Here is a 57,378-nt window from a genome sequence, read left to right as displayed (position 1 = left end):
CCGGGATGTTCTTCACTGATTTTCTCACGTGGCAAAGATAGACCACGGATGAGCACGGATTTTAACGGACTGCCCGGATTTTGTGAACGGCCCCGTCAGCGGGTCGCGGTTGGGCGCGGTTTGCGGCTGGTACCGGTTCAGGCCCGAGAGGCTTCCGGCAGCTGCCAGCAGTGAAAAATAATGTCCTGCGAATCGGGTAGGGGCGGCAGGGCCAGGCGGACGCACCAGGCAAAGCCCTGCTGCTCGAAAGCCTGCAGGGTGGTTGTGAGTCGCGTGCTTTCGGGAGTGCCAACGGGGTAGTGATACTCAATAAGATACTGCCGGAAGTGCCCCAGGTGGCCGGTTTGGGCCAATTCGGCCAGAATATCCACTTCGGCGCCTTCCACATCGAGCTTGAGCAGGTCGAAAGCAGCGGTGTCAGCCAGCACTTCGCTAAGCCGGCGGGCGGGCACCTGCACGGTGCGTATGCCGCTGGCGTGGGGGTGGAGCGAGCCGGTGAGGCTGGCCCCATCAGAGCCGTAGTAAAAGGGTAGCTCGCCGGCCGTGGCGGCCAGCGCGGCGTGGTGCAGCACCACGTCGTGCAGCTGGTTGGCGGCTACGTTGCGCGCCAGTAGTCGGAAGGCTTCGGGGTTCGGCTCGAAAGCCACAATGTGGGCTGCCGGAAATTGCCGCTTGAAATACAGCACCGCCATCCCGATGTTGGCCCCCGCGTCGAGGATGCGCGGGGCGACTGGAGCGGTAGGGGCCGCAAAAGCGTAAGGTTCAGTCAGGAATAGCTCCTTGAACAGCCGTAGCAGCAGTTCGTAGCTGCTGCCCTGCACATCAAAGCCAAACAGCCACTGCCGGTATACCCCATCGCGGGGTTGCCGGCGGAGGCTGGTTTTCAGCCCCAGCGCTACCAGCACCCGAAATACCTCCCAGGCCTCGCGCCCCCGGTAGCGGCTCCGGTAGGCCACATGTGCCCAGCGCAGGACGTAAAAAGGAAACTTAAGCAGGTTCAGCAAAAACATGGCGAGCAGTTCGGTAGGCGGTGGTCAAAAGTAAGCGAATCGCGACTCGCGCCCCGGCCTTGGCGCGGTACTGTGCTCCCGGCCGGGGCTTCCGCTTGCGAGGCGTAATTTGCGGCCGGTTTACGCTAAGTTGATTTCTGCTGAGTATGAAAGATAAAGTAGTGCTGATTACGGGCGGCACGTCGGGCATCGGCCGGGCCACGGCCCTGGAATTTGGGCGGGCAGGCGCCAAGGTGGCTTTCACCGGCCGCAACGAAGCCCGCCTGGCCGAAACCGCCGCCGAGCTGGCTGCCTTGGGCATTGCCCACCTGGCCATCCGGGCCGATGTGGGCGTGGAGGCCGATTCGGAGCGCGCCGTGGCCGAAACGGTAGCCGCGTTTGGTAAGCTCGATGTGCTGATAAACAACGCGGGCATCAGCATGCGGGCCCTGTTTCGGGATGCTGATCTGGACGTTATCCGGCAGTTGATGCAGACCAATTTCTTCGGCACCCTATACGCCACTAAGTTCGCGCTGCCCTACGTTACGGCCGCCAAGGGCTCCATTGTGGGCGTCAGCAGCATAGCCGGTTACCGGGGCCTGCCGGGCCGCACGGGCTATTCGGCCTCCAAATTTGCCATGCATGGCTTCCTGGAGGCGCTGCGTACCGAGCTGCTGCCTCAGGGCGTGCACGTGCTGCTGGCCTGCCCGGGCTTCACGGCCTCCAACATCCGCAACGTGGCCCTGGCCGCCGACGGCAAAGCCCAGGGCGAGTCGCCGCGCGACGAAGGAGCCATGATGAGCAGCGAAGAAGTGGCCCGGCACCTGCTGGACGCCGTGCAACAGCGCCGCCGCGACCTCATCCTCACCCGCCAGGGCAAACTGACAGTATGGCTCAACCGCCTGCTCCCCGGCCTGGCCGATAAGCTCGTGCTCAAGCATTTCCGCAAGGAAGAGCCGGATTTCAAGCTGTAGCCAGCTGTACCGCGAGTATTCTTTAGAAGAGCGTGAGTTAGTATGATACCTATAGAAACAGTGGTTCCTACGGTTCCATCAAAACCACGGCGGCAGCTTTCAGCCCCCTATCCGACGCTGAAGGAAAGCTGGGGTTTTGTCGGCTGGTACCTACTTGTAATGGTAGTCGTGACGGGTGGGGGCCTGTTGTTTTTAGGGCTTATTCTGCCCCATGAGCAGCGGCAGCCCAACACTGACTTGTTTTTGACAGTAACAGGCAATTTGGCGCTGCTAGGCTTTCTGCTCTGGCGTTATGGAAGGCGTTTCATGCCATTGCAGTTGTTGGGACAGGTGCCGGGGTGGTTATATGGGGCACTGCCAACGATGACGGTTGCTATGGTGTTGGTGTTATCTCTGCTTGATTTTCTGGCATTACCCAACTGGTTTCAGGTAGCTTTCGAACGTATGGCCCGGCAGCCAGCGGCCGCCTTGCTGCTAGGTGGTATCGTGATTCCGGTGCTGGAGGAAGTGTTGTTTCGGGGTGTGTTGCTCCAGGGGCTGTTGCGGAACAAGAAGCCATGGGTGGCTATCGGGCAGCAAGCGTTGCTATTCGGCCTCATTCACTTCAACCCGGCGCAGAGCGTGGGTGCCTTTCTGATTGGGCTACTGTTAGGATGGCTGTGCTACCGCACTGGCTCGCTGCTTCCGGGCATCGGCATTCACGCGCTCAATAATCTGGGTGCTTTTGGACTGTTGATTTGGCTGCCAAAAGTCGCCGATGGCCGTACCTCTCTACCGGAATTACTCGGCTCAAATTGGGCGTACGCCGGATTAGTTACGCTGGCCGCTGCCGTGTTGGCGGGTCTACTTTGGCGCGTTAGTCTGCTCGCCCTGCCCGCCGCCTGGGCCAGCACGCCCAACTCGCCTGAACCCGACCCGAAGAACTAGCGCCGCCGCAGCTTTTGCAGCAGCGCCACGGCTTCGGGGGCCGCGCCGGTGGCCAGGGCGAGGCCGCCGTACACGGCCGTAGTGACCGTGGAGCGCAGCAGCATCGTGAGTAGGGGCGAGGCCAGCGTAGGCATCAGCCAGCCGGCCATGCCGGCGGCGGCCGTGATGAGCAGGATGAGCGGAATCTGCCAGGTGAAGGGCTGCATCCGGAAGCTGCGCCACACAAACCAGGTGCGCGCCAGGTTGATGCTGACCTGCGCCGCCACCGCTGCTACGGCTGCGCCCACCATGCCCAGCCGCGGAATCAGCAGTAAGTTCAGGCCCACAATCAGCACCGAAAGCGAGACGTTGAACACCAGATCGAAGCGGTAGCGTGGCGAGGTAACCAGGATGAGGCCGTTGAGGCCCGTGATACCGTCGAAGAGGCGGCTGCCCAGCAACAGCAACACTACCAGCGTGCCCTGGGCGTATTCGGCCCGCATGAGCGAGTAGATGAATGGTAGGTTGAGGCCGATGCCCAGCGCCAGCAGGCAGCCGATGAGGGCGTTGAGGCGGGTGGTGCGGCGGTAGAAATCGGCCATGCCCACTAGGTTCTGCTCCTTCCAGTAATTGGCCAGCAGTGGAAAGGCGATTTTGTTGAGGGAGCGGGCCGGAATAGCCAGCGCCGTGCTGATGTTGAAGGCAATGGCGTAGATACCGGCCGCCGCCAGGCTCACCTGCGAGCCCACCATCAGCGTGTCGATATACATGATAATAGAGCCCGACAGCGAGCTGAGCAGGGTAAAGGCACCCATGCTGAACAGCTCGCGCACCGGCCGCACTGCCAGTACCGCCCGCCGGGGCCGCCAGTGCAGCTCGCCAATGCGCAGCAGATAACCAGTGAGCAGCAGCACCAGCAGTCCATTTACGCCAATAAACCAGAGCACGTAGCCGTGAAACGACAGCAGCCCCTGCGCAAACAGCAGCGCCCCGCCCAGAATGAGCAGCCGCAGCAAAATGTCCTGCAGAAACGAGGAAAAGGCCGTGTGGTAAAGGGCCTTCAAATACGCATCGAGCAGCGAATACAGCAGCGTGAAGAGCGCAAAAACGATTCCCCAGGCGTAGTAAGGGCCCAGCGCCGCGACTTCTGTTTCATAAAAACCCAGCAGCACCGGCTTGCCCAGCCAAAACAGGGCCGCCATGACCACGAAGCTCAGCAGCGGTACGCCCAGCAGGAAAGGCAGGAAGCCGTAGTGGCCGTTTTCGCGGTTGCGGAAGTAGGGGAAAAACCGGATGCCCACGCTGGCAAACCCAAACGCGGCCACTTGGGCCAGTAGCGTTGCCACCGAGGCCAAGGTGGTGGTAACGCCCAACTGGCCGGGCTCGAAAAACCGCGGCAGCACCAGCGTGGTGCTCACGAAGCCCAACGCCAGCCCCAAGTAGGAAATTACGGTGTTGCGCAGCCCCTGCCGCTGAACGATACCCAAGCTGTAATGAGTGAATGCGTGAATAAGTAGGTTGGGGCGGAAACCACTTGGCATCCTGAGCAGCGCGAAGGACCTGGTAAGAGAGTACTCTTTTCGTTGATGCCCTTTACCAAATCCTTCGCGCTGCTCAGGATGACGGCGGATTATACGTCTGCTGCCAGATTTCCTGGCCGTTGACGAAGGCCAGGTTGCGGCCGCGAAGGTACTCCATGATGGTACGGAACTGCTCCGGACCGTTGCGCTGGTTGGCCGCATCGAAGTTTTCGTTGTGCCAAAGCACCGTGCAGATGCCCCCGAATCGCTCGATTTCCTGGAACATCGGCAGCAGGGCCGGCAGAATTTCATCAGGGGCCAACTGCAGGTACCGGGGGTGGTGGAGGGTGGCGTCCATCACGTTGAGCGGGATTTCGAGGAAGTCGTGGGCTTGGCCTGTGCGGAAATCGAACGGCTGAAACGGCAGGCAGTAACTGTGGCGGAAGCCGTAGTGCTCGGCAAAGCCCAGCGTCGAGTCGTAAGCAGAAGTCAATTCATCGACCAAAGTGGGAGTGATACGCGGTTCCCAGCTCAGGTAGTGAAAGCGTAGTCCTTGGCTGGCGTGCTTGAACTGATGAATCTGCGTTGCCTCATGTAACAACTGCCCTTCACTTGTCGAAGTCCCTAGGCTACCATGCAGTGCTACTTCAGCTCCGGCTTGCAATAGGCTATCTACCGACTTCGTAATCCGGTGATACCGATAATCGGCATTCGGTGTGCCATTCGCACCCTTCCGGTATTCGGGCAGAAAGAAGAACGTGCTTTTGGCACCGTATCCGGCTACGGTTTGCTGCACCAGTTCCAGGTTGTCCCAGGCATCTTTTTGGGTGAAGTGCCGCCCTAGCTGCCGCCCGAAGCTGAGCAGGTTGCCGCGCCGTAACGCTGCTTTGGCTGGCTGCTTCCAGGCGCTGTGCAGGTTGTCGATGTCGTGGGTGATGAAGGCGGCCCAGGTAGCCCCGCCGGCCCAGCGGCGCGGGCGTAACGCTTGGCCGGTTACGTGCTCGACGGCCGTTTTCAGAATCTCAAAATAGTAATTAACGATTGGCACCGCCACGAAGCCGTAGTGGGCCTGCACGCTGGCCGCGTACGGGAAACGCCCGTGCTGGTCGCGCTCCTCCGAGAAGAACTCCTGCCAGCCGCTGAGCAGGTAAAAAACGGCCGAAATGATGTCTGTGTTGATGCGGACTCGGCTTTCGGGGAGCAACTCCAGCAGCGGCAGATTCGGATTATCGTCAAAGAAAAACGGCAATCGTTGCCCGGCCCATTCGCGCCACTCCGGCGGATTAGGGTACGGCGCGGTACCCGCGAAAAAGTCGTGCTCAACAGCCACAATTTCGACCTGCAGCTGTGTACCGGCATACCCGATGCTAACCGCCGGTACCTGCGCGTAGGCTGCCCAAAAATGCCGGAGTACATACGCCAGCCGAACTTCGGCGGTAACTGGAGCAACAGCAGGCAACGGTGGAGGAACCATAGCGCAAAGTAAACCAGAACAACTACGCGAACCTCTGCGCATTCCTGTGCGCGTCTCTGCGGGAAACTACGCCCGCGCCGTTGGGGCCGTTTTTGCAAGCCACTGCTGCAACACCCGCGCCGCCCGCTGTTGGCTGTGGCCTTCGTCGGGGGTGCCCAAGGTGGCGTTGTAGTAGGCGGCCCGCTGGTACAAATCGGCTGGCTTGGCTAATTGCATCCGGCGTAGCCAGCCACCCAGTTCCGGCAGCATATCAGCCCGCTCTACCAGCCCGTGGGACACGTAGCCGTAGTAGTCGTCGGCAATACCGTGAGTTCCGAAGCGGAAATACACGCTGGCTAAGTTCAGCAGCGTGGCTTCGAGGTGGGTGCTGGTGTCGGCGGCCAGTAGCGCATCGTGCTCACCCAGAAACTCGAACACGTTTTGCTGGCGGGCATCAGAAAACTGCAGCGCCGGGTGCCGGACGACCAGAAACGAGAAGTCGCGGGTGTCGCCGGGGTGGGAGCGGAAGGTGAAAGTGAGGTCGGGAAATTCGGTCAGCAGGTAGTCGAGGGCGGCCGTGATGGCGGCGGTATCGTCGAGCGTGTTGCAGGCCAGCGCCACCCGGCGCACGGCGGGCGCAAGGTTGCGCCGGGCCAGGAAGGCATCAGCCTTAGGCATGCCCACCAACTCCACCTGGCCCGCTACGGGGCCGCACTGCCGGTACTTGTCCAGCGCGTCCTGCCCTTCGAGTAGGCTTAGCCCGAAGCCCAAAGGCGGAAAGCTGGTGCTCACGGTAGCGTGCTGTATATAGGCGGCGGGTACGCCTTCGGCCTGGCAGGCCAGCAGCAGGGCCCGGGCGTCGTCGTTATGGTCGTTGGCAAATACCACGGCCCGGGGCCGGTAGTGGCGCAACGCCCGCCTGTACACCTCGTAGTAACCGATGGCGTTGAAAATCAAATCGAAAAACCGACTAGCCCGCTCGCCCTCGGTACGCCGCAGCGCCCGATACACTCGCGGTAGCTGGCCGTAATATAGTAGCTTCCGCCGCAGCGAGAGGCGGTTGACGGCCCCGTTGTAGCGGCCAATCTGCTTGCTTTGGCCGGCCACCAGCACAGCGCCGGGCAGAGCCTCCCGCAGGAAATACAGCGAATCGTAGTTGTTCTGGCTCACCACGTAGAGCCATACCTTGCCGTGCAGGTTCTCGGGGTTGCGCACCTTCCGAAACACGTTGCCCACCAGCCGCAGCCCCGCGTAGCCCGCCACTTTCAGCAGCCGTCTCCAGGGGCTGGCCGGCGAAATAGGCTCCAGCGTGTGGGCTGGCAGCGAAGCAAACAGATCGGTAAAGCGCAGCTGCAGAATGTCGCGCAGGCGGGCTACCTCACCCCCCCGGCCCCCCTCTCCACCGGAGAGCGGGGAGCCTGACGATTCTGGCGGGAATTGGGGTTGGGGCATCAAATCGAATTGGAATTACAAGGCTTCCCAGGTAAGCGGGGTGCCGGCTCTCAGCGCTTGGCGGGCGGGCTTGCCCAATAGCTGGTCGAGGTAGCGCGGGGGCAGGCCGTCGCCGGGGCGCACCACACGCAGGTTTTCTTTGGTAAACAGCTCACCGGCCTGCACATCCTGGGCCACATATAGGGAGCGTTTGTAGAGGCGACTTTTTTCCTCAGCCCGCTGTACGCCGTACTGCACCTGACCCAGCGCCTGCCAGGCCCGCTCGGTTTCGGTTACGAGCTGGGCCACTTCTTCGGGTTCCAGCGAAAAGGCCGAATCCACGCCGCCATCGGCGCGGCGCAGGGTTACGTGCTTCTCGATAACGCAGGCGCCCAGCGCTACGGCAGCCACCGAGGCCCCGACGCCCATCGTGTGGTCGGAGAGGCCCACCAGCGTGTCGGGGAAGAGCTGCTGGAAGTGCGGCAGCGTGCGCAGATTGGTGTTGAGCGGCGTGGCGGGGTAGGTGCTGGTACACTTGAGCAGCACCAGCTCGCGGCAGCCAGCTTCGCGCAGCACCTGTACGGCCTCGGCTACTTCGGCCAGCGTGCTGGCCCCGGTGCTCATGATAACCGGCTTGCCAGTAGCGGCCACCCGGCGCAGCAGCGGCCAGTCGGTGTTTTCGAAGGAAGCAATTTTGTAGGCCGGTACGTCGAGGGTTTCCAGAAAATCGACGGCCGTCTCATCAAATGGCGAGCTGAATGCCAGCATGCCGTGCTGCCGGGCGCGCTCGAACAGCGGCTGGTGCCACTCCCAGGGCGTGTGGGCCTGCTGATATAGCTCGTGCAGTTCGCGGCCAAACCAGAGCGAGTTGGGGTCGTCGATGCGGTAGGCCCCGGGCAGGGTCATGGTGTCGGCGGTGTAGGTTTGCAGCTTGATGGCGTGCGCGCCGGCTGCGGCCATGGCATCCACAATGGCCAGACCGCGGCTGAGGTCCTGGTTGTGGTTGCCGCTGAGCTCGGCAATGATGAACGGCGGCTGGTCGGGGCCCACGAGGCGGGAGCCAAAGGAGATGGTCATAGGGCAAAAATACGCACATCTGCACGGTTGCGCGATGGCTCGTTTCACTCCACCCCCAGCCAGCCGAACGTCAGCGAATCGGTGGGGCTGGCCGTGGGTTGCTGCTGAAAACCCGCCCGCTCGAAGGCGTGGACCGAGGCGGCGTTGGCGGCCTGCACGTGGCCCAGCACCCGACGCACCCGCGGGAACTGCGCCAGTAGCCGCCGGGTGCCGGCCAGCAGCAGCAGCGGCGCCAGCCCCCGGCCCCGGAAATCAGCAGCGAGCAGGTAGCTGAGCGTGGCCGTTCCGTCGTCTACCGCGAACCGGATGAGCCCCGCCGCCCGGCCCGTGGCGGCATCCTGGGCCAGCAGCAGCAGGGCGTGGTCGTCGGCCAGCCGGGCGGCAAACCAGCGCTCATGGTCGGCTTCGGCTACGGATTCGGGGTTGAAGGAGAACCGCCGCACGGCCGGCTCGTTGGTCCAGGCCAGCAGCTGGGCCGAGTCGGGGGCGGTGGCGGGGCGCAGGGCAAACGGCGGCGGGGGCAGCAGCAGCGCCCGCAGCTCCTGGCGCAGGCGGGTAGGCGCCTGCCCATCAAATACCTGGCGCTGGGCAGCCCGCATTTCGGTGGCTATACGACCGGCTTCGGAGGAAGTGAGGATATTGGCCGCCGCGGTGTAGGGCCGGGCTAGCCCCGCGCCGCGCAGGTAGTGGTCGAGGTCGTACTGGTTGGCGGCGGTGGGCAGCAGCAGCAGCAGGCCGCCGCCGGCCGCGCAGTATTCGTAGCTCACGGTGCTGGCCGAGCATACCGCCGCGCCGCACTGGCGCATGAGGGTGGCCAGCGCTGGGGCGGCCAGGTGGCGGTGCAGCGTGAGGTTTGGCTGGTTGGCGGCCCAGGTGTGCAGCGCTTCCCAGCCCTGGTAGGCCCCGCCTACCACCGCGTGCACCCGGCGCATGCCCGGCAGGGCCAGCAGCTCGGTAGCCACGCGCTTGGTCTGGTGCGTGGGGTCGGCCCCGCCCAGGCACACGAACATGGTGGTCGGGTCGGGAGCCGGCGTATCATCTTCAACCAACTTCCCCTGAAAAGCAGCCCGTAGCGGCGCATAGGCGGGGCCGCTGAGCAGGCGGGCTCCCGGCTGACGCAGCTCGTAATCGGCCACCGTTGGCCCGCCGGCGGGGTTGAGCACTAAGTCGGCGGCCAGCGGGTAGGCGTGTAAATCATCGAGGTATACCAGCCGGTGCACGGCCCCGCGCACGGTGTTCTGATAGTCGTAGCGAAAATCGTAGCCATCGAGCACCAGCACATCATCAGAGCGCAGCACGTGAGCAGCAAGGTAAGCAGCCTCCTCGGGCAGCGAGCGGGCGGGCAGAGCCTGTACCGTGAGGCCGGCCGCTGCTAACTGGGCCGCCAGGGCCGTATCGGGCTCCCGAATCAGGAACAGTTGCTCCGGGAAATCGGGCCGCAGAATTTCGGCCAGCGCCAGTAGTCGCATCACGTGACCCAGGCCCAGGCGGGCATTTCCATCGGCGCGGAGGAGGAGGCGCATTTTATTCAAGGGTATTGCTAATTAACTTTCTAAGTGCTGGCTTCAACCATTCATATTCTTCAGGTAACATACTATCAAACCAACCAATGCAGTCAAGCATATTTACTGCAATTGATTCGTTAGTAGTGTGAAGAAATTCGTCTGGTATCCAGGCGAATAATAGCCTGCCGTATGTATAATGAGCTATATAAAACCAAGTGTCTATTGGTGGGATGTCGTATTAGTCAATAAATCCCAAGGATTCAGCTTCGGACACTCCATCAGGTATTATGGAATCTACTTGGCAAATCAATATTTTCCCTGGGTGTGCGCTGTCGGCGAAAGTCGGTAGTTGATTATTTTTAAATAAAAGCTGGCCTTTAAACAAAGTATCGATTATAGTTTTGTTTTCGGTTGGGTCAATAGCCCATTTTGTTGAGGTGAAATGATTGATATCAGGTGCTACATCAAACTCGAAGTTCTTGGTTTGAAACTCGAATTGCTCAAAGCCTTTGTCGAAATGGTTGTAATTCCTGAGAAGCTCTGTGTTGCTTTTTGGACTGCCTTGCATCTGCAAGCGACAATATGCCTGAGTTAAACGCAGATTTTTAATAAATACTTCTTCTTCGATATCTATCATGGCTAGCAAAACTGAAAGTAATACTATTTAGCTACAATTTCTTCTGCTCAATGTGTGCATTAAGCGCCACCAATTCCGGGTGTGCATCGAGTAGTGTAATCAGTTCTTCGGCCCCCAACGTGTCAGCCTGATATTCCTCGATTAGTCGCCGAATCAGCTCGAAATCCTCGGCCGTGTCCACCGTGAGGCGGTAGGCGTTGCGGTCGGTGGGGCGGGTTACGTGGGTGAAGTCCACCCGGCCCGAGCGGTTCTGGTGGATGTAGGGCGTCACGTGCTCTCGGTCAGAAGCGGTGGTGGCGTGCTGGTGGGCTTCTTCCAGCAGCTCCCATGAGAACACCTCGAAATCGAAACCCCGCGGATAGCTGCGCTCCAGAACATTGGAGAGGTACAGGCGCGGGTTGTCGGCCGCCAGATACGTTTGCACGGCTTGCGTAATCAGCCCGCCGTCCAGCAGCGGGCAGTCGGAGGTTACGCGCACGATGACGTCCAGCTCGTGGGCGGCGGCGCACTGCTGGTAGCGGGCCAGCACGTCGGCCTCAGGGCCGCGGGTAACAGGTAAGCTGCGGGCCTCCGCAAAATCGGCCAGCGGGTCGTCGGTGGCGTTGGTCGTGATGGCCAGATAAACAGGCAGTCCACTGGCTTGCAGCCGCTCGATATGGTAGGCCAGCAGCGGCCGGCCGCCAATCGGCCGCAGTACTTTGCCCGGCAGCCGGGTGCTGGTCATGCGGGCCTGCGAAATGATGCCGACCTTTTTCACGCCGGCTCCTGTTGCGACACGAATTCCCGGATGCAGGCTATCACGTACTGTTGCTCCTCATCGGTGAGGCTCGGGAACAGCGGAATGCTGAGGCAGTGGGCGTAGTAGGCTTCGGCCTTCGGGAAGTCCCCTTCCAGCCAGCCCAGGCCCTGATAATAAGGCATCCGGTGCACCGGAATGTAGTGTACCTGGGCGAAAACCTGTTTCTCACGGAGAAAATCATACAGTCCGCGCCGGTTTGCTACCTGAATCACATACAGATGGTAAGCGTGGCCCGCCGCACCGGCCAGCGGCTGTACGCCGGGCATTTGGGCAAAGGCTGCGTCGTAGCGGGCCGCCAACTCGCGCCGGCGGTCCAGGCCCGCGTCGGCGCGCTGCAGCTGGCTGATGCCCAGGGCGCAAAGCATGTCGGGTAGGCGGTAGTTGTAGCCCAGCTCCTGCATTTCCATGTACCAGCCGCCTTCATCGGGCCGGCTGAGCTGAGATGGGTCTTTGGTGATGCCGTGTGTGCGCAGCGTGAGCAGCCGCTCGTACAGGTCGCGGCGGTTGGTGGTAATCATGCCGCCCTCGCCGGTGGCAATGTGCTTCACGGGGTGGAAGCTGAAGATGGCCAGGTCGGCGAATTGCCCGTTGCCGCAGTGCTGGGCTTGGCCCTGGCTGTCCACGAACGAGCCGCCGGGCGCGTGGCAGCTGTCTTCGAGCAGCCATAGGCCGAACTCGTCGCAAAGCTGGCGGGCGTGCTCCAGGTTCACCGGCAAACCCGCAAAATCCACCGGAATCAGGCCGTGAAAGTAGCCTTTCGGGTGGCTTTCGAGCAGCCGGCGCACGGCGGCCAGGTCGATGAGCGCGGTTTCGGGGTCGATGTCGACGAAATGCACTTCGCCGCCGCAGTAACGCACGCAGTTGGCCGAGGCGGCAAACGTAATGGGCGTGGTGATGACGCGCTGGCCGGGCTGCACGCCCAGCGCCAGCGTGCACAGGTGCAGCGCCGCAGTGCCGTTGCTTACGGCCACAGCATATTCGGCCCCCACATAAGCCGCGAATTTGTCTTCAAACTCCGCCACCAAGGGCCCCTGCGTGAGGTAGTCGGAGCGCAGGGCGGATAATACGGCCTGTTCGTCGGCTTCGGTGATGTGTTGGCGGCCGTAGGCGATGGGGCGGGTGGGCTGGAAATCGGAGGCGTTCATAAACCCAAAAGTATGGCGGCGGGGTGGTTGTTTAGCTAACCCCGGTTGAGGCGCGCACTGCTGGCACGCTGTAGGGGCGGAGCCTGCACCCCGCCCGCCATTAAACGGACCCTTCGCCCGGCCGATAAAAGCCCACACAGCATCCGTTTTAGTGGCGGGCGGGGGCAAGCCCCGCTCCTACAGCGTTTCAGGCAACCTGGGCAAGCCCCTTATCTACACCGTAAACCCGGCGTCGACGTGCAGGCGGATTTCCTCGCGAATCTGCTCGGCTGAGAGCCAGTCGGTGTTGTTGCTGGAGTTGTAGTGGAAACCGGGCTCGGTGCGGCGGCCGTGGAAGTGGGCGATGAACGCATCCACATCCCAGCGCGGGGTGAAGGGCAGAATGACGTAGTACTTATCGAGCTCGACGGTGCTTAGTGCGTCGGTTTCGGTTATCATTTCCTCGTGAAGCTTCTCGCCGGGCCGTATGCCCACGACTTCCTGCCGGCAGTTGGGGCCGATGGCCTCGGCTACTTCCGTAATTTTGTAGCTCGGGATTTTGGGCACGAAAATCTCGCCGCCCCAGCTGTTTTCCAGCGCGTACAGCACCAGATCCACACCCTCATCAAGCGAGATGTGGAAGCGGGTCATGTCGGGGTGGGTGATGGGCAGCACGCCCGACTCGCGGCGCTGCAGGAAAAACGGCACCACCGAGCCCCGCGAGCCGATTACGTTGCCGTAGCGCACCACCGAAAAGCGCAGGTCGCGCGAGCCTTTCATGTTGTTGGCGGCCACGAACAGCTTGTCGGAACAGAGCTTGGTGGCACCGTAGAGGTTGATGGGGGCAGCAGCTTTGTCTGTGCTCAGGGCCACAACATCGGTTACGCCACAGTCGAGGGCCGCGTTAATCACGTTTTCGGCCCCAAAAATATTGGTTTTGATGCACTCCATCGGGTTGTACTCCGCGGCGGGCACCTGCTTGAGGGCGGCGGCGTGTATAATAATATCGATGCCCTCGCAGGCCCGCTTGAGCCGCTCGCCGTCGCGCACATCACCAATAAAGTAGCGGATGGCCGGATACTCGGAATGCGGAAACTGCTGCGACATCTCGTACTGCTTGAGCTCGTCGCGCGAGTACACCACCAGTCGCTTCACCTGTGGATAGAGCCGGAACACGGTTTCGACAAACTGCTTGCCGAACGAGCCGGTACCGCCGGTTACCAGAATGGATTTATGGTTGAGGTCGAGGGCCATGAGAAAGGTAATGAGCGAAGGAAATGCCAGTCCGAAAAGCGGCCGGGATGGGGGAGGGCAAAAGTAGGCAGTTATCAGTTGCCAGTGTCTAGTTGTTCGTTGCTAGCGGCTAGTTGTCGGGAACGTCATTCAGAGCGAAGCGAAGAATCTCGCTCATTACGGTTGCGCGACGATTGTTCAATGAGCTCACGCGAGATTCTTCGCTTCGCTCTGAATGACGTTCCTTTGCCTGTCAACTGCCAACCGGCAACAATTAACCGGCAACTGAATGATACTGGCAACTGATGCCCCCATCAAGCTCGTCATCTGGGACCTCGACGATACGTTCTGGCAGGGCACGCTCTCGGAGGGCAGCGTAGAGGCACTGGAAGCCAACCTGCAGCTGGTGCGCGATACAGCAGCCCGCGGCATGGTGCATACTATCGTCAGCAAGAACGACTTTGCCCCGGCTGAGGCCCGGCTGCGGGAGCTGGGCATCTGGGAGTTGTTCGTGTTTGCGCGCATCAGCTGGCAACCTAAAGGCCCTATTATAAAGGAGTTGCTGAGCCAGCTGCAGCTGCGGGCCGCCAACGCCCTGTTTCTCGACGACAACCCCGCCAACCGGGCCGAAGCGCAGTTCTACAACCCCGACCTGCGCGTAGCCGACCCCATCGAGCTGCCCCAACTGGCCCCGTTGCTACGCGCCAGCGGCCAGCCCGACCCCACGTTTGCCCGTCTCGAACAATACAAGCTGCTCGAACGCCAGCAGCAGGCCCGCACCCAGTACGACGACAACCTGGCCTTCCTGCGCGATGCCCGGGTGCAGGTGGAGTTTCGGGAGGGGCCGGCCGCGGTACTGCCCGATTTGGAACGACTCGAAGAGCTCATCAACCGCTCCAACCAACTCAATTTCACCAAGCGCCGCGTTACACTGTCCGAGTTGGAAGCCAGCCTGTCCGCCCCAGCCCGCCGCTGGGGCACTGTGCGCGTACACGACCGGTTCGGCGACTATGGCTTGGTGGGCATCTACTGCCTGAACGAAGCCGAAAATCAGCTGGAACAGTTCGTGTTTTCCTGCCGCATTTTGCACCTGGGCATCGAGCAGTTCACCTACGCTCACCTGGGCTTTCCGGCGCTGGATGTGCGGGGCGAAGTAGCCACCCAGCTGAATTCGACCGAAAAACATGACTGGATTACCGTAGCTGCCGCTGGCGTTGCGTCTGAAATCCCGGCCATACCGGCGGCGGGCGCGGCCGAAAAGCAGTTGCGGGTGCTGCTGAAGGGCGGCTGCGACCTGGGCCAGCTCACGCCCTTTCTGCAGGCCTTCGACCTCGACGTTGCCGAGGAGTTCAACTTCAACAACGAGCACCAGATTCCGGTGCACCTGGAGCACACGCTGCTGCTGCGCGCCACCCGCGAATGGCCCGCTGCCGCGCAGCAGCGCCTGGCCGCCGCGCTGCCCTTCCTGGGCCGCGAAGCTTTCGACACGCGTCTCTGGGAGCCTGGTTACGACGTGCTGGTGTACAGCCCGCTGATGGACTACACCCAGCCGCTGTACCGCGAGCGGGCTACCGGCCACCGCGTACCCTTTGGGGCCTACCAAGACATTACCGCCGAGCCGCCCGTCGCCTTAGCCGCCCGCTACGCTCAACGTCGTTTTCAGGGCCTGGATGAGGTTTTTCTGCACCGTTTCGCCCGTGAGTTCGAGCACGAAGGCCCGATTTCACCCGCCGAATTTCAGCAGAACCTGCGCTGGCTGCGGGCCCAGGTGCCGGCCGGCGTGCCCATCTTCTTCCTGAACGGTGCCGAAATTGATGTACCCGACTCGGGCGAAAACGGGGCCCGGGCGCGCCACGAAACCATGAACCAGGCCCTGGCTGAGTTCGTAGCTTCGGCCGAAAACTGCTTTCTGCTCGATGTGCGCGCGTTCGTGCAAACGCCTGCCGATGTCAGCAACAACCTGCGCCACTACCACCGCCGCCACTACCGCACCCTGGCCCAGCACTTGGCCCAGGCCATCGGCGCGTGGCAGGGGCAGGGCCTAACCCACTCCGCCTGGGCTGACTGGAAAGCCCGCGCCGTTGGTCTGCTACCAGCCAAGCTGCGCGGCGTGTTGGGGCGATGAGGGAGTAGAAAAAAACGGTCATGCTGAGCGAAGGCGCAGCCGTAGTCGAAGCATCTCTACCGCAGCGGTAATCCTGTCGACTGATTGGTTTGGCAACGAAGCGGTAGAGATGCTTCGACTGCGGCTGCGCCTTCGCTCAGCATGACACCGTTCTTCCTATTCACCGAGTCACTCGTTCACCGCACCAGCCTGGCCAACCGCTCCGTGAGGGCGCGGCGCGAGTAGCGAGTGGGGCGGGGGCCGGGCAGGTCGAGGTTGGGGTTGATGCGCCAGCGGGCTACCAGGCCTTCGAATGCTTCGACCAGGTCGGCGTAGGCATCGGGGGGCAGGGTGTGGCCGGCCCCGGTTTCGCGCAGTAATAGGTCGGCATCGGAACCGAGTGGTCCCACGCACAAAATGGGCTTGTTGGCGGCCAAGTACTCGAACACCTTGCCCGGCAGAATGCCCCGGTTGTTGGCCACATCCGGAATGACCAGTAGCAGCGCCGTGCTTCGCAGCAAATACCCCACCGACTCGTGGTGGGGCACGAAGGGCACAAACTCGGTGCGTTCGGCCAGCCCCGCCGTAGCCACCTGCTGCCGGATGCCGTCGGACACCTTGCCCACAAAGCGCAGCCGCAGTGGCACGTCGGGGTGGCGGCGGGCACATTCGGCCGTTGCGGCCAGTAGCTGGTCGAGGCGGTAGGTGTCGGCAATGGTGCCGGTATGCGTTATCAGCAGCGCATCAGTGGGCGGCTGGCTGGACTCCCGGAAATCGGCCTCGTCGTAGCCGTTGGGCAATATCTCCAGTTTATTCGGGTCAATTTTCGGCGACTTGGCCGTGAAAATCCGCTTGGTATGCGGGCTGGTTACCAGCACCACGTCGGCCTGCTCCAGCACCTGGCGCTCGTAGCGGGCATCGAGCCAGCGGGCGGGTGGCAGGTGGTTCAATTCCTTGTAGTAATAGATATCGGTCCAGGGGTCGCGCAGATCGGCCAGCCAACGCAGGCCGTAGCGACGCTTTAGTTCCAGCCCAATCAGCTGGGTAGAGTGGGGGGGAGACGACGTGAGCACGGCGTCGAACTGCTCGCCGGCGGCCACCAGTTGGGCCACGGCATCGAGCACGAAGCGGTTCCAGCCCCGGCGCGCATCCGGAATGAACAGGTTACCGCGCACGAACTTGAACAGCTGCTGGCTCCGGCTGGCCTTGTTTTCGCCCACAAAGCCCCCGTAGGGTACCTGCCGCCGGCCCGTCAGGCGTTTGTAGCTATCGAAGGGCTCAAACGTACTCGTCCGAATCACGCGCACGCTCGCTGGCACATCGGCGGCCAGGCTCTCATCGAGTACCGGGTAAGCCGCCTGCGCCGCATCGACGGTGATAACTGTGGGCTCGATGCCGAACTCGGGCAGATGCTTGACGAACTTGAGGCTGCGCTGCACGCCTGCCCCGCCCGAAGGCGGCCAGTAGTAGGTAATAACGAGCAGGCGAAGCGGACGGATAGAATCGGGCACAGTGCGGCGGGCGGGCGGTGAACTCGCGAAGGTAACGCGCTGGCGGCTTTTCGGGCTTTTCTGGTTACTTTTGGGGGTTGATTTCTGTAGATGTTGCAGGCGTAAAGCTTCGGGTAAAGAAGCTTTCCTGCTAATCCAACTCTGCGACATTCCAAAAATCAGCGTCTACCTGCGGTTCAGCCCGAATCTGCGACATCCAATCATCTGCGCCCATCTGCGATTCATGTTCGATAATCTCTCAACCAAGCTCGACAAAGCCTTTAAAACCCTTAAGGGCCAGGGCAGCATCACCGAAATCAACGTTGCGGCCACCGTTAAGGAAATCCGCCGGGCTTTGGTGGACGCCGACGTGAACTACAAGGTGGCCAAGGAAGTCACCGACAAAATAAAGGAAGAGGCCATGGGCCGCGACGTGCTGGTAGCCGTGTCGCCGGGCCAGCTGATGACCAAAATCGTCTACGATGAGCTCACCCAGCTCATGGGTGGCGAAAAGCAGGACATTCAGGTGAAGGGTGATCCGGCCGTGATTCTGCTCTCGGGTCTGCAGGGTTCGGGCAAAACCACCTTCGCCGGCAAGCTGGCCGCCCACCTCAAAAAGCAGGGCCGTCAGGTGCTGCTCGTGGCCTGCGACGTGTACCGCCCCGCCGCCATCGATCAGCTGAAAGTGCTGGCCGAGCAAGTGGGCGTTGATATATACTCGGAGCCGGAGAACAAGAACCCGGTGGACATTTCGCGCAATGCCGTTGAGTTTGCGCGCAAAAACAACAAGAAGGTCGTCATCATTGACACCGCCGGCCGCCTGGCCGTCGATGAGCAGATGATGGCCGAAATCGAGCAGGTGAAGCGGGCCGTGAACCCCTCCGAAACGCTGTTCGTGGTGGATTCGATGACGGGCCAGGACGCCGTGAACACGGCCAAAACCTTCAACGACCGCCTCAACTTCGACGGCGTAGTACTTACCAAGCTCGACGGCGACTCGCGCGGTGGCGCGGCCCTCAGCATCCGGGCAGTGGTCGAGAAGCCCATCAAGTTCATCTCTACGGGCGAGAAGATGGAGGCCCTCGACCTGTTCTACCCCGACCGCATGGCCCAGCGTATCCTGGGCATGGGCGACGTGATTTCGCTGGTTGAACGCGCGCAGCAGCAGTTCGATGAGGAGGAAGCCAAGCGTATCAACCAGAAGATCCGCAAAAACCAGTTCAACTTCGACGACTTCCTCTCCCAGCTGGAGCAGATCAAGAAGATGGGCAACATCAAGGATCTGGTGGGTATGATTCCGGGCGTGGGCAAGGCGATGAAGGACGTGGAAATCGACGACGATGCCTTCAAGCCCATCGAGGCCATCATCAAGAGCATGACGCCCAAGGAGCGGGCCCAGCCCGAGCTGCTCAACGGCTCGCGCCGCAAGCGCTTGGCCCAGGGTTCGGGCACTGATATTCAGCAGGTAAACGCCCTGATGAAGCAGTTTGAGGACATGCGCAAGGTGATGCGCACCATGAACAAGATGAGTAGCACCAAAGGCGGTATGGCCCAGATGGCCAAAATGATGGGTATGAAAGGCCCGCTCCGCTAAACCACAGATAAGCGCAGATTTTAACGGATTCCACTGATTTTGTAGACGGACTCAAATGGCCCCGGTAGCAGTTGCTGCCGGGGCCGTTTGGCGCTATTCCCGCTCGAAGGGGTTGGCGGGCACTACCAGTAGCACCTTTTCGCGCTCGATTGCTACTTGGCCCGGCTTGGCGCCGCGGGGTTTGCGCACGTATTTTTTGGGTGTGTAGGTAACCGGGCACAGCGAATCGTTTTGACGCTTGGAGTACCAGGCGGCCAGCTGGGCAGCCCGCTCCAGCACCGGCGCGGGTACCGACTGGCCGGCCCGCTGCCGGATAACGACGTGCGAACCGGTCACGTCCTTGGCGTGCAGCCAGAGGTCGTCTTTGTGGGCGTAGCGCTGGGTCAGCAGGTCGTTGTTGACGGCGTTGCGGCCTACCAGAATCGTGAAGCCGGAATCCTCGAATACCTTGAATGGCAACTCGGCGGCGGCGGCTTTGGTAGCGGCAGCGGCATCGAGGCCATGCTGTTTTCGCCACTGCCGCAGCGCCCGCAGCTCGCCGGCGGGCAAGGCGGCCAGCTCCTCCAGCCGCTCCAGCGCCCCGAAGGCTTCGGCCTCGCGGCGGTCGGCGCGCTCGGCCAGCTCGCGGGTTTCGCGCTGCTGGTTTTTTGCTTTCCGGTACAGGTTCTGGGCCGTGCGCTGAGGCGTTTCGGCGGGCTTCAGCTTGATAGTGCGCCGCTGGCCGGGCTGGTAGAAATCCTCGACCTCCACCTCAGAGGCTCCGGCCGGAATCTGGCTCAGGTGGGCCATAATCAGGTCGGCAGTCTGGCGGTAGCCGGTGGTGTTTTCGAGGGCGTGCAGGCGGTTACGGGCATGCTGGGCGGCCGTGGCAGCGGTATCGGCGCGTTTTTCCAGTAGCTGTTGTACCTGGCGCAGCTCGGTTTCGTAGGCTTGGCGGCCCAATAGCCGCGGCACGTAGCGGCGCAGTGCCCCAATGGGGTCGTCGGCGGGTAGCTCGGCTTCTACCGCGCCCACGGGCAGCAGGCTGAGGCGGGTGCGGTTGTCGAGCCGCACGATGTAAAAGGCAGCGGGCTGCTCCAACTGGCCCACTACCTGCGCTACCAGCCCGCGCTTGGTTTCCAGCGGAGCCGGGTCGTATCCCAGGGTGCGCAGGTAGGCCCGGCCCAGGTCGCCGAGGGCGGGGTAGGCTTTGGCTGGGTCGGTTGCTGCGACTGGGGCCGGCTCGGGGCCGGGGTGAGTGGGGGCGCGCAGGCCGGCATCGGCCAGGTAGCGCGGGTGGAATAATTCGGCCGGGCTGGCAGGGTCGGCGGGGTGGAACACGGCATTGGGCCGGGTGCCGTAGAGCTTGAGCACGAGTTGCGCTCCGTCCTCAAAGTCCAGCTGCAGCACCCGGTCGTGGGGCCAGGCGGCTACGGCCGCCACCTGCTGGCCCAGCAGGCCGGGCAGCAGGTCCACCGAGTTCTGGCGGGTACGCTGGAAGCTTTCGGGCAGGGCCAGCAGCGTGCCGGCAGCGGCCAGCGTGAGCTTCAGCCAGCACTCGGCTTCGCCGTTGGTGAGGCCGATAACCAGTTCGTCGCGCTCCTGCGAAAAGCAGGCAACCACCCGGTAGCCGGCCAGTTGGCGGGTAAGGGCCGGGGCAAGCTGGCGCAGAAAGTAATAGTTGGAGGGCATAAGCGCGATGAGTTGAACAGCGGCCCCGCACCCCGACAGCGCACCGGGCCGGCCGGGGCACAAATAACGCAGGAATCAGCCGGAAAGGGCAATGCAACCATTTTCGCTAACCCAGAATCATTCGGGAAGCAGTAGCTCCATGTACTACGCTGCCCTGCCGTCATTCAACTTATCTATCCGCATGAAAAACCTCCTCTACTTACCGATGGCGTTGCTGTTACCGCTGCTGGCTGCCTGCTCAAGCAAGGATTCTGACGCCGAACCACAAGGTGTAGTTGCCGCCTTCGATCAGGATTTTACCCTGCAGTACCGCCAGTCTTCTTCCCTGCCTCAGGTGGCCTCATCGGAGCTGACGCTGCGGTTGGACGACTTGCAATTCAGCATCTGCCCGAGCAAGGCCAATTGCCTCGTCCCCGACCATGTGCAGCCGACGTTTACTATCAGTGGGCGCGACGCACAGACGCAGACCCTAAAGCTGCCTTCCTCCGGCCGGCTTGTGGTGAACAGTCAGTACCCTGACACGACCAGCGTGCGGGCCAACGGCCGGCGGTACATACTCCACTTCACGGGCTGGAACCTAGCGGCCAACAAGCAGGACAACCCCATGAAGCAGGACTTTACAATTAGCCTGCGGGTCGAGAAGCCTGAGTAGCCGTACCGTACCCGCGCTAGATCTGCTCCAGATCGGTGCGGGTCCGTTCGCTGGCGGTTTGGTCGCCGGTGTTTACGGTCGATTTAGGCTCGATCATCAGAATCCAGGTTTCGGCGGCGGAATGGGGACGATGGTCGGTGCCGCGAGGCACTACCAGCAGCTCACCGGGGTTCAGCTCGGCCGTGATGCCGTCGCGGAAGTCAATCAGCAACTGGCCCTTCACCACCATAAACAGCTCGTCTTCGGCCGCGTGGTTGTGCCAGATGAACTCGCCCTGCACCCGCGCAATTTTCAGGTGCTGATCATTCAGTTCGCCAATTACCCGCGGGTTCCAGTGGTCGGTGAACTGCGCAAACTTGTCTTCGAGGCGGATAACCTTCATTATTGAGAGAATTGAGGCGCAGGGTGATAACAGTGCTACTGGCAGCCCACCACTAGGCCGTCGTAGGCTAAGCGGATGTTTTCGGGCAGGGTAGCCTCTACATCGTAGTGGCGGCCCAGCTGGTGGCTGATGTGGGTGAGGTAGCCGCGGGCCGGAGCCAGATCTTCGAGAATAGCAACGGCCTGCTGCAGCGTGAAGTGGGAAATGTGCTGCTCGTGGCGCAGGGCATTGAGCACGATGATTTCGGAGCCGCGCATCAGCTCTATCGACTCGGGACTGAGGTAGTTGGCATCGGTGATGTAGGTGAACCCGCCCACCCGGTAGCCCAGCACCGGCAGCTTGTAGTGCAGCGCCCGGATGGGCTGAAACGGCACTCCGGCCACCTCGAAAACATCCGTTTCGCTTTCAATTGGGTATTGTGCCACCTGCGGTACGCCCGGGTATTTGTGGTCGGCAAAAATATAGGCGTACTCCTGCTGCAGCTGCGCCAGCACCCGGGGCTCGGCATGCACGGGCATGTCCTGCTGCTGCCGGAAATTATAGGCCCGGATGTCGTCGAGGCCGCCCGTGTGGTCTTTGTGCTCGTGAGTGAACACCACGGCATCGAGGTGGTCGACCTGCGCGCGCAGCACCTGCTGCCGGAAATCGGGGCCCGAGTCGATGATGATGCTTTTGCCGGCTACCTGCAGGTGCACCGATACGCGCAGGCGCTTGTCGCGGTAGTCAACTGAGCGGCAGACGCTGCAGGTGCACCCGATTACGGGTACTCCCTGCGACGTACCCGTACCCAGAAACGTGATTTGCATAGGGGAGAGGTGAGACTATGAGAGGTGAGAAGTAAAACTACATTGCTGCGGTGCAAACGTCAGAACAAAGTCTCACCTCTCACCTCCCATAGTCCTGTTTCTCCTTTAGCCTACGTATTGCTTTACTACGCGCACCAAGGCGTCGAAATCGAGCGGCTTGGGCAGGTAATCGGTTACGCCGGCCTCGCGAAACTGCTCCATCGAGTAATTGTTGGCATTGCCGGTGATGGCAATTACCGGAATTTTGGCAATGCGCGGGTCGGGGTTGCGGCGGATTTCGCGGGTGCACTCCATCCCGTCTTTCACCGGAATGTTGATGTCCATCAGCACGCAGTCGATGGGCTGGCTTTCGATTTGCCGAATGACTTCGCCTCCGTTTTTAGCAGATACAATACGGTACTGCTGCAGCTCCAGAATCTTTTTTGTGAGATTGAGGATAACGGAGCTGTCTTCGGCGATGAGAATGGTTTTGGCGTTTAGGTTTTCCATAGGGAGTAGGCAGAGAGGGAGTTGGGAATGAAAAGGGCGAGAGAAGGCAAAGGGGCCCGGCCCGTCAAGGAGCCTGTGTCAGGGCAGGGTAAACGGCTCTGAATTCTGCAAATAAAACAAGTAAAAGTTGAAAATCAGCAGGGGCGTTTTCTATATCTTGGGCGCGCAGCTTGTGCTCCAGACTCTTAACGCTTTCGGCCAGCGCCAAAATGCCTAATGTAAAGCCTGTTCCCTTGAGTTGGTGCAGGTGAGGCAGAATAGCGGTGTACTGGCCATCGGCTACCAGCAACGCCGCCTCGCTCAGTACTTGGTCGGCTTCCTGCTCGAAATCGGTGTAGAGCTGGGCCGCGAACTCACCGCCTCCCAACTGGCGTAACTGCTCCACAATGGCCATATCAATCACCACAAGTCCTGCGGCGGCTTCGGCCGGCGGTGTAGGGGTAGCAGGCTCGGCGGGCTGGGCACTGGTGGTTGTAGCAGCCGGCGCGGCGGTGGCAGCCGTGGCCACCTGGCTGAGTACGGGCGGGGCGGCGGGGCTGCTCCAGCGGCGTAGCATGGCATACAAATCCTGGCTTTTTACGGGCTTGGCAATGTAGTCGTCCATGCCTTCCTCCACGAAGCGCTTGGCGTCTTCGCGCATCGAGTAGGCCGTCATGGCTACTATTGGTGGGCAGCTAGGACCGAGGCGGCGACGGATTTCGCGCATAGCCGTCACGCCATCCATTTCCGGCATCTGAATGTCCATGAAAATCAGGTCGTAGCGGGTATCGGGCGCAATGGCCCGGCTGATGGCTTCGAAACCATCGGCGGCTACTGTTACGGTACAGCCCAGCTTGTCGAGCAGGCGCGAGGCTACTTTCTGGTTGATGGGGTTGTCGTCGACGAGCAGTATGCGCGGGTTGGTTTCAAAACGCACCACTTCCTGCGGCCGCTCGCGCGCCAGCCGGCGCTCCAGCATAATCTCCTCCTCGTTGTGGGCCACCTGGCAGCGGATGGTAAACCAGAAGGTAGAGCCCTCGCCCACGTTGGAGTACACCCCAATTTCGCCGCCCAGCATATCGGCCAGCTGCTTGCTGATGGCCAGCCCCAGCCCGGTACCCCCGAAGGCCTTGGTGGGCGTGGTATCGAGCTGGGTGAAGTTGGTGAAGAGCAGCTTCTCGTCGTCGGGCGAAATACCGATGCCCGAGTCCTGCACCGCAAAGCGCAGCTCGTACTTATCCTCAAACGTCCCTTCGTCGGCAGTATCAGCCGTGGCCTCCGCTTCGGGGGCGGCCACCATCGATACAACGATGCTGACGGTGCCCTGCGAAGTAAACTTGATAGCGTTGGAGGTGAGGTTGCTCAGAATCTGGAGCAGGCGCGTTTCGTCGGTGATGACGAAGCGCGGCGTGTTGGGCGTAAGATGGTAAGTGAACTTGAGCCGTTTCTGGTTGGCGCGGTTCGAAAACAGCGAGTAAATCTTTTCGAGCGTGTAGTGCAGGTCGATACCCGACTCGTTGAGCTGGAGCTTGCCAGCCTGGATTTTCGACAGATCCAGAATGTCGTTCAGAATGGCCAGCAGCGCATCCGACGACTTACGCAGTGTGTCTACATACTCCTCCTGCTCCTCGCTGGCCACCGTCTGGTGTAGCAGGTCAATCATGCCGATAATGCCGTTCATGGGCGTGCGCAGCTCGTGGCTCATGTTGGCCAGAAACAGCGTTTTGGCCTCCAGCGCCTGCTCTGCGGCTTCTTTGGCCAGGCGCAGGTCGTCCTGCATCTGCTTGAGGCCGGTTATGTCGCGCCCGATGCCTTCCGTGCCGTTTAGCTGGCCGCCGGCCTCATCGCCCAGCAGCCGGCGCGCGTTTACCAGCACACTCACGGCGTGGCCGTCCTTGTGGCGCATGGCTACCTCAAAGTTGCGCGCCTCGCCTAGGTCGCGCACCTGCTGCAGCAGGTTGTCGCGCTCTTGCGGATTAATATAGAAGTTGCCAATAAACTGGCCAATAACCTCTTCGGGCCGGTAACCCAGCATGTCGTATATCGAGGGGCTAAGCAGCGTGATGAGGCCCTGCGTGTCGGTGCGATAGTACACATCCTGAAACGACTCGAAAATAGCGCGGAACTTCTCCTCCTGAGCTACCAGCTCCAGCTGCGAGCGTTTCTTGTCGGTAATGTCGTGGGCAATGCCCGAAATTTCCTCGAACGAGCCATCTTCGAGGTAGATGGGGTTGAGGTAGATTTCGCGCCACGAGTCCTGGCCCTTGGCGTCGCGCAGGCGCACCTCGAAGCGTTGCGGGTGCCCCTGGAAAGCGCGGCGGTAATTGCTGATGAAGGCTTCGCGGGCCTCGGGGTCCATCAGGGCCACATCGGCCTGCCACATGTTCATGCCCAGAGACGGGTACACGCCATTGCGGCGCAGGAAATAGGCGGCGTAGTTGCGGTTGAACGAGGCCAGCCGGGCGCGCGTATCCAACGACCACATCAGGTGGGAGCCGCTCTCGAAAATGGCGTTCAGGCGGGCATTCTGCTTCTGAATCTGGACCTCGTTGCGCTTGCGCTCAATGGCCAGTGCCACCTGGTTGGAGATGAAGTGCAGAATCTCGATGTCGGAGGGTGCGTAGGCATCGGCCTTCTGGTAGTCCTGCACCGCAATTACCCCGATAATCCGCTCGCCAATACTCAGCGGCGAGCATAGCATCACCTCCGGCATCAGGCCGTAGGCCGTTACAGCCCCGTCGGACACCAGTTGCTGCAGGTCTTCGCGCAGCAGATACAGCGGCCGGCCCGTGCGGATAATATGCTCCGAAACACCCGTCGAGAAGGGCCGTGTCATCATGGCCTGCTCGCCGGGGGCATTCTGATCGACGAAATAGGCGAACTGCAGCTGGGTGCGGGCCTCGTCGCAGAGGGCGATGTAGAAGTTGTTGGTTTCAATAATCTTGCTCAGCTCGCGGTGAATGGCTCCGTAGAGGGAGAGCAGATCTTTGGAGCTGATGGCCAGGTTGGCAATGCTGTAATACACCTTCTGCAGCCGCTCGGCCTTTATCCGGTCGGTTATGTCGTGCAGAATGGCGCGGGTGCTCACCGGCTCGTTGTCCTGCCAGGAGCAGGAAATGGAGCCAATGAGATGGATGGGCTTGCCCGATTTGGTCAGGAATACGGTTTCGAGCTTGTTGACCTTCTCGCCCTTGTACAGGTTGCGCAGCTGGTAGAGCAGCTTGGCCTTGTAGTACGGATGCACCACGCTGGCCAGGGTCAGTGAGGGTAGCTCCTCATCATCGTAGCCCAGCTTCTCCTTCCAGGCCTTGTTCACGAACAGAAAGCGGTTGTCGATGCTCAGGTTCTGAATCAGGTCGTGGGCATTGTCGAGAAAGTCCTGCAGGCGGTTGCGGTTGTCGGTAAGGGCCCGCACGGCCACCTGCTTGTCGGTGATGTCGCGGCCCACAAACAGCACGCCGGTAATGGCCCCATCAATGTCGCGCTCAAATTCGGAGTGCCAGAAGAAGGTGCGCCCCCGGCCATAAATTGTCAGCAGCGAATGCTCAAAGAAATCCTGTACTTCCTGCGTTTCCAGTGCCCGCTGGAAGGCGTAGCGACGGGGTTCCTGCTCGCTGGGAGGCGCAAACAGGCCGAAATACTCCCGCCCAATGAGTGTATCAACCAGATGCCCGGTTACTTCGCAGAAGTAGGTGTTTACATCCTGAATGAAGCCCTTGCGGTCGAGTAGCAGGTAACACATGCCAGCCCGGCTGAGCACATCGCGCAGCTGGCCGCGCGAAAAGCTTTCGGTAGGCGCTTCGGTAGGTGCATCAACGATTTCTGCCGCCGGTGCATCAGGGGCGACCTGCGTCAGGTTGCGCAGGGCCAGTAGCAGCAGTGGTTCGTCCTCGGCCGTTGGTCCGGCCAGGCGGCTAACAACAGCCTGGGCCGTGAGTTGGTCGCCGCCGTGAGCCTGCTGCCCGTGCCAGTTCCACAAACACACCTCACCCGAATGAGCGCAGGCCGCCAGCAGCTCGTGCATTTCAGTTTCGGTAGTGGGACCAACTTCCGTAGAGGGCATGTCAGCTGCTGTGAAGGCCATCAGGCCGCTGTCCAGCAGCACGGTGCGGGTGGTGTTCAGCTGCTCAACGGCGCGCTGGTTGCAGTCGAGCAGGGTGCCGTGGGGGTCGTAAAGAAGCAGCGCTTCGGCCGATTGCTCGAACAGCGCCCGGTAAATATCGGGCGAAAGTGCGGCGGAGTTATTGGCGGCCGAGTTGCTCGGAGAAGGAGGCATGTGGGAGGCAGAGAATGGCAAAATGGCTTCCCCAACAAGCGGGTCCCCGAACGAAGTTCTTAAATTGGGGACAAATCCCGAATAATCCATCTTTTTGCGCCGCAAACACTGCTACCTGCTCTGCCGCCCCGTCTGGTTTTCACCGTCACGACCGACCTAAATTACGACCAGCGGATGCAGCGCATCTGTGCCTCGCTGGCTCGCGCCGGCTACGCCGTGCTGCTGGTAGGCCGGCAGGGGCCCGCTTCGCAGCCATTGGGCCCGCAGCCATACGCTCAGCACCGACTACGCTGCTTTTTTCAGCGCGGAAAAATATTCTATGTAGAATACAACCTGCGCCTGCTGCTGTTTCTGGCGGGCCAGCGGGCGGCGGCCTGGTGTGCCATCGACCTCGATACGGCCCTGCCCGTGTGGCTGCGGGCCCGGCTGGGCGGGCAACCCTTCGTGTACGATGCCCATGAGCTGTTTACCGAGGTGCCCGAAGTGGTGGCCCGGCCCCGGGTGCAGCGGTTGTGGCGCCGGATTGAAAACTTTATTGTGCCCCGCGCGGCGCTGGCTTACACCGTGGGGCCGGCGCTAGCCCGGCTGTTCGGGCAGCGCCACGGCCGGCCCTTCGCGGTGGTGCGCAACATCAGCCGCCTCAGCACCGAAACTTTGCCGCCGGCTCCCACCGCCGCGCCGGCCGGCGGGTTTATTTTGTATCAAGGCGCGCTGAATGCGGGTCGGGGCCTGGAGGAGTTGCTGGCTGCCATGCCGCAGATACATGGCCGGCTGGTGCTCTGTGGCGAGGGCGACCTCTCGCATAGCCTGCGCCGGCAGGCCGGTGAGCTGGGGTTGCTGGAGTCGGGGCAGGTGGAGTTCCGGGGCTTTGTGCGGCCCGACGAGCTGCGCGAGCTGACGCGCCACGCCACGGTGGGCGTTAACCTGCTGCGCAACGTGGGCCTGAGTTACTATTACTCGCTGGCTAACAAGTTCTTCGACTACCTGCACGCCGGCGTGCCGCAGGTAGTCATCGATTTTCCGGAGTACCGCGCCCTCAACGAGCAGTACGACGTGGCCGATTTAGTGCCCGACCTGGAACCGGCCACGCTGGCCGCCGCCCTCAACCGCCTGCTGCCCGGCGGCGACGGGGCCCGGTACCACCAGCTGGCCGAAAATGCCCGCCGTGCCCGCCCGCTGCTTAGCTGGCAGCACGAGGAGCAGGAACTGCTGCGGCTGTACGCCACGCTGCTGCCCAACGCGCAGGTAGCTGGTGCGGCCGGCGCGTAAGAGCGTGTTGGGGAATTTATTAAAACAGCGTTTCCGGCAGGCTCAGCATGACAATGCCTAAACACGCGCTAAGCCCGAATCGGCCGTAGCTTTGCGACTTCTTATGTGCTCCTATGAACCCGCCCGCCAACCCGAGTGCTTCCGCTGAACCAACGCTGCTCGTACTTACGGGCCCAACGGCCGTGGGCAAAACGGCGCTGTGTGTAGCGCTGGCCCAACGCCTGAACACCGAAATTGTGTCGGCCGATTCGCGGCAGTTTTTCCGGGAGCTGAGCATCGGTACGGCCAAGCCCACCGCGGCCGAAATGGGCGGTGTGCGGCACCACTTCATCGACTCGCACAGCATTGCCGACGAGTATAACGCCGGCCGCTTCGAGCAGGAGGCGCTGGCGCGGCTGGCCGAGCTGTTTGAGCACCACAAAACGGTTATCCTGACCGGGGGCTCGGGTTTGTACCTGCAGGCCGTAACCGAGGGTCTCGACGATTTGCCGTCCGCGCCGCCCGAAATCCGGGCCGGGCTGCACGTTGAACTGGCTGCCCACGGGCTGGAGCCGCTGGTGGCCGAGCTGGCCCGCCTCGACCCGGTAGCCCACGGCCGTATCGACTTGCAAAACCACCAGCGGGTGTTGCGGGCGCTGGAAATCTGCCGGGCCACCGGGCAGCCGTTCAGCTCGTTCCACGGCCGCAAAACGACCGAGCGGCCCTTCCGCATCATCAAAATTGCCCTCACCCGCGAACGGGAAGAACTCTACCGGCGCATTGATAAACGGATGGACCTGATGCTGGCTGCCGGACTGGAGGCCGAAGCCCGTGCGCTGTATCCGTACCGCCACCACAACGCCCTGCAGACAGTGGGCTACCAGGAGCTATTCGGTTACTTCGAAGGCCAGTACGACTACGCTGAAGCCGTGCGCCTGCTCAAGCGCAACTCGCGCCGCTACGCCAAGCGCCAGCTGGCCTGGCTCCGCCGCGACCCGCAATATCAGTGGCTGCACCCAGATGAGGTGCCGGGCTGGCTGGCTGAGAACATGGGGCAATAGCAGGCTGTCCGGCTTCTTTGCTCCGCTTTACTTCCATTGCAGGCTATTGATGTGCTGGCCGATTTTGCGGCCCTCGCGTAAGCCCACTTCATTGTCCTGGCGGGAATGAATGCCGCCCAGAAAGCGCGAGAGGGCCGATTCTTCGGCCGTTTCCCAGAACGAGTGATAGGTGCGGGCCTTGAAGTCGGTTGCCCGGGCCACGTCGCGCCCACGGCCCACGTGCGAATCGTCGGTGAAGGTGAGGTTGCCGTAGAGGCCCTCCAGCACCACGGCCGTGGCCGCTGACTGCGTGGCGTGCCCCGAGGAGTAGCCCGGAAACGGCGGCGCGGGCCAGAACGGTACCCAGCCGGGGTCGATAAAGCGGCGCACAAACGTGTAGGGCCGCTCGTTGTTGAAGGTGTATTTGCACTTCCAGCAGATGATGAAAGCATCGGCCACGGCAATGCCCGTGCGGGCAAAGGTTTCGGCCGCCTTTCCCAGGTCGGCCTGCGTGGTGGTTACCACGATGCGGGCCAGATTGTAGGAGTGGCCGGGGGGGGTGAAGGTGTCGCTCGGGTCGTCGGCCCACCACACGGCTATTTCCTTTTCCTGCTGCGTCAGGCCAATGTTTTTGGCATACACCTCCAGGTACTGCGCGTAGTACTGCGAGGTAGGCGAGGGGGAGTAGGGGAGTGGCGAGGGCATGGGCATGGCCGCATCAAGGGCCAGAAAAGTGCGGTTGCTGCCCCAGTACGGCTGCATCGGCCGGAGTCCGTTTTCGGTGGGCTGCCAGTCGCCCGGGTTGGTGGTGGGCACGTAGCCGGCCGGGAAGTTGCGCAGGTAGCCCTCGTGGCCGCCATCGGTTTTCGACCACGCAAATATGGCCTCCGCCACAGCCCGGCCATAGGCAGCCGAACGGTCGTCCGTGGCCGCGTCGGGGCCGGCATACGCGCGGGCCAGGGCATCCTCCAGCGAGTCGATGCGGGCGCGGCTGGCAGCAGGGGCGTTGGCAAACAGGTTTTTCAGGATGAGGGCCTGGGCTGCATTTGCGCACAGCGGCCAGCGGTAAGCCTGTCCGGTTTCGGGTTGGGGAAGGCTGCCAAGCTGCTGGAGCTGGCCGGCCAATGAGCGGCGCCCCGGCATACCCGCCGCCACCGACTCGTAGAGCGTGAGACCGGCGTAACCCAGCGCCCGGGCTGCAACGGGCGGCGTAAAGCCGGGGCTCTGGCGCACGAGCTGCAGCGTGAGGGTGCTCCACTTGGTAGCTACCGCCGCATCATAGCTGCTGGTTGGTGCTACGACCGGCGCAACCTCCGGTTCCGGCTGGCAGCTACTTAGTAGCGCCAGTATCAGCAGCGCCGAGCCGGTAAGTAGCCACTGCCGCAGCATGGAGCAGATTTTTGGCATACAGAGGGGCAAATCGAACATTTGTCAGGAGAAATTACCTGGATAAATATACTTTTTAAGATTGATATATTTATAAAAATTATTCAATTATTTATTTATTATGCATGCTGCTTACTTGTACATTCGGCCGTCAGCTGGCTAAAGAAGGTGTCGAAAAGAAAGTCGGAGGTGCCCCGGCTTTTCTGACGGAATCAACTGCCGTTTTCCAATAGCAGGACGTGGAGCAGGAACTACGGTGGCGGCAGAAACGGCAAAAAAAACTGCCAACACCCGGAGGTGCTGGCAGAACGTGTTGCTGATGAAGAAATGACTGAGGCAGACGCTAAGCGTTCAGGATTTCCACCATGCGCATGAAGCTCTGGTTGATGAGCTTGCGCTTGTGAATGGTATCGGCGAAGGGCGTGTACACGAGCTTGCGGTCCACGATGCCGGCCATCACATTGTGCATGCCATTCATGAGGCCTTCCACGGCCGCAATGCCAATCTGCGAAGCCAGCATCCGGTCGGCGGCCGAAGGGGCACCGCCGCGCTGAATGTGGCCGATAATGGTAACGCGGGTATCGAGCTGCGGTATTGCGGCCTTCACCTGCCGCGCTACTTCGTGGGCATTGCCCTCCTCATCGCCTTCGGCAATAACCACCAGAAACGAGGTTTTGGAACGGTTGCGGCCGTTTCTAAGCGTTGCAATCACCGCCTCAGTCGAGAGCTGGGTTTCGGGAATCATGACGATTTCGGCCCCGCCTCCGATGGCGCAGGGAATGGCAATGTAGCCCGAGTCGCGGCCCATCACCTCCACAAAAAAGCACCGGTCGTGCGAGTCGGCCGTATCCCGGATTTTGTCGATGGCCTCCAGCGCCGTATTTACGGCCGTGTCGTAGCCAATGGTGTAATCGGTGCCATACAGGTCGTTGTCGATGGTACCGGGCGCACCCACTATCGGAATGCCGAACTCCTGCTCGAAAAGCGTGGCCCCGGTAAAGGTGCCGTTGCCGCCAATGGCCACCAGCCCGTCGATACCGTGGTTAACGAGCTGGTCGAAGGCCAGCTGCCGGCCTTCGCGGGTCTGGAACGTCTGGCTGCGGGCCGATTTGAGGATGGTACCGCCTTTTTGAATCGTATTGGAAACCGAGGCCGAATCGAGCTTCACGAACTCGCCCTTCACCATGCCGCTGTAGCCGCGCATGATGCCGTACACCTCAATGCCGTGGTAAACAGCCGTGCGAACCACGGCCCGGATGCAGGCGTTCATACCGGGCGCGTCGCCTCCGCTGGTGAAAACTGCAATACGCTTCATCATACTCATCTGGCTCTTATTGTGGGCAAACCGGCCCACCGGACCGCAACCGGTAAAGGTGCGGAATTTGCGCCGAAAGTACGTTGCCTGCCCGGTTAAATGCAAACCGGCCACTAGTGGGGTTAACCGTTTTTCCGGCGGCTGCGTATCGGCTTTATTGCGTATTGGTTGTTAAAGCCCTAACTTAACTTCCGTTGCGGCCGGGTGGCCCCACTCCGGGGGCACCCGGATACCCTCGCACATCTTCGTCCTCCCTCGCCAACTACCCGCCCCATGTTCGGTTTTTTTGAAAATGAGCAGACCAGAAAGGTTAAAAGCCACTTGGTAAATCTGGCCGCACTGGCCAAGGCCGACGGGCACATCGACGAGCGGGAAATGAACTTCATTGTGGCCGTAGGCCGCAAAAGCGGTATGCGCGCCGGCGAAGTGCGCGCCCTGGTAGGCAACGCCAGCGCCCACGATATGCTCCTGCCCGACAACGATTCGGAGCGCTTCGACCAGATTTTTGACCTCGTGGATATGATGCTGGCCGACGGCGTGGTTGACGACACCGAAATGCGCTTCTGCATCGATATGGCCCAGCGGCTGGGCTTCGCCCCCAATATTGTAGCTAGTCTGGTGCGCAGCATCTCGCAGGGCGTGCGCGACGGCCTGCCCCGCGAACGAGTCAAAGCCGACGCCATGGCGCTACTGAGCAACTAAACTGCCCGTCTATTATTCTGACGCAAGAAGGAACTTAACCCACTAAAACGAACCGTTGTTACGGTCGTCTGAGTGGGTTAAGGTCCTTGCTGCGTCAGGGAGGCAGATAGGTTCTGTTTTACTCGCCCATTGCCCTAAGCAAACCAGCGCAGGCTTCGTCAATCTGCTCCAGGGTGATGGTAAGGGGCGGGGCAATGCGCAGCGAGTTGTCGCAGAACAGGAACCAGTCGGTGAGTAAATGCTGCTCCCAGAGCGCGCGGTCGATGAGGGGTTTGAGCACCTCGAACGAGTCGAACTCGACGGCCATCAGCAGTCCGCAGTTGCGCACCTCCCGGATGGACGGGTGTACTAGCAGCTCGCGGAAGCGGGCGGCTTTGGCGGCTACACCGGCCAGCAGGTTTTCTTCCTGAATAACCTGAAGCGTAGCCAGCGAGGCCGCGCACGAAACCGGGTGGCCCCCAAACGTGGTGCAATGGCCCAGAATAGGGTCGGTTTTGAAGCCTGCCATGATGGCCTGGGGCGCAATAAAGGCTCCGATGGGCATACCGCCACCCATACCTTTGGCCGTAAGCAGAATGTCGGGCTCGATACCGAACTGCTCGAAGGCCCAGAACGTGCCCGTGCGGCCAAACCCGCACTGAATCTCGTCTAGGATCAGCAGCGCGCCCACTTCGGTGCAGCGCTGGCGCAGGGCCGGCAGGTAGCCGGGAGCCGGCACGCGCACGCCCGCTTCGCCCGGCACGGTTTCTATCACCACGGCCGCTGTGTGCTCAGTTATGAGCTGCAGGTCGTCGAATTTGTTGTGGTGGATGTGGCGCACGTCGGGCAGCAGGGGCCGATAGGCGTTCTTGAAGCCCTCGGAGCCGGTGATGCTGAGGGCGCCGTGGGTGGAGCCGTGGTAGGCGTTGTGGCAGCTTACCAGCCCGGTGCGGCCGGTGTGGCGCTTGGCCAGCTTCAGGGCCCCTTCCACGGCCTCGGTGCCCGAGTTGGTGAAGTACACGTTGTCGAGGCGGGCGGGCAGCGTGGCAGTGAGGGCCTGGGCTAATAGGGCCGGCGGGGCCTGCACCACTTCGCCATACACCATCAGGTGCAGGTACTTATCGAGCTGGCCCTGAATGGCGGCCAGCACCCGCGGGTGGCGGTGGCCCACGTTGCTTACGCCGATACCGGCAATCAGGTCGAGGTAGCGGGTGCCATCGGGGGCGTACATGTACACGCCCTCGGCCCGCTCAATTTCCAGCAGCAGCGGAAAGTCGGAGGTCTGGGCCTGGTGGCGCAGGAAAAGCTGGCGAGGAGTAAGCATAGCGCAAAGGTACGGCGGCCTTCTGAGTGGTAGGTAGTGAGAAAAGGAACGTCATGCTGAGCGAAGGCGCAGCCGTAGTCGAAGCATCTCTACCGTAACACTAACCCTGACGTTAGGATTACTATGGCAGTAGAGATGCTTCTACTACGGCTGCGCCTTCGCTCAGCATGACGTTCCTTTTCCAGCCAAACTGGCTACTCGTCGGCCGGGCCCCCGGCACCGGGCCGGTTGGCTACGCGCTTGAGTACTTCGCGGGTGAACTGGCGCTCGGCCAGGAACAGGGCTGCTACCTGCCGCACACTGATAACGCGCTGGAACCGCTCGAAGTAGTCTTTTTCGAGGTCGATGTCCTGCTGGCGGAGCTTAAACGAGAGGTTGAAGTTGTCGCGTAGCTGCTGGTCGCTCAGGCCATCGGTCTGGTTGGGGCGCAGCTGGCGCAGGCGCTGGTTCAGGTCGCGGCGCTTGCCCGTGAACTCGTTGTAAACAGGCCAGAACTTCTGGGCCTGCTCGGGGGTGAGGGAAACTCTCTGGGTGATATAGGCCACACGGGCGTTTTCGAGCTGGCTCAGCCGCTCCGGCCGCTGGCCCCCGCCGCGCTGGGCAACGGCCTCGGGCAGCAGGCCGGCCGTTAGCAGGCTCAGCAGCAGCAGGGTGCGAAACAGGTAGTTCATAGGAATAGGAGGAAAGCGGAAAAACAAAAAAGTGGAGTTTACAGATAGCTCTCGTCGGCAGACTGCTCGTCGAGCAGCTCGCGCAACTCGGTGGGCGAAGCCTGCCAGTAAGTGCTGGCGGGCGTGGCACTGGCGGTGCCGGGCACCTCGGCCAAATCGACCAGGGTAATACGCTGGTCGGTGGTGAGCAGGTAGCTGAGCAGCTGTTCCTGCGGTATATAGGCCAAAGCATCGGAGTTGGCGGCCAGCGGGGCGGCCGGGGTCAGCCAGAACGCGGCCGCAAAGCCGCCCAGTATCACCGTAGAGGCCAAAGCGTTGCGCACCGGGGCCGTGAGGGCCGCCAGCCAGCCCCAGCCGGGCGCAGTGGCGGCCGGAGCGCCTTGCACCCGCTGCATCACCCGCATCGGCAGCTGCTCGAAGTAGCGCTCGGGCGGCGGGGCCAGTGTGGGCCGGGGGCGGCTGCGGCGGTGTTCATCCAGGTTGAAGGGCGTGTTCATAGTGCTTAGAGGAAGTCGCGGGCAATAGGTTTAAATCACAGCTGTTGCAGATGGTGCAGGTAGCACAGATTCGTTCAGGTATAGATGGTGCAGGTGAGTTGATAATGCGGCTGATACTGATTGATTGACAGGTTTGATTCATAGAACCTGTTTAGGAAGTGTCTGCTATTTAAATGAACGTCATGCTGAGCTTGTCGAAGCATCTCTACTGCCTCGTTGAACGCCCCACTACAAAGCAGTAGAGATGCTTCGACAAGCTCAGCATGACGTTCTAGTTGACCTCCTAAACAGCTTCATAGTTACCGGAACGAATCTGCGTTATCATTTTCATCTGCATCATCTATGATTCAATCTGCGTCATCCAACCATCTGCAACATCAGTGATTCTACTTTTTTTACGGCGTGATGATAGGAGGCTTTCAGGGCCCCCACGCTGGTGCCGGTTACTTCGGCCATCTGCTCGTAGGGCATTTCGTCGTAGTAGCGCAGGTTGAACACCAGCCGCTGCTTGTCGGGCAGCGTGAGGATGGCTTTTTGCAGCTTCAGCTCGATTTCGTCGCCGGCCAGGCTTTCGTCGGCTTCGAGTTGGACGCTGAGTTCGGCCGTAACATCGGTGAGGGGCAGCAGAAACTTGTGGCGCTTGCTTTTGAGCCAGGTCAGGCACTCGTTGGTGGCAATCCGGTAAATCCAGGTGTAAAGCGAGGCATCCTGTCGGAAACCCTCCAGATGGTTCCAGACTTTGATGAACACATCCTGAGTCAGGTCGTCGGCGTCGTCGTGGTTGATGACCATTTTGCGCACGTGCCAGTACACCTGGCGCTGGTATTTGCGCACAAGCTGGTTGAAGGCCACATTGCGAGCGGCCGGATCGTGAAACTTGGCAAGTATCTCCTGGTCTTCCAAAGGGCGCAGGCGAGCGGGTGGGTAAGGGCGGATTCGGCGGGTTAGAGGCCGCGGCGGCCGCAGGGTTTAACGGGGTGGCGCAGAAAAATGAGAAAAGCAGCGCGCCACGCTCCTGCCTACCGTTTCGTCGAGTAGGAAAAACCCACCGTAATATTCGTGTTTTCGGGCACTTTGCCTTCGCTGAACTGCGAGTCGTAGGTGTAGTTATAGGCGAAGGTGACGGCCAGGTTGTTGACGAGCTTGAGGGCGGCCGACGACACGCTGCTGAAGCGGAAGTTGCTGAATTTCTCCAGGGAAGGCTGGTAGAGCGTGGTGGAGTTGAACGTGAGGTTTTTGAAGGAGTACACTATTTTCAGGCGGGCCGAGTTGCGGGCCGTTATCACGCTGCGGCCGTCGAGGAAGTTGGTTTGCTCGCGGATGAGGAGGTTGCTTACGGCCAGCTCGCGGCCCAGCGAATCGGAATAAAGGGCCCAGCCCGGGCCGGCACCCAGCTGCACCCGCCGCGTAATGCCGCGCAGGTTGCTTTGCTCGAACCCGCCCAGCGCATACGCCCGGAAACGGCCTCGCCAGTAATAAGGAGTGGTGTTAATCAATAACTCCCGCTCCTGTAGCAGCCCGTTCTGCTTGCCATAAGCAAAGCGGCCGTTGAGCGGCAAACCGAAATGCTTGCCCCGGCTGATGGTAATGTCCTGGGTGGTGGAGAGTAGCGTCCGGTTGACGCCGCCGCTGCTGTAGGCGCCCGTCAGTTGGCCCGCGTACACAATAAGCACCGTGTCGGCTGGTGGCTGGCTTTGGGCGCGGGCGGGCAAAAGCAGCCCCAGCAACAAGGCAACTACTAGAAAGTACAGTTTGAACATAGGCGCAGAACAGCAGGAGGGAGGGCCGCCGGAGCGTGCCCTGGGGCACAGCGTAATTCAAAAGGCCGCCCACGCTCCGGCATGCAAAGGTAGGGGCCACTGCACGGAACGATTGATTGATGAAAAGAATGGGCCGGTCTGAACCGGATTGCCGCCCGCGCCAAAGCCATGGGCTTTTGCCTATCATTACTTCCCAAACTCAACCTTTCGGCGGCTGGCAGCCGCAAGCTGTTCTTGTATGACTATTCGTTTTGCGCTTTGTGCGCTGGTTTTGTGGGCAGGCGTGCTGCTGCCGGCCGGAGCCCAGATGATTCCGCCACCCATGAAACAGGCCCCGTCGGGTCCCAAGGTCGAAACTAGCGCCCCCGCCCCGTCCAGGGCCCAGGACTCGGCCCGCTCCGAAGACCTGATAACCGACACCAACGTGCTGCGCCGCATCGATTCCATGCGGCGGGCCAGTACCAGCCGCCTGGAGGAAATCCAGACGGAGCTGCTGACGCTTAAAAGCACCACGGCCGACAAGCGCCGCGAGCGGGAGCTGGTAGCCGAGCTGGGCACCCTGCGCCAGGTCGATTCGTTGCGCAAGGCCCGCTCGCGCCGTTACATCGACTCGCTGAAGGTGAATGCCAAGGGCTTCCCGGTGGCCCCGCACAACGACACGCTGTTTTACGTGTACACCAAGCTCGGGCCGTTTTCGCCCCAGGAACGGGCCCAGCTCACGGAGGAAAAAATCAAGCGCCTCGAAAAGGCCGTTTTCTTCAGTCCCGACTCGCTGCGCATTTACCCTTCGGAGCAGAGTACCGACCTGATGTACGGCGAGCAGGTGCTGCAGAGCATCAGCGAAAACGACGCGCTCTGGCACAACGTAAGCCGCGATTCGCTGGCCCGCCTGCACCGGCAGCGCATCATCACGGCCGTGCAGGAGTACAAGCAGCAGAACAGCCTGCTCAACATCGCCAAGGAAGTGGGCCTGACGCTGCTCGTGCTCATCGTGCTGTACTTCACGGTGCGCTACATTATCAAGTTTTTTAGCTGGGTGCGCCTCAAGCTGTTAGCCAAGGAAGGTACCTGGTTTAAGGGCATCAAGTTTGGCAACTACGAGTTTTTCAACGAGCAGCGCCAGCTGAGCGCCGTGCTGCTGCTGGTTACGGTGCTGAAATGGGTGGTGGTGCTGCTGGCCATTTACCTGGTGCTGCCGGTGGTGTTCAGCATCTTCCCCGGCACCCAGGATATTGCCGATACGCTGCTGGGCTACGTTTTTAACCCGCTCCGGCGCATTGCGCTGGCCTTCTGGAACTACCTGCCCAACCTGTTCACCATCATCGTAATTGTGACGGTGTTCCGCTACGTGCTCAAGGCGGTTTATTCGATCAAGGAAGAAATCCGGGCCGGCAACCTGACCATCGACGGCTTCTACCCCGACTGGGCCAACCCCACCTACCAGATTGTGCGGATACTGGTGTGGGCTTTTGCGCTGATTGTGATTTTTCCCTACCTGCCGGGTTCCGACTCGCCGGTGTTTCAGGGCGTGTCGGTGTTTCTGGGCTTTCTGCTCACGTTCGGCTCGGCCGGTTCGCTCTCCAACATCGTGGCCGGGCTGGTGCTCACCTACATGCGGGCCTACAAAATTGGCGACCGGGTAAAAATCGGCGACGTCACGGGCGACATCGTGGAGAAAACCCTGCTCGTCACCCGTATCCGCACCATCAAAAACGAGGAAATCACGATTCCCAACTCCTCGGTGATGAGCTCCTACACCACCAACTATTCCACCGTAGCACCCACGCTGGGCCTCATTATGCACACCGGCGTCACCATCGGCTACGATGTGCCCTGGCCCCAGGTGCACCAGCTGCTGCTGGCCGCCGCCGTGGATGCCGACGTGCTCACCGAGCCCGCCCCGTTCGTGCTCCAGACCAGCCTCGACGACTGGTACGTGGCCTACGAACTCAACTTCTACACCCACGCTGCCAATAAGCAGGCCGGCATCTACTCACGCATCCACCAAAACATCCAGGACCGTTTCAACGAGGCCGGCGTCGAAATCATGTCGCCCCACTACCGCGCTATGCGCGACGGCAGCCAGACCACCATCCCCGCCGGCTACCTGCCCAAGGACTACGAGGCTCCCAAGTTCCGGGTGGATAACTCGGGACCAACGCCGTAGGGGCGGGGCTTAGCAGCGCCCCTGCACCGACCGCCGCAACTTGGGTTAACTATAATATCTTCTTGCTGGTAGTCTGTTGAGCTAGCCACTCTGCCTATGCGCGGCCTCAACAAAGTAACCCTGATCGGGAATCTGGGTAAAGACCCGGAAATTAATGTGCTGGAAGGCAACGTGGCCGTGGCGAAGTTTTCGCTGGCCACGTCGGAAACTTACCGCGACAAAAGTGGCCAGCCCCACACCAGTACCGACTGGCATAGCATCGTGCTCTGGCGCGGTCTGGCCGAGCTGGCCCAGGCCTACCTGCGTCGGGGCAGCCTGGTATACGTGGAGGGCAAGCTCAAAACCCGCCACTACGACGACGCGGCCGGCGTACGCCACTACGTAACAGAGGTAATAGGGGAGCAGGTGCTGATGCTGGACAGGAAAACCGGCCCCGCCCCGCCGCGCCCCGCCCCGCCCACGCAGCCACGACGGCGGCCGTTTCGTTGCGGTTGCGGGAAGACCGGGCCGAGTTTCAAGTGTTTTTTCCCTATTCGGAGGCGGCTATCCGGGGGGGCGCTGCTGGCGGCGGGGGTGCAGTATAGCGCCGCCGCCCGGGGCTACGTGCTGCCGGCCACGCCCGAAGCCGTAGCGCCCCTGCGGCAGGCATGCCAGCAGCTGGGCGTACCGCTGCACCTGCCGGTGGTGCCCGTGTTGGCCGGCCCGCCACCGCCGCCCACGCCGCAGCAAGCCGTGCTCAACCGCTATGCCCAACATATAGTGTTGAAACGCTATAGTCCGGCCACGCTTAAAAACTACCGCACCGCATTTCAGCAGTTTTTGCTGCACCATGCCCCACGCCTGCCCCTGGACCTGACGCGCCAAGAACTTCTCGATTACCTGGCCGGGCGGGTAGCGGCCGGCATTTCGGAAGCCTACCAGAATCTGCTCATCAACGCCATTAAATTCTATTACGAGCAGGTGGAAGGGCAGCCCCGGCAATACTACGCCGTGCCCCGGCCCAAACAGCCGCTTACCAACCCCAAAGTACTGGCCCGGGAAGAGGTGCGGGCACTGCTGGCGGGCACCGAAAACCGTAAGCATCGGGCCATGCTGATGCTGGCCTACGGACTGGGCCTGCGCCTGGGCGAAGTACTGGCCCTCATGCCGCCCGACATTGACAGCAAGCGGATGGCCTTGTATGTGCGGGCAGGCAAGGGCAACAAAGACCGTGATTTGCCCTTGCCCGAGAGTTTGCTACATTTACTTCGCGAGCAATACCGGCAGTTTAGGCCCGTTACGTTTCTGTTCGAGGGCCTGCAGCCTGGCGAGCCGTACAGTGCCCGCAGCCTGCAGCTGGTGGTGAAGCAGGCGGCCCGTAACCCTGCATATGCTTCGCCACTCGTATGCCACCCATCTGCTGGAAGCCGGCACGGATATCCGTATCATTCAGGATTTACTCGGCCACAGCAGCATTAAAACCACCGAAATCTACACCCATGTTGCGCAACATAATCGTCCTGCTTCCCCACTCGACAGCTCGGGCCTGTAACGCTACTAGTTTCGCTTATATCGCTACTAGTAGACATATAAGCGAAACCCACTTGCGGGCTAAGTAGATATAAGCGAAACTCAATCACCGCTACGAGTCGCGGCAATAGGAATGTTAGTGGCAACTATAATGAAACGACACTGCATAACAATCATACTGACTTTTTTGACTTTGACTTCCGTTTTCGGACAGACGAAAATGACTTCGTGTGACTGCCCCAAAACGCAATTTGCGGGAACAAAAGCCGACACGACTTTTCATCTTTCAAACGGCAAGACAATTGTTTTGTGTGGTTATAAAAATCCTGATAGCAAAACGACAAATTTTTCTGAATTCATTCTTGCAGTTTGCGGACAAGACACAATCATTGATTTTTGGGGTGCAGTGCTGACCTGCCGACTTAAAGCAAATAAAGACACATTGCTTGTTGACCAACTTCAAAACTTACAGACTGGAAAGAATTTTAAATTTTAGGAAACAGTTTGGACAACAGAAAAAATATATTTCAGTGGACAAAAAATCATTAGAAAACGTGTAGTTAATAGAAAAATTCGAAAATACAGCATAGAAGAAATTCAAACAGTTTTAAAAACTTACGAAACTACAAAGCCTGGACTTGACGACAGTAAAATGGAAATTGCAAACAAGTTATTTATTGCTACAATTTCGGGCGACAAAAAAGCAAGACAATATTTTAAAGAATTTAAAAATAAATTTGGAACGCTTGACGGAGTATTTTCTGAAGAATACAGCGACTTGACAGCAATGTTAGAACTATGGGACACGAAAGAATAGCAGCTTGTAACAGGCGTTTGGCAAAAAAGCGGGTTCAGTGGTTAAATGAAGTTTTGTACTTCGTATCAAGTTCAGTGCTGGCAGACAGTTTAGTACTTCGAAATCCGCTTCTTCGCCAAGCGCCAAAACGTTACAGGCAATTAAAAAAAAGCGCCCGCAACTCTACGTTGCGGGCGCTTTTTGCTACTTTAAGAAGTAACTGGATATTTACCTTGCCTTCCGCTTAATTACCTTCTCCACGGCGGCCACAATGGCGGCTTCGTTGAGCTTATACTTTTCCATCAGCTGGTCGGGCGTGCCCGATTCGCCGAACGAGTCGTTTACGGCCACCATCTCCAGCGGCAGCGGCTCCTCGCGGGCCAGCAGTTGGGCGATGGAGTCGCCGAGGCCGCCGTTCATCTGGTGCTCCTCGGCCGTTACCACGCAGCGCGTTTTACGGGCCGATTCCAGAATCATCCGGGCATCGAGGGGCTTAATGGTGTGGATGTTGATGATTTCGGCGTTGATGCCTTTGTCGGCCAGCAGCTTGCCGGCCAGAATGGCCTTCCATACCAGATGGCCGGTAGCGAAGATGCTCACGTCGGCGCCCTCGTTGAGCATAACGCCCTTGCCGATTTCAAACTGCTGGTCGGCGGGGGTGAAGTTGGGCACCACCGGGCGGCCGAAGCGCAGGTACACCGGGCCCTCGTAGTCGGCAATAGCCAGCGTGGCGGCCTTGGTCTGGTTGTAGTCGCAGGGGTTGATGACAGTCATGTGGGGCAGCATCTTCATCAGCCCGATGTCTTCCAGAATCTGGTGGGTGGCGCCATCTTCGCCCAGCGTGAGGCCGGCGTGGGAGGCGCAGATTTTCACATTTTTGTCCGAGTAGGCAATGCTCTGCCGAATCTGGTCGTACACCCGGCCGGTGCTGAAGTTGGCAAACGTGCCGGTGAAGGGAATTTTGCCGCCGATGGTGAGGCCGGCCGCCAGGCCCATCATGTTGGCCTCGGCAATGCCCACCTGGAAAAACCGCTCGGGGAAGTCCTTCACGAAGGCATCCATTTTAAGCGAGCCGATGAGGTCGGCGCACAGGGCCACCACGTTGGGGTTGGTTTTGCCCAGCTCGTGCAAACCGGCACCAAAGCCGCTGCGGGTATCCTTCGATTCGGTGTAGGGAAAGTCTTTCATTAGATAGGGTGTTGGGGACTTATGGTCTGGAATTCGTTGGTTGGAAAGAATGTCGGGCTGAAGCCTATTCCGGCGTTGCGGCGGCAAGTTCTGCCTTTTCGGGTTCCGGGAGTAGGGCTAGCCGTTCGCGCCACTGCAAGCCGGTGGGCAGTTCGGCGGCGCTGAACTCCAGGTGAACGACGCGGCGGGGGCGCGTGCTGGTACTGCGCTGGGAGGCGTGCAGGGTCAGGGGCTTCATTAGCTGCAGGCCGCCCGCTGACACCGCGCACGTGATGGCCCGGCCTGTAAACTCGGGGTGCTGGTCGTTGGGGATGACGCCGTGACGGTGCGAGCCGGGCACTACCCGCAGAGCGCCGTTGGTGGCGTCACAGTCGTCGAGGTGCAGGCGCAGGGTGACAATACTCGTCAGGATTTCGGCGGGCGGCAGCACAGTAGTTTCGTCGTTTTTGCGGCTCCAGGGACCATAGCCAGGCAGGTCCTGGCGCTGGTTCACGGCCACCATTACGTCCTGGTGCCAGGCCACCAGCCAGTTGGAGCCGGCCGGCTTATCGAAGTAGATGGCCTTGACGAGGTGCGGTTCCTGCCCGGGAAACAGGTCGGTCAGTACTGCCCGTAGTCGGGGCGTCAGGAGCTGCGGCCATAACTGGGGAAGCTCCCCCAGCAAATTGCGGATGGCAAACACGTCCTGGCTGCGGCGGAAGTTAGGTGCAGCCGCGTCCGCCGATTGAATCGTGCGCAACAGGGCTGCTATTTCCGCGGGTGAGAAAATGTCGGGCAGCGTGGCGTAGCCGTCAGTACGGAGTTGGGTTGCTGCTGCCGTGGCTGCCTGACGTTCTTTTAACTGCTCACTCATCGCCCGAACAAGCTAACCGAGCTGGTTTGGCCCGAGCGGATGGTGAAGTTGCGGACGTCGGTGAAGCGGCTGCCGGTGGCGGTGGCGGTGCGGAACACGAGGCGGTAGGCGCCCGGCTGCAGCGGTAGGTTGATTTTGCTGCTGCCACCGGCGGGTAGGTCGTACACCCACGTTTGCTCGCCGTCGGAGCCGAGCTGGTAGATGCTGCCGTAGCCTTTGTAGTCGGAGATGCTGTTGAGGATGCCGGGCGCGTCGTAGGTGACGGCCGTTTCCTGGCCCTGCTTTACCGTTATGCGGCGCAGCTGCCGCGGCAGGGTCAGCAGCTCCACTTCGTAGTCGCCGGCCAGTAGCTGCTGGCGGTTGCCGAAGGGCAGGGCTACCACGGTTTCGGGGTTGCCGCGGGCGCGCACCACGGCCTGCACCCGGCCGTAGGGGTTGGGCGAGAGGTTGGGGTTTTGCAGCCGCAGCGTGCCCTGGGGTATTTTGTAGGTGAGTACGTTGGCCCGGCCCGGCTTGATGGCCAGGTTGGCTGCCCGCACCGGCGGCACCGTGTTGATGGTCAAATCGTAGCTCTGCAGCGCATCAATATCGAGGGCGTCGGGCTGGCCTTGGGCGTTGCGGTAGTGCACGTAGTTGTACTCGGGCTGGCCCGTGACGTTGTTGGTAAACGTCAGGTTCACGTCCGATTCTACCGGGCGACCCCGCTCGTCGGTCAGGTTCACGGCCACGGTAGTTTTGGCCAGCGTCTGGGCCACCACATCGTTGAGGATGGTGCGGAAGGTGCTCACGTCGGCCGCGTTGTAGTAGGTGCCCAGGCATTCCAGCTGCTTGCCAAACTCCCGCTCGGCCCCGATGCCAATCACGAAGGGCTTGAGAAAAACCCGTTTGCGCTGCAACGCCAGCGAAGTCGCGCACGGGTCGCCCTGGCACGATTCGAGGCCGTCGGTAATCAGAATCAGCACGTTGCGGCCCTGCTTGTCGGCCGGAAAATCGTTGGCCGACTGCAGGAGCGAGTAGGTGATGGGCGTGTTGCCGCGGGGCTGAATGGTTTTAAGGCGGGACTTGATGGCGGCGGCGTTTTTTGGGGCAAAGGGCACTTCGAGCCGCGAGTCTTCGCAGTTGTTCTCCTTGTTATCGTGCTGGTGGCCGTAGGCGCGCAAGGCCAGCTCCAGGTTGGGGTAGGTATTGAGCGAGTCCACCATTTTCGAGAGCAGCTGCTTGGCCACGTCCCAGCGCTGTGCACCTTCCCATGGCGCCCGCATCGAGCCCGAAGCATCGAGTAGAAACAGGATGCGGGTGGTGCGCGGCGGGGTAGGGCCGGCGTTCTGGGCACGGGCGTTGCCGGGCAGCAGCACCGCCAGCAACAACCCCAGAAACGCCAGCCACTGCCGCATGTTTGGATAAGTGATGTGAAGCAAGTATAGCACGACGTAGGGGCGGGGCTTAGCTTCGCTGTCCTTCGGTTGTCCCCGCCCGCCGTTAAACGATTAACGTTGAGTGGAATCGTGGAAACGGTGCATACGGCGGGCGGGGACAAGCCCCGCCCCTACGTCGTTCTATGTAACCGTGCTAGTAGTCCGACGCCTTTTCTACCTCCAACTGCAGCAGGGCCGTGGCCAGCTGCTCGTCGTTGGGAGCTACGCCATGCCACTTGTGCGAGCCCATCATGAAGTCGATGCCGAAGCCCATTTCGGTATCCATGAGTACCATTACCGGCACGCCCTGGCCGAGCAGGTTTTGGGCTTCCTCGATGGTGGGGAGCAGGGTTTCGAACTGGTTGCCGTCGGTTTCGAGCACGCGCCAGCCAAAGGCTTCGAACTTGGCGCGCAGGTCGCCGAGGCCGCCGATTTTGGCGGTGGGGCCGTCAATCTGCTGGCCGTTGCGGTCAACGAAGGCAATCAGGTTATCCACTTTGTGGTGGGGCGCATAAAGGGCAGCCTCCCAAATCTGGCCTTCCTGCAGCTCGCCGTCGCCCATGAGCACGAATACCGTGCTGTTGTCGCCGTTAAGCTTTTTGGCCTGGGCCGCGCCGGTAGCCACGCTCAGGCCCTGGCCCAGCGAGCCGGAAGCAATGCGGATACCGGGCAGGTGCTCGTGCGTGGCGGGGTGGCCCTGCAGCCGCGAGTTCAGCTTGCGGAACGTGGCTAACTCGCTCACCGGGAAATAGCCCGAACGAGCCAGCACCGAGTAAAATACCGGCGAAATGTGGCCGTTGGAGAGGAAGAACAAATCCTGGTTGATGCCATCCATGTCGAAGGGCTCGGGCGTGTGCTTCATCACCTTGAAATACAGCGACACCAGCAGCTCGGTGCAGCCCAGCGAGCCGCCGGGGTGGCCCGAATTCACGGCGTGCACCATGCGCACAATGTCGCGCCGGACCTGGGTGGCAATCTGCTTCAGCTCGGGAATCGACTTGGTGGTGGCGGGGGCGTGGGTTTCGGAAGTGGTAGGCTGGGCCATGCGGGGTTGGTAGGGTTGATAGGTAAGCAAAGGTACGCCTCCTGACCGGGCGGCCATATGCCGGGAGCCGGGGCCCCGGAGGGAGCAAAAGGGATGCAAAAAAGCCCCGCCGAAGTGGCAGGGCTCCTGTGAAAGCTACAGCAGCTGCGCCGCGTGGTTCTTGGTTTCGACTTTGGTGATGACCCGCTCCACTTTCCCTTCTTCATCGATCAGGAAAGTGTAGCGCATGGTGCCCATGTATTTGCGGCCGTACATCGACTTCTCCTGCCACACGCCGTAGTCCTGCACCAGCTTCTTGTCCTCATCCACGAGTAGCGGAAAAGGCAGCTCGTGTTTCTCGATGAACTTCTGGTGCGACTTGGCCGAGTCGATGCTCACGCCGAGTACCTGCACGCCGGCTGCCAGCAGCTGCTGGTAGTTGTCGCGCAGGTTGCAGGCCTGGGTGGTGCAGCCGCTGGTATCGTCTTTGGGGTAGAAGTACAGGGCGACTTTGCGGCCCCGGTAATCGGCCAGGCGGTGCGTGGTGCCATTCTGGTCGGGTGCTTCGAAGGCCGGAGCCGTTTCGCCTGCTTGAGGTACTGCCATGCCGCGAAGATAGAAGGTTGGCGGGAGATAGGGAAATCAGGAACGGCAGGAGTGCGCCCCGGCGCTACGGCTTGCTGGCAATCGGCTGCGGCGTGAACAGCATGTTTTCAACCGGGAAGCCCAGCTCGCGGCCCTTGGCCAGCAGCTGCTCGCGAACGGCCAGCGGCAGGTGCGGCATGCGGCTGAGAATCCAGAGCGTTTCGCGGTCGGGCGAGCCTACCAGCGCGTATTGGTAGCCGGTTTCATCAAGGGCCAGAATCCAATAGTCGCCGGTAAAAGGCCAGAAGAACTGGACTTTGAGTTTGGCGTTGGTTTCGTCGGTGGCCCAGGCGCTGGCCGTAGCCGTGGTGGCGGGGCCGCCGATGCTGCCCTGGTGGCAGGTGTTGCGCACGCCCACCTTGCCATCGGGGCGCACGGTGTACTCGGCCGTTACGTGCTGGCAGCCCTTTTCGAAGCGTACGGGTAGCCGGGCAATTTCGTACCACAAGCCCGCGTACTGCTTCAGGTCGACGTGAGCTACGGTGGGCAGATTCGGATGCGTTTTGCGGCGCGAGTAGGCGTAGGCGGCCACGCCGGCCGTTACCACGGCCGCGGCGGCTCCAAATAGTACCGGTTGGCGGCGTTTAAGCAGGTTGTTAGGCATAGTGAATAAGATTTGTAGGAACCTGGGTGTACGCGCACTGGGTGCGAAGGGTATAGTGCGAAGCTCTGAAGCTATTTAGAAAGTCGGCGAACGGTATCAGAATGTCATGCTGAGCTTGCCGAAGCATCTAGAAAGTCGGTGAACGGTATCAGAACGTCATGCTGAGCTTGCCGAAGCATCTCTACCTAGTTGTTGAACGACTGTAACGAAGCGGTAGAGATGCTTCGGCAAGCTCAGCATGACGTTCATTTTGACTTTCTAATTAGCTTCTCGCTACAGCACTAAGCTGATAACTGCTTCGTTGCCGGCCTGGTCGGTGAGGCGTAGGGTGGCGGGGCCGCGCAGGGGTGGGCCCAGTGTGTCGTTGCGTTCCGTGAACAGGGTGGCGTTCTTGTGCTCGTAGCGCAGCATCCGGAACTGCCCGTTCACTTCCAGGCGGTAGCTGGCCAGACCCGAAAGGTCGTCGCCTACTTTAAACACCACCCCGGCAGCCCCCTTGCTCAGCAGCCGGCCTGAGGGCGGCTTTGTGTCGGTAAGGATGCGGAATTGCCCGAAGGCGCGAATAGAGGCCGTGATGCTGGTGCTGTCGGGGCTCCACTTGCCGCCCACGTAGCCCTTGCCGCCGTTGGCCGAGATGCTGTAAATGGCCGAGCGGCGTAGGTCGGCCGGGGGCGTATCGGGCCGCAGCGTGAGGGCCAGGTTTTCGTAGAGCGGCGTGCGCGGCAGATGAACCGTCCAGAGACCCTGCTGGTAGTTGGTTTGCAGATAGAGGGTGTCGAATATGGTTTTGGGCTTGAACTCCAGACCCATGTGGGCCGTGGCAAAGCTGAACTCACGGCCGGCCGGAATCAGGGCCTCGCGCGTGAAACGCTGGGTAATACCACCGAAGCGGATAGAATCGGGCCGGCCGGCGCGCAGGTCGTAGAGGTACACGTTCTGGCTCTGGTCGGTGTAGCTGGGGCGCAATTCCAGGCGGCGGCTGCCGCGCAGCAGCGTGAGGGCCCCGGCCACGGCAGCCGTGTCGGGGTCGGCAGCCGTTACCACCAGCAGGTTGCGGCTCACGTCGTAGCGCAAAGCCGGCTTTTTCACGGCCGCCGAGCGGGTTTTGAAGTAACCTGGCGTTTCGCCCCGCAGCACCAACCGTAATGGCGTGGTATTGCCATACGAGTCGGCCAGCCGGATTTCCACGGCGTACACCTTGCCTGGCTCAATGGTCAGGCGGCCTTTGTCGGGCCCGGCTTCGTACATGCTCAGGTCATTGCCATCGTCCACGAACAGCTTCTCGAACTGCCGGCCCTGAGTGGCGCGCCACTCGTAGTCCACGTGGCGGTTTATCTGGCGCGAGCCATCCGGAAACGGCACATCATCAATGGTATGCTGGTACACCTGCTTGCCGTTTACCAGCACGGTGGCCTGCTGAATGCCGTTCTTATTCCACACCTTATCAAACCTGTCGAAGCCCTGCACGAGCAGGCCTACCGAGCCGCTGGCGGCAATGGTATCGGGCCAAGCATAGCTGCCGTCGGCCAGCGGGGCCTTGGGCACGAACACGCGCTTGCCGAAACGGCCTTCTACCCGTGCCGAAATGCCCAGCGCTTCTACTGCAAACGCCTGCACTACCGGCGGTACATGGTCCTGGATTTCGGCAAAACCACCCCACTGCAGTGGGTTCAGCTGGCTGCCGGCGGCAGTGCGCACCTCCCAGTGCACGTGCGGCCCCGCCGAGCCGCCGGTATTGCCCGAAAGGGCCACTACCTCGCCGCTCTGAACGGCAAACTGGCTGGGTTCAAAGAACAGCTCCAAATCATAGGTCTGCTTGGCGTATTGCTGGCGGCGCAACTCCTCGGCTACGGGCCCCTTAAAGCTATTCAGGTGGCCGTATACTGTCGTCAGGCCGTTGGGGTGGGTGATGTAGAGCACGTTGCCATAGCCATAGCTGCTCTGCTTGAGCCGCGACACGTAACCGTCGGCCGAGGCGTATACCGGCAAATCCACCCGGCCATCGGTCTTGATGTCGAGGCCGCCGTGGAAGTGGTTGGGCCGCAGCTCGCCCATGCTGCCCGACAAAAAGTTCTCCTGGCCGGGCTTTATGGGAAATAGAAAATAACCTTTCTCTACCGCCGGAATTCCCTCGCGGTGGCCCGGCGTGGCGGCCGTTTCGGGGGGCGTTTCGCCGGTGGCAGGGCCGGCGGGCTGCTCCAGGGCCGGGGCGGCCGGCTGCGGGCTCTGGCAGGCCGAGGGCTGCACGCCCATCAGCAGTAAAAACGGCAGCGCGAAGCTGAAATGGGCTTTTAGCGGAAAGCTGCTAGCTGTGAGCTTTTTCAAAACAGAACGTACTTGACAAAGAAAATGACTTGAGTGGCACTGAACGGCGTAGGGTGTGGGGCTTGTCCCTGCCCGCCATTGAACAGTAACGCGCGGTTCGTTCAACGGCGGGCGGGGACAAGCCCCGCACCCTACGCCGTTCAAGCGGCTTACTTAACGGCCAAGTCCAGCATTTTCTCCTCGCCGATGAAGCCCGTCAGCTGGTCGCCGATGTGTACCGGACCTACACCGCTGGGCGTGCCGGTGAAAATCAGGTCGCCCATTTTCAGGGTGATGAAGCGCGAGATGTAGCTGATGATTTTGCTGAAGTCGTGCAGCATGAGGCCCGAGTTGCCCTGCTGGCGCACTTGTCCGTTCACTTCGAGCCGGAAATCAATGTTGCCCAGGTCGGCAAAGTCGGCTACTGGTTTGAACGCTTGCGAGATAGGGGCCGAGCCGTCGAAGCCCTTGGCCAGCTCCCAAGGCAGGCCCTTGCTCTTGAGCTGGCTCTGCAGGTCGCGGGCTGTGAAGTCGATGCCCAGCCCGATGGCGTCGAAGTAGGTGGGTGCAAACTGCTCTTCGATGTTCTTGCCGTTTTTGCACACGCGCAGCACCAGCTCAATTTCGTGGTGAATGTCCTGCGAGAAATCAGGCATGAAAAACGGCTGATTGCGCTGCAGCAGGGCCGTGTCGGGCTTGGCAAAAATGACGGGCGCGCTGGGCGTTTCGTTCTGTAGTTCAGCAATATGCTCCGCGTAGTTGCGGCCGATGCACAGGATTTTCATAGGGAGAGGCTTGGAAGTTGTGGGGCATGGGGCCGGCAAAATGTTCGGACAAAACCAGCTTTCATCCAACCGCCTGCCAGGCCCGGGCCTCATCAGTATCAAAAGTAACGGTAATTAACGGGGCTCTGGTACCAAAACGAGGAGGTTTTTAGTCGCGCGGGGCCAAATGCAAACATTTTGCCGGGTTGCTGACGTATAGGACCTCAGCAGCGGCTGCGTCGGGCCCGGGCTTCCGGGCCGGCACAGGCGGCCGGTTTCTTCCCTCTCAATTCCCTTCGCGTATGTTTAAGAATATCGCCCTGGCCAGCTGCCTGTTCGTGGCAACGGCCTGCTCCACGGTTCCCATTACCGGCCGCCGCCAGCTTAGCTTGGTTTCCGACGCCGAAATGAACCAGATGGCCGCGCAGGAGTACCAGAAAGTGCTGGCCAGCAGCCAGGTAGTAAACAGTGGCGCGCAGGCCGCCATGGTCAAGCGCGTAGGCCAGCGCATCGAGCAGGCCGTGCAGCAATATTTCAGCCAGCAAAACCAGTCGCAGCAGCTCGATGGCTACGCCTGGGAGTTCAGCCTGATAAACGACAAGCAGGAAAATGCCTGGGCCATGCCCGGCGGCAAAACGGCCGTGTACACCGGCATCCTGCCCATCACGCAGGACGAAAATGGCCTGGCCGTAGTAATGGCGCACGAAATTGCCCACGCTGTAGCCAAACACGGCTCCGAGCGCATGAGCCAGCAGATGGCCGCGCAGGGTTTGGGCGGCGTTGTATCGACGGCCGTCGGACAAAATCCATCGGCTACCCAGAGCATATTTATGCAGGCCGTTGGAGCCGGCTCGCAGCTGGGGCTGCTGCGCTACGGCCGCAACCAGGAGTCGGAGGCCGACCGTTTGGGCCTCGTATTCATGGCCATGGCGGGCTACAATCCCGATGGGGCGGTGGCGTTCTGGCAGCGCATGGAGGCACGTTCCGGTGGGGCGGCCCAGCCCGAATTCCTGTCTACGCACCCTTCCAACGGCACGCGCATTGCCGATATTCAGCAGCAGCTGCCTGAGGCCCGCAAGTATTACAAACCCCGCTAACCCCACTGCTGCCAAAGCGCGCCGCAGTGGAAGCGTTGCTTCTATATGCTAGCCGACTTCCTTGGCATACCACCCACCAAACTGCTATTTTCTGTATCCTGAATGATGAATTCTTTCCTGCGTAACAGCGCTGCCGCCTGCTTGAGCGCCGCCCTACTGCTGGGTGGGCTGAGTGCCTGTGAAACCAGCAAACGCGGCTTCCCGGAGGTTAGCTCGCCCACTAACGACCCCGACGCGCTGAACCGGCGGCAGCTGGAAGCTACCAGTAAGCAGATTGCCCAGGTGGTAAACGACAAGGTAGACTACATGACGCCCAAGCAGGAGCTGGCTACCCGGTTCACCCGGCAGTTCGGCGACGGCACGTCCATCAACAAAACCATCATCCGTAAGGTCCAGGAAACGCCCAAAGACAAAGCCATCTACTACCTCGTGGGCCTGGGCCTGCGCGACGGCATGTTCCGGGCCATGGCTATTCCGCTGCTGACTTCGTCTAACAACAGCCTATACCTGAGCTCCAACGCACCGCGTTACATTCTCACCAGCGTGGGCTGCACGTTCTGCTACTTTAATTTCGAGAGCAATGAAATCGTGGGTACCTCGTGCGAGGAAAATACCGGCGGCAGCCGCTGCGACCTGACGGTGGAAAACAACAATGCCTTTTTCGCCCGCTAGCTATGCTTAGCCGCAAATGGCTCCTGCGCCTCTCGCTCACGGCCCTGGCCCTGCTAGTCACCACCGACCGGCGGCGGCCGGCCGGGCCCACGCCGCCACCGCCAAAGCCCACGCCGCCGGAGCCGGAAACCGAGCCCGACAAGCTTAATTGAAACTGCCGCGCCGCTTATGAGTTTGGTTGCGCTTGACCTATTGCAAAACAGCGCCGGCCGGTTGGTCGGCGCTGTTTTTTTGGTGGAGCTTGTAGATGACGGAACGAGCTGTGGATTGAATTGGCTTGACAGGTAGCCCAGTAGATTAGGTTCTGTACCAGTGCCACTCTGTTTCACTGCTGGCCGCAGCGCCGAAAACCTCACGTATCATTTCCCGCCGCGAAAACACGTAACGGCACGGTTTTCCCGTATTTTGCCACCTAAAGCCTGCTATCCTATGAAAATCTTCAAATCTGCCGACCTGATTCGTAAAAGCAAGTACATCAGCCGCGACCTGAGTTGGCTGCGCTTTAACTATCGGGTGCTCGACCAGGCTCGTGACACCAGTCGCTCGCTGTTCGACAGGCTGCGCTTTATGGCCATTACCAGCAGCAACCTCGACGAGTTCTTTATGATTCGGGTGGGCTCGCTCTATAACTATATCGACTACGGTAAGGAGCGGGTGGACTACTCCGGCCTGCGCGAAATGCCCTTTCGGCGCAAGCTGCTCGATTTTGCCCATCGGTTCGTCAACGACCAGTCGATGACCTATGTGAACGATTTGAAGCCGCAGTTTGAGAAGAACGGCTTCAACGTGCTGGCCCTTAGTGAGCTGACGGAGGTGGAGTTGAAGAAGGCCGACGGCTACTTCAAGAACACCGTGTTTCCGCTGCTCACGCCCATGGTGTACGATTCGTACCACGGCTTCCCGCTGATGATGAACCAGATGCTCATCTTCGGGGTCGTCACGCGCACGGGCTCCGGCGACATTGAGATGGAGAAGGGGCAGGAGCGGCTTACGTTCGTGCAGATTCCGCAGAACCTGTCGCGCTTTTTCGAGCTCACGCGGCGCGACAAAGTACTATTTGTGCCCATCGAGGAAATCGTGCGGGCCAACCTGCCCAAGCTGTTCCGAAACGTGGAAATTCTGTCGGCCGACATGTTCCGGATTACCCGCAACGGGGATTTCACGCTGGAAGAGTCGGACGATATTGATGCCAACTTCATCAAGGAGATTCAGTCGGGCCTGAAAACCCGCAAGAAGGGCCGCGTGGTGCGCCTGGAGGTAGAACCCGACGCGGCCGCTTTCCTGATGCAGGTGCTGCGCGAGCGGTGGAATATCGACAACGGCAATGTGTTCGTTATCAACTCGATGATCGACATGCGCGGCCTGCTGCAGATTCTCAAGCACCCCAACTTCCGGGGCAAGGGCTTCAAGCAGCCGGCATCAGTGCCGCCCATCACGCTGCCCGAAACGGTGGAGGAAAACCTGTTCGACTACCTCAAGCACCAAGATGTGCTGCTGCACCACCCCTACAACAGCATCGACCCGGTGGTGCGGCTGCTGGAGCAGGCGGCCGAAGACCCGCACGTGCTGGGCATCAAGCAAACCATTTACCGCCTCGCCGACGACTCGCGGGTAACGGCGGCGCTACTGAAGGCGGCCGAGAACGGCAAGCACGTATCGGTGCTGTTCGAGGTGAAGGCCCGCTTTGATGAGGAGCGCAATATCCGGGAGGGGGCGCGGCTCGAAAAGGCCGGCTGCTTCGTGATTTACGGGGTCAGCAAGTTCAAGACCCACACCAAGATGCTCATGATTATCCGCCGTGAAGGCGAGAAAGTGACGCGCTACGTGCACCTGGGCACCGGTAACTACAACGAGCAAACCTCGCGCATCTATACCGATGTAAGCCTGCTGACGACCGACGAAGTATATGGCCACGATGTGTCGGAATTCTTCAACGTGATAACCGGCCACAGTCAGCCCGACGAGTACGAATACCTGATTACGGCCCCCAAAGACATGCGCCAGCAGCTGGTGTGCCTGATTCGGGAGGAAGTGAAGAACGCCAAGAAGGGCCTGCCCAGCGGTATCGTGATGAAGATGAATTCGCTGGAAGACAAGGAGATGATTGACGAGTTCTACAAGGCCAGCAAGGCCGGTGTGCCCATCCGGTTTATCGTGCGGGGCATTTGCTGCCTGCGGCCGGGCCGGGCGGGCCTAAGCGAGAACATTGAGGTGCGCAGCATTGTGGGCGACTACCTGGAGCACGCCCGGCTGTTCTATTTCCATCAGGCCGGCAAGCCCCGCCTGTATGCCGGCTCCGCCGACATGATGGTGCGCTCCTTCGAGCGGCGGCTGGAGGCGCTGTTTCTGCTGGCCAACCCCCAGATCAAGCGCGAGGCCATCAACATCCTCTACTACAACCTGCTCGACAACCAGAATACCTACGTGATGCGCGAAGATGGCGCCTACGTGCGCCGCACGCCGCAGGAAGACGAGCCCATTTCCAACCTGCATAAGGAGTTTTACAGCCGTAGCTTCACCATTATGCCTGAGGAGGCACTCTATGACGACTGGCTTTCGGTAGCCAACATCCGGGCCTCTTCCGAAGATGCCAACGCTCAACCCAAGGAGGCGGTAGTCGTTATCACCTCCGAAATGCTGCCGCCCGCGTCCGGCGGAACTGAGCCCGAAACGGTGCTTCCCCAGAAGGAGGTTCCGATGAGTGACAACGTCGACTACGATGCCCAGGAAGAAGCCGATCTGGCGTAGGGTGAAATGGTGATAAATGGAACTGTCATTCTGAGCGAAGGCGCAGCCGTAGTCGAAGAATGACAGTTCCATTTATCACTCCGTTTCGGTAGGCCGACTCTGGATAGTGGTGGTGGGGCCGCCGGGGCGGTGGTCGTCGTGGGCGCGAAACTCCTCGAAGTGCTCCTCAAACAGCGTCTGCAGCATGCCGTCTTTGAGGCCGATGTCGGGCACGAACATGTGCTGGGCGTCGGCCCACTCCATGGCCGACAGGTAGATGTGGCCGGCCGGTACGATAACGTCGGCGCGGTCGGGGTTGAGCAGCGCCACGTTCACGCGCTCGTCCATGCTCATGTTGGTGATGCGCTCCAGCAATTCGGCAATGCGCTGGCGGGTTACCGGCTTGTCGAGGCCAGTGCCGGCCTGAGCCATGCTGTAAATCTTGTTGATGTTACCGCCCGTGCCGATGGCCCGCGTAACGTGGAAGCGGCGGGCATTTTCGCTTACCCAATCTTCCATGCGCTGCCAGGTTTCGCGCATGGCCTCGGTGCTCAGTCCGGCCTCCTCCTGCTGCATGCGCCGGATGCTGCCCACCTCAAACGACTGCGAAGCCACTTTGCGGCGGTTGTAGTAAATGTTGAACTCGGTGCTGCCTCCGCCCACATCAATGTGCAGGTAGTGCTTGTTGTCTTCGAGTAAGTGCTCGATTACGCGGTTGATGTATAGAGCTTCGGCCTGGCCGTCAATCACGTTCACCAACATACCCAGCTCCCGCTCGATGCGGGCGGCCACTTCGGGGCCGTTGCTGGCGGTGCGCATGGCCGAGGTAGCGCAGATAAGGTAGTGGTTGGGGGCCACATCGTGCACTTCCATCAGCAGGCGCAGCGCGTGCAGAAACTTGATGAACTTGGCCTGCTTGGCCTCCGAAATCCGGCCGGTGGCAAACACATCTTCGCCCAGCCGCAGGGGGTAGCGAATGTACTCGACCCGCTTCAGCCGGTACCGGTCTTCGTGGTGCAGCACGGCCGAAATCTGGCAGCGCACGGCGTTCGACCCAATATCAATGGCGGCTAACTTGAGGAGAGGAAAGTGCATGGGCAAATATAGAGTGATTCTGAGCTGTTGCGAGTGGGTGGTTGTCGGTTATTAACAATTGAACTGTCATTCTGAGCGGAGCGAAGAATCTCGCGTGTAATGGTAATTCCTGACAACAGAGTTACCATTACACGCGAGATTCTTCGCTCCGCTCAGAATGACAGTCGTTTACTGACAACCACCCACTCGCAACACGCCACTCATTACTTATCTATCCGGAAGCCCAAGCCGAACTGGAGCAGGTTGTTTTCCACCGATTTCTGGTAGGAAACTGAGAAGGCGAACTGATCGGATACGGGAGCCAGGTACACGCCCGCGCCGTAGCCCTGGTGCCAGCCGCCGGGCGAAGCACCGTTCAGGTACACCCGGCCGCGGTCGTAGAAACCGAAGGCGCCGTAGGAGAAGGGCAGGAAACCGTTTTTGCTCCGGCCCAGCGCCAGACGCAGCTCGGTGTTGAGGTAAAGACTGGCGTCGCCGCTGAAACGGTTGCGGTAATAGCCGCGCATCCCTTCGCGCAGGCCTAGGCTGGTGAACTTGTAGAACGGGATGTCGTCGTTGTTGCCGTAGTTTCTGGCGCCGCCGCCCTTTACTACCAGCGTTACCGGAATGAGTAGCCGGGCTGTGCCGTAGTATTGCGCAAAGCCCTGCGTGAGCCCGAAATTGCCTTGCTTGCCGTTGAGCTGATGATAGGAATCGTGCTGCACCAATAGGCGTACCCCGCGCTGGGCGAAGTTGGGCCGGTCGCGCAAATCCAGGTCAAGTAGCGCATTCAGGCCCACCAGGCGCTGAAAGCTGGTGTTGATGATGGGGTCGGAAACGGGGGCATCGGGGCGGAACGGATACGTGCCCAGGTAGCTGTCGGCGGCAAAATCGTTGTTGTAATACTCGTAGCTGGGACCCACGCGCAGCACACTCCGCTGGAAGAAGGTGCGCTCCAGAAAGCCGTTGAGGATTATTCCTTTGTAGCGGGCCCGGTAAAAATCGTCGTCGTAGCGGTCCTGGTCGAGGCCGGTATTGTTGCCCAGGCCGAAGAAGTTGTAGAACGGGAAGTAGCTGCCGTAGCTGAACGATGCCCCGGCATCGACCTTGCCGATGGCGTAGCGGTGGCGCGTGCTGGCCGTGAACTGGCGCTGGCCGCCGGTGCTGCCTTCCAGCAGGAAATCGTAGCGGTTTTTATAGCCGGGCTTGCGAAATCCCTGGCGCAGCAGCGAGATGCCCGCGCTGGCCGCAAAGCCGTCGTTGCGGTTGTAACCCAGCCCAATAGTGGGCCGGTACGAGTCGAATTCGAACTGCTCCCGGTCGTAGGCATTCACACCGGGTTTGGTCGAGGTGCGGTTGTCGGCCTCGGCGCTTAGCTGCAGGTCGGTATCGGGCACATCGTACACTTTAGTAAGCGTCCGCAGGCCGCGCACCCGCGAGTCGTCGGCTATCCGGTCTTTGCCCGACCCGCCGACAATGCGCACCAGAATGCTGTTTTTGGCCTCGCCGGTTACCGTAAATATGTC

General features: G+C 60.7%; 49 protein-coding genes and 1 pseudogene (2 of these 50 running past the window's edge). 16 read left to right on the top strand and 34 right to left on the bottom strand.

All coding sequences use genetic code 11. The annotated features are described in order from the left end of the window. Together rlmD and HW554_RS08155 are read right to left on the bottom strand one after the other, a co-directional pair. A protein-coding gene (gene rlmD / locus HW554_RS08160) for a 23S rRNA (uracil(1939)-C(5))-methyltransferase RlmD (protein WP_176908084.1) crosses the window boundary here: on the bottom strand, positions 1–28 show its beginning. 1,382 nt of this gene lie to the left of the window's left edge; the window shows 28 of its 1,410 coding nt (coding positions 1–28); the start codon lies at positions 26–28; its stop codon lies off the left edge, out of view. Positions 29–137: 109 nt separating this feature from the next. Continuing rightward, the gene (locus tag HW554_RS08155) at positions 138–1,010 is read right to left on the bottom strand and encodes an FkbM family methyltransferase (protein WP_176908083.1); all 873 of its coding nucleotides are present in this window, start codon (positions 1,008–1,010) and stop codon (positions 138–140) included. 146 nt (positions 1,011–1,156) lie between these two features. On the opposite strand from HW554_RS08155, the gene HW554_RS08150 reads away from it, so the two are divergent. Together HW554_RS08150 and HW554_RS08145 are read left to right on the top strand one after the other, a co-directional pair. After that, on the top strand, positions 1,157–1,963 hold the full coding sequence (locus tag HW554_RS08150; protein WP_176908082.1) for an SDR family oxidoreductase: 807 nt from the start codon (positions 1,157–1,159) through the stop codon (positions 1,961–1,963). A 444-nt stretch (positions 1,964–2,407) separates the two neighbouring features. Further along, complete coding sequence (locus HW554_RS08145; RefSeq protein ID WP_176908081.1) at positions 2,408–2,890, top strand: CPBP family intramembrane glutamic endopeptidase; 483 nt, start codon at positions 2,408–2,410, stop codon at positions 2,888–2,890. Here HW554_RS08145 and HW554_RS08140 read toward each other — a convergent pair. From HW554_RS08140 to pseB, 9 genes are all read right to left on the bottom strand, one after another. Beyond that, the gene (locus tag HW554_RS08140; protein ID WP_176908080.1) at positions 2,887–4,356 is read right to left on the bottom strand and encodes a lipopolysaccharide biosynthesis protein; all 1,470 of its coding nucleotides are present in this window, start codon (positions 4,354–4,356) and stop codon (positions 2,887–2,889) included. The genes HW554_RS08145 and HW554_RS08140 overlap by 4 nt on opposite strands. A gap of 127 nt (positions 4,357–4,483) precedes the next feature. Continuing rightward, a complete protein-coding gene (locus HW554_RS08135) occupies positions 4,484–5,863 on the bottom strand; it encodes a DUF7033 domain-containing protein (RefSeq protein ID WP_176908079.1) in 1,380 nt (459 codons plus the stop codon). Positions 5,864–5,929: 66 nt separating this feature from the next. Then, on the bottom strand, positions 5,930–7,294 hold the full coding sequence (locus HW554_RS08130) for a hypothetical protein (protein ID WP_246285154.1): 1,365 nt from the start codon (positions 7,292–7,294) through the stop codon (positions 5,930–5,932). Positions 7,295–7,309: 15 nt separating this feature from the next. Continuing rightward, complete coding sequence (gene pseI / locus HW554_RS08125; protein ID WP_176908078.1) at positions 7,310–8,350, bottom strand: pseudaminic acid synthase; 1,041 nt, start codon at positions 8,348–8,350, stop codon at positions 7,310–7,312. A gap of 44 nt (positions 8,351–8,394) precedes the next feature. Beyond that, a complete protein-coding gene (gene pseG, locus HW554_RS08120) occupies positions 8,395–9,873 on the bottom strand; it encodes a UDP-2,4-diacetamido-2,4,6-trideoxy-beta-L-altropyranose hydrolase (protein ID WP_176908077.1) in 1,479 nt (492 codons plus the stop codon). Between the two features lie 220 nt (positions 9,874–10,093). Continuing rightward, positions 10,094–10,492, bottom strand: a complete 399-nt coding sequence (locus HW554_RS08115; RefSeq protein ID WP_176908076.1) for a hypothetical protein — start codon at positions 10,490–10,492, stop codon at positions 10,094–10,096. Positions 10,493–10,523: 31 nt separating this feature from the next. Continuing rightward, complete coding sequence (locus tag HW554_RS08110) at positions 10,524–11,249, bottom strand: cytidylyltransferase domain-containing protein (RefSeq protein ID WP_176908075.1); 726 nt, start codon at positions 11,247–11,249, stop codon at positions 10,524–10,526. Then, complete coding sequence (gene pseC, locus HW554_RS08105; protein ID WP_176908074.1) at positions 11,246–12,436, bottom strand: UDP-4-amino-4,6-dideoxy-N-acetyl-beta-L-altrosamine transaminase; 1,191 nt, start codon at positions 12,434–12,436, stop codon at positions 11,246–11,248. The genes HW554_RS08110 and pseC overlap by 4 nt, the downstream gene beginning before the upstream one ends. A gap of 213 nt (positions 12,437–12,649) precedes the next feature. Continuing rightward, on the bottom strand, positions 12,650–13,669 hold the full coding sequence (gene pseB, locus HW554_RS08100) for a UDP-N-acetylglucosamine 4,6-dehydratase (inverting) (protein WP_176908073.1): 1,020 nt from the start codon (positions 13,667–13,669) through the stop codon (positions 12,650–12,652). A gap of 268 nt (positions 13,670–13,937) precedes the next feature. Between pseB and HW554_RS08095 the strand changes: the two genes are divergently transcribed. Continuing rightward, positions 13,938–15,773 carry a hypothetical protein gene (locus HW554_RS08095; RefSeq protein WP_176908072.1) on the top strand — a complete coding sequence of 612 codons (1,836 nt, stop codon included), beginning with the start codon at positions 13,938–13,940 and terminating at the stop codon, positions 15,771–15,773. A 176-nt stretch (positions 15,774–15,949) separates the two neighbouring features. On the opposite strand, the gene HW554_RS08090 is transcribed toward HW554_RS08095, so the two are convergent. Next, positions 15,950–17,263: a glycosyltransferase family 4 protein gene (locus tag HW554_RS08090; RefSeq protein ID WP_317170853.1), complete on the bottom strand. Its 1,314-nt coding sequence runs from the start codon at positions 17,261–17,263 to the stop codon at positions 15,950–15,952. Between the two features lie 223 nt (positions 17,264–17,486). Between HW554_RS08090 and ffh the strand changes: the two genes are divergently transcribed. Continuing rightward, on the top strand, positions 17,487–18,836 hold the full coding sequence (gene ffh, locus HW554_RS08085) for a signal recognition particle protein (protein ID WP_176908071.1): 1,350 nt from the start codon (positions 17,487–17,489) through the stop codon (positions 18,834–18,836). Positions 18,837–18,929: 93 nt separating this feature from the next. Here ffh and HW554_RS08080 read toward each other — a convergent pair whose 3' ends face one another. Continuing rightward, on the bottom strand, positions 18,930–20,507 hold the full coding sequence (locus HW554_RS08080; protein ID WP_176908070.1) for an NFACT RNA binding domain-containing protein: 1,578 nt from the start codon (positions 20,505–20,507) through the stop codon (positions 18,930–18,932). A gap of 181 nt (positions 20,508–20,688) precedes the next feature. Here HW554_RS08080 and HW554_RS08075 point away from each other — a divergent pair, with 181 nt between their 5' ends. Continuing rightward, positions 20,689–21,159, top strand: a complete 471-nt coding sequence (locus tag HW554_RS08075) for a hypothetical protein (RefSeq protein ID WP_176908069.1) — start codon at positions 20,689–20,691, stop codon at positions 21,157–21,159. Positions 21,160–21,175: 16 nt separating this feature from the next. On the opposite strand, the gene HW554_RS08070 is transcribed toward HW554_RS08075, so the two are convergent. From HW554_RS08070 to HW554_RS08055, 4 genes are all read right to left on the bottom strand, one after another. Beyond that, positions 21,176–21,541 carry a cupin domain-containing protein gene (locus HW554_RS08070; protein WP_176908068.1) on the bottom strand — a complete coding sequence of 122 codons (366 nt, stop codon included), beginning with the start codon at positions 21,539–21,541 and terminating at the stop codon, positions 21,176–21,178. 35 nt (positions 21,542–21,576) lie between these two features. Beyond that, on the bottom strand, positions 21,577–22,347 hold the full coding sequence (locus HW554_RS08065; protein WP_176908067.1) for an MBL fold metallo-hydrolase: 771 nt from the start codon (positions 22,345–22,347) through the stop codon (positions 21,577–21,579). A 105-nt stretch (positions 22,348–22,452) separates the two neighbouring features. After that, positions 22,453–22,836, bottom strand: coding sequence for a response regulator (locus HW554_RS08060; RefSeq protein ID WP_176908066.1), 384 nt, complete (start codon positions 22,834–22,836; stop codon positions 22,453–22,455). 64 nt (positions 22,837–22,900) lie between these two features. Next, positions 22,901–27,091 (bottom strand): PAS domain S-box protein, encoded by a 4,191-nt coding sequence (locus HW554_RS08055; RefSeq protein WP_176908065.1) that lies wholly within the window; start codon positions 27,089–27,091, stop codon positions 22,901–22,903. Between the two features lie 174 nt (positions 27,092–27,265). Here HW554_RS08055 and HW554_RS08050 point away from each other — a divergent pair, with 174 nt between their 5' ends. Both HW554_RS08050 and miaA read left to right on the top strand, forming a co-directional pair. Next, a complete protein-coding gene (locus HW554_RS08050; protein WP_176908064.1) occupies positions 27,266–28,360 on the top strand; it encodes a glycosyltransferase in 1,095 nt (364 codons plus the stop codon). 113 nt (positions 28,361–28,473) lie between these two features. After that, complete coding sequence (gene miaA / locus HW554_RS08045) at positions 28,474–29,400, top strand: tRNA (adenosine(37)-N6)-dimethylallyltransferase MiaA (RefSeq protein ID WP_176908063.1); 927 nt, start codon at positions 28,474–28,476, stop codon at positions 29,398–29,400. A 27-nt stretch (positions 29,401–29,427) separates the two neighbouring features. Here the strand turns inward: miaA and HW554_RS08040 are convergent, their stop codons facing one another. Together HW554_RS08040 and pfkA are read right to left on the bottom strand one after the other, a co-directional pair. Continuing rightward, on the bottom strand, positions 29,428–30,786 hold the full coding sequence (locus HW554_RS08040; RefSeq protein WP_246285153.1) for a vanadium-dependent haloperoxidase: 1,359 nt from the start codon (positions 30,784–30,786) through the stop codon (positions 29,428–29,430). 322 nt (positions 30,787–31,108) lie between these two features. Continuing rightward, complete coding sequence (pfkA, locus tag HW554_RS08035) at positions 31,109–32,080, bottom strand: 6-phosphofructokinase (RefSeq protein WP_176899908.1); 972 nt, start codon at positions 32,078–32,080, stop codon at positions 31,109–31,111. A gap of 273 nt (positions 32,081–32,353) precedes the next feature. On the opposite strand from pfkA, the gene HW554_RS08030 reads away from it, so the two are divergent. Next, positions 32,354–32,782, top strand: coding sequence for a tellurite resistance TerB family protein (locus HW554_RS08030; protein WP_176908062.1), 429 nt, complete (start codon positions 32,354–32,356; stop codon positions 32,780–32,782). Between the two features lie 118 nt (positions 32,783–32,900). Here the strand turns inward: HW554_RS08030 and HW554_RS08025 are convergent, their stop codons facing one another. The 5 genes from HW554_RS08025 to HW554_RS08005 form a co-directional block, all read right to left on the bottom strand. Continuing rightward, complete coding sequence (locus HW554_RS08025; RefSeq protein WP_176908061.1) at positions 32,901–34,085, bottom strand: aspartate aminotransferase family protein; 1,185 nt, start codon at positions 34,083–34,085, stop codon at positions 32,901–32,903. Between the two features lie 194 nt (positions 34,086–34,279). Continuing rightward, entirely contained in the window at positions 34,280–34,756 is a 477-nt protein-coding gene (locus HW554_RS08020; RefSeq protein ID WP_176908060.1) for a hypothetical protein, read from the bottom strand. A gap of 38 nt (positions 34,757–34,794) precedes the next feature. Further along, complete coding sequence (locus tag HW554_RS08015; RefSeq protein ID WP_176908059.1) at positions 34,795–35,253, bottom strand: hypothetical protein; 459 nt, start codon at positions 35,251–35,253, stop codon at positions 34,795–34,797. Between the two features lie 357 nt (positions 35,254–35,610). After that, positions 35,611–36,156, bottom strand: a complete 546-nt coding sequence (locus HW554_RS08010; RefSeq protein ID WP_176908058.1) for an RNA polymerase sigma factor — start codon at positions 36,154–36,156, stop codon at positions 35,611–35,613. A gap of 116 nt (positions 36,157–36,272) precedes the next feature. Continuing rightward, the gene (locus HW554_RS08005) at positions 36,273–37,013 is read right to left on the bottom strand and encodes a DUF481 domain-containing protein (RefSeq protein WP_176908057.1); all 741 of its coding nucleotides are present in this window, start codon (positions 37,011–37,013) and stop codon (positions 36,273–36,275) included. 238 nt (positions 37,014–37,251) lie between these two features. Between HW554_RS08005 and HW554_RS08000 the strand changes: the two genes are divergently transcribed. From HW554_RS08000 to HW554_RS07975, 4 genes and pseudogenes are all read left to right on the top strand, one after another. Further along, positions 37,252–39,180: a mechanosensitive ion channel family protein gene (locus HW554_RS08000; RefSeq protein WP_246285152.1), complete on the top strand. Its 1,929-nt coding sequence runs from the start codon at positions 37,252–37,254 to the stop codon at positions 39,178–39,180. Between the two features lie 96 nt (positions 39,181–39,276). After that, positions 39,277–40,711, top strand: a pseudogene (ssb, locus tag HW554_RS20405) (single-stranded DNA-binding protein). A gap of 165 nt (positions 40,712–40,876) precedes the next feature. Continuing rightward, positions 40,877–41,185: a hypothetical protein gene (locus HW554_RS07980; RefSeq protein ID WP_176908055.1), complete on the top strand. Its 309-nt coding sequence runs from the start codon at positions 40,877–40,879 to the stop codon at positions 41,183–41,185. Between the two features lie 156 nt (positions 41,186–41,341). Continuing rightward, the gene (locus HW554_RS07975) at positions 41,342–41,506 is read left to right on the top strand and encodes a hypothetical protein (RefSeq protein WP_176908054.1); all 165 of its coding nucleotides are present in this window, start codon (positions 41,342–41,344) and stop codon (positions 41,504–41,506) included. Between the two features lie 207 nt (positions 41,507–41,713). Here the strand turns inward: HW554_RS07975 and HW554_RS07970 are convergent, their stop codons facing one another. The 8 genes from HW554_RS07970 to HW554_RS07935 all read right to left on the bottom strand — a co-directional run bounded on the left by HW554_RS07970 (position 41,714) and on the right by HW554_RS07935 (position 50,303). Then, positions 41,714–42,673: a transketolase family protein gene (locus HW554_RS07970; RefSeq protein ID WP_176908053.1), complete on the bottom strand. Its 960-nt coding sequence runs from the start codon at positions 42,671–42,673 to the stop codon at positions 41,714–41,716. Positions 42,674–42,737: 64 nt separating this feature from the next. Further along, complete coding sequence (locus tag HW554_RS07965) at positions 42,738–43,526, bottom strand: phytanoyl-CoA dioxygenase family protein (protein WP_176908052.1); 789 nt, start codon at positions 43,524–43,526, stop codon at positions 42,738–42,740. After that, positions 43,523–44,953 carry a vWA domain-containing protein gene (locus HW554_RS07960; protein ID WP_317170851.1) on the bottom strand — a complete coding sequence of 477 codons (1,431 nt, stop codon included), beginning with the start codon at positions 44,951–44,953 and terminating at the stop codon, positions 43,523–43,525. The genes HW554_RS07965 and HW554_RS07960 overlap by 4 nt, the downstream gene beginning before the upstream one ends. Before the next feature lie 142 nt (positions 44,954–45,095). Beyond that, positions 45,096–45,986, bottom strand: a complete 891-nt coding sequence (locus HW554_RS07955) for a transketolase (protein ID WP_176908051.1) — start codon at positions 45,984–45,986, stop codon at positions 45,096–45,098. A gap of 135 nt (positions 45,987–46,121) precedes the next feature. Beyond that, the gene (gene bcp / locus HW554_RS07950) at positions 46,122–46,571 is read right to left on the bottom strand and encodes a thioredoxin-dependent thiol peroxidase (protein ID WP_176908050.1); all 450 of its coding nucleotides are present in this window, start codon (positions 46,569–46,571) and stop codon (positions 46,122–46,124) included. A 64-nt stretch (positions 46,572–46,635) separates the two neighbouring features. Beyond that, positions 46,636–47,214, bottom strand: coding sequence for a lipocalin family protein (locus HW554_RS07945; protein WP_176908049.1), 579 nt, complete (start codon positions 47,212–47,214; stop codon positions 46,636–46,638). A 273-nt stretch (positions 47,215–47,487) separates the two neighbouring features. Then, positions 47,488–49,539 (bottom strand): M23 family metallopeptidase, encoded by a 2,052-nt coding sequence (locus HW554_RS07940; protein WP_176908048.1) that lies wholly within the window; start codon positions 49,537–49,539, stop codon positions 47,488–47,490. 149 nt (positions 49,540–49,688) lie between these two features. Next, the gene (locus tag HW554_RS07935) at positions 49,689–50,303 is read right to left on the bottom strand and encodes a fumarylacetoacetate hydrolase family protein (protein ID WP_176908047.1); all 615 of its coding nucleotides are present in this window, start codon (positions 50,301–50,303) and stop codon (positions 49,689–49,691) included. A gap of 281 nt (positions 50,304–50,584) precedes the next feature. Between HW554_RS07935 and HW554_RS07930 the strand changes: the two genes are divergently transcribed. The 4 genes from HW554_RS07930 (at position 50,585) to ppk1 (ending at position 54,799) form a co-directional block, all read left to right on the top strand. Continuing rightward, the gene (locus HW554_RS07930; RefSeq protein ID WP_176908046.1) at positions 50,585–51,379 is read left to right on the top strand and encodes a M48 family metallopeptidase; all 795 of its coding nucleotides are present in this window, start codon (positions 50,585–50,587) and stop codon (positions 51,377–51,379) included. A gap of 102 nt (positions 51,380–51,481) precedes the next feature. Beyond that, complete coding sequence (locus HW554_RS07925; protein ID WP_176908045.1) at positions 51,482–52,051, top strand: hypothetical protein; 570 nt, start codon at positions 51,482–51,484, stop codon at positions 52,049–52,051. A gap of 2 nt (positions 52,052–52,053) precedes the next feature. After that, the gene (locus HW554_RS07920; RefSeq protein ID WP_176908044.1) at positions 52,054–52,203 is read left to right on the top strand and encodes a hypothetical protein; all 150 of its coding nucleotides are present in this window, start codon (positions 52,054–52,056) and stop codon (positions 52,201–52,203) included. A 277-nt stretch (positions 52,204–52,480) separates the two neighbouring features. Then, positions 52,481–54,799, top strand: a complete 2,319-nt coding sequence (ppk1, locus tag HW554_RS07915; RefSeq protein ID WP_176908043.1) for a polyphosphate kinase 1 — start codon at positions 52,481–52,483, stop codon at positions 54,797–54,799. A gap of 75 nt (positions 54,800–54,874) precedes the next feature. On the opposite strand, the gene HW554_RS07910 is transcribed toward ppk1, so the two are convergent. Beyond that, positions 54,875–55,873, bottom strand: a complete 999-nt coding sequence (locus tag HW554_RS07910) for a Ppx/GppA phosphatase family protein (RefSeq protein WP_176908042.1) — start codon at positions 55,871–55,873, stop codon at positions 54,875–54,877. Positions 55,874–56,076: 203 nt separating this feature from the next. Next, positions 56,077–57,378, bottom strand: partial view of a BamA/TamA family outer membrane protein gene (locus HW554_RS07905; RefSeq protein WP_176908041.1) — the 3' end only. It continues 2,475 nt past the right edge of the window; 1,302 of the gene's 3,777 nt are visible here — the last part of the coding sequence; its start codon lies off the right edge, out of view — the gene reads right to left on this strand; it ends in the stop codon at positions 56,077–56,079.

This window comes from Hymenobacter lapidiphilus, from assembly GCF_013377885.1.
Taxonomy (GTDB): Bacteria; Bacteroidota; Bacteroidia; order Cytophagales; family Hymenobacteraceae; genus Hymenobacter; species Hymenobacter lapidiphilus.
Note: the sequence above shows the minus strand (reverse complement) of the source record. Positions and strands in the feature narration are given on the sequence as shown.

Excerpts from the sequence above, each read along its gene's own strand:
- HW554_RS07930 (WP_176908046.1), top strand. The coding sequence starts at position 50,585 with ATGTTTAAGAATATCGCCCTGGCCAGCTGCCTGTTCGTGGCAACGGCC.
- HW554_RS07925 (WP_176908045.1), top strand. The coding sequence starts at position 51,482 with ATGATGAATTCTTTCCTGCGTAACAGCGCTGCCGCCTGCTTGAGCGCC.
- HW554_RS08025 (WP_176908061.1), bottom strand. The coding sequence starts at position 34,085 with ATGCTTACTCCTCGCCAGCTTTTCCTGCGCCACCAGGCCCAGACCTCC.
- HW554_RS07935 (WP_176908047.1), bottom strand. The coding sequence starts at position 50,303 with ATGAAAATCCTGTGCATCGGCCGCAACTACGCGGAGCATATTGCTGAA.
- pseB (WP_176908073.1), bottom strand. The coding sequence starts at position 13,669 with ATGGCCCTCGACCTCAACCATAAATCCATTCTGGTAACCGGCGGTACC.
- HW554_RS08095 (WP_176908072.1), top strand. The coding sequence starts at position 13,938 with ATGATACTGGCAACTGATGCCCCCATCAAGCTCGTCATCTGGGACCTC.
- HW554_RS08015 (WP_176908059.1), bottom strand. The coding sequence starts at position 35,253 with ATGAACACGCCCTTCAACCTGGATGAACACCGCCGCAGCCGCCCCCGG.
- ffh (WP_176908071.1), top strand. The coding sequence starts at position 17,487 with ATGTTCGATAATCTCTCAACCAAGCTCGACAAAGCCTTTAAAACCCTT.
- bcp (WP_176908050.1), bottom strand. The coding sequence starts at position 46,571 with ATGGCAGTACCTCAAGCAGGCGAAACGGCTCCGGCCTTCGAAGCACCC.
- HW554_RS08020 (WP_176908060.1), bottom strand. The coding sequence starts at position 34,756 with ATGAACTACCTGTTTCGCACCCTGCTGCTGCTGAGCCTGCTAACGGCC.
- ppk1 (WP_176908043.1), top strand. The coding sequence starts at position 52,481 with ATGAAAATCTTCAAATCTGCCGACCTGATTCGTAAAAGCAAGTACATC.
- HW554_RS07975 (WP_176908054.1), top strand. The coding sequence starts at position 41,342 with ATGGAAATTGCAAACAAGTTATTTATTGCTACAATTTCGGGCGACAAA.
- HW554_RS08050 (WP_176908064.1), top strand. The coding sequence starts at position 27,266 with ATGCAGCGCATCTGTGCCTCGCTGGCTCGCGCCGGCTACGCCGTGCTG.
- HW554_RS07920 (WP_176908044.1), top strand. The coding sequence starts at position 52,054 with ATGCTTAGCCGCAAATGGCTCCTGCGCCTCTCGCTCACGGCCCTGGCC.
- HW554_RS08135 (WP_176908079.1), bottom strand. The coding sequence starts at position 5,863 with ATGGTTCCTCCACCGTTGCCTGCTGTTGCTCCAGTTACCGCCGAAGTT.
- HW554_RS08005 (WP_176908057.1), bottom strand. The coding sequence starts at position 37,013 with ATGTTCAAACTGTACTTTCTAGTAGTTGCCTTGTTGCTGGGGCTGCTT.
- HW554_RS07970 (WP_176908053.1), bottom strand. The coding sequence starts at position 42,673 with ATGAAAGACTTTCCCTACACCGAATCGAAGGATACCCGCAGCGGCTTT.
- HW554_RS07965 (WP_176908052.1), bottom strand. The coding sequence starts at position 43,526 with ATGAGTGAGCAGTTAAAAGAACGTCAGGCAGCCACGGCAGCAGCAACC.
- HW554_RS07910 (WP_176908042.1), bottom strand. The coding sequence starts at position 55,873 with ATGCACTTTCCTCTCCTCAAGTTAGCCGCCATTGATATTGGGTCGAAC.
- pseG (WP_176908077.1), bottom strand. The coding sequence starts at position 9,873 with ATGCGCCTCCTCCTCCGCGCCGATGGAAATGCCCGCCTGGGCCTGGGT.
- HW554_RS08030 (WP_176908062.1), top strand. The coding sequence starts at position 32,354 with ATGTTCGGTTTTTTTGAAAATGAGCAGACCAGAAAGGTTAAAAGCCAC.
- HW554_RS08080 (WP_176908070.1), bottom strand. The coding sequence starts at position 20,507 with ATGCCCTCCAACTATTACTTTCTGCGCCAGCTTGCCCCGGCCCTTACC.
- HW554_RS08150 (WP_176908082.1), top strand. The coding sequence starts at position 1,157 with ATGAAAGATAAAGTAGTGCTGATTACGGGCGGCACGTCGGGCATCGGC.
- HW554_RS08065 (WP_176908067.1), bottom strand. The coding sequence starts at position 22,347 with ATGCAAATCACGTTTCTGGGTACGGGTACGTCGCAGGGAGTACCCGTA.
- HW554_RS08145 (WP_176908081.1), top strand. The coding sequence starts at position 2,408 with ATGGCCCGGCAGCCAGCGGCCGCCTTGCTGCTAGGTGGTATCGTGATT.
- HW554_RS08055 (WP_176908065.1), bottom strand. The coding sequence starts at position 27,091 with ATGCCTCCTTCTCCGAGCAACTCGGCCGCCAATAACTCCGCCGCACTT.
- pfkA (WP_176899908.1), bottom strand. The coding sequence starts at position 32,080 with ATGAAGCGTATTGCAGTTTTCACCAGCGGAGGCGACGCGCCCGGTATG.
- HW554_RS08115 (WP_176908076.1), bottom strand. The coding sequence starts at position 10,492 with ATGATAGATATCGAAGAAGAAGTATTTATTAAAAATCTGCGTTTAACT.
- HW554_RS07945 (WP_176908049.1), bottom strand. The coding sequence starts at position 47,214 with ATGCCTAACAACCTGCTTAAACGCCGCCAACCGGTACTATTTGGAGCC.
- HW554_RS08070 (WP_176908068.1), bottom strand. The coding sequence starts at position 21,541 with ATGAAGGTTATCCGCCTCGAAGACAAGTTTGCGCAGTTCACCGACCAC.
- pseI (WP_176908078.1), bottom strand. The coding sequence starts at position 8,350 with ATGACCATCTCCTTTGGCTCCCGCCTCGTGGGCCCCGACCAGCCGCCG.
- HW554_RS07955 (WP_176908051.1), bottom strand. The coding sequence starts at position 45,986 with ATGGCCCAGCCTACCACTTCCGAAACCCACGCCCCCGCCACCACCAAG.
- HW554_RS08130 (WP_246285154.1), bottom strand. The coding sequence starts at position 7,294 with ATGCCCCAACCCCAATTCCCGCCAGAATCGTCAGGCTCCCCGCTCTCC.
- HW554_RS08000 (WP_246285152.1), top strand. The coding sequence starts at position 37,252 with ATGACTATTCGTTTTGCGCTTTGTGCGCTGGTTTTGTGGGCAGGCGTG.
- pseC (WP_176908074.1), bottom strand. The coding sequence starts at position 12,436 with ATGAACGCCTCCGATTTCCAGCCCACCCGCCCCATCGCCTACGGCCGC.
- miaA (WP_176908063.1), top strand. The coding sequence starts at position 28,474 with ATGAACCCGCCCGCCAACCCGAGTGCTTCCGCTGAACCAACGCTGCTC.
- HW554_RS08060 (WP_176908066.1), bottom strand. The coding sequence starts at position 22,836 with ATGGAAAACCTAAACGCCAAAACCATTCTCATCGCCGAAGACAGCTCC.
- HW554_RS08075 (WP_176908069.1), top strand. The coding sequence starts at position 20,689 with ATGAAAAACCTCCTCTACTTACCGATGGCGTTGCTGTTACCGCTGCTG.
- HW554_RS08040 (WP_246285153.1), bottom strand. The coding sequence starts at position 30,786 with ATGCCAAAAATCTGCTCCATGCTGCGGCAGTGGCTACTTACCGGCTCG.
- HW554_RS08155 (WP_176908083.1), bottom strand. The coding sequence starts at position 1,010 with ATGTTTTTGCTGAACCTGCTTAAGTTTCCTTTTTACGTCCTGCGCTGG.